The sequence below is a fragment of the Sphingobium sp. genome (assembly GCF_036170395.1).
Taxonomy (GTDB): Bacteria; Pseudomonadota; Alphaproteobacteria; order Sphingomonadales; family Sphingomonadaceae; genus Sphingobium.
In genome coordinates this window covers 1-55,563 of record NZ_JAVHPD010000081.1, presented here as the reverse complement: position 1 = coordinate 55,563, position 55,563 = coordinate 1, and the positions used below count along the sequence as shown (strand labels likewise).

Sequence of the window (55,563 nt, the reverse complement as noted above, 5' to 3'; positions counted from 1 at the left end):
CATCGACCATGGCAACCGCTCGCTGGAGGATGCGGCGCTGACCGATCGGCTGGCGCGCGAGGGCATGACCCTGACCGTCTGCCCGCTCTCCAACCTCAAGCTCTGCGTCATCGATCGACTTGAGGACCATCCGATCGACCGGATGCTGGAGCTTGGCCTCCACGCCACGATCAATTCGGACGATCCCGCCTATTTCGGCGGCTATGTCGCCGATAACTACCGCGCCGTCGCGGCGGCGCGCGGACTAACGCGGGCGCAACTCGTCACCTTGGCTCGCAACAGCTTCACCGGCTCCTTCCTGCCGCCCGATGCGATATCGGCGCATCTTGCACGGATCGACGCCTATGCGGCGGCACAGTCATGAGGCTGCTTGCTACCCTTCTTTTCCTCCTGCTGTCGGTCAACGCGGCGCGGGCGCAGGACGATCGGCGCAAGGTCATCATCGACGACGAAGGCTTTGCCCTCATGCACCTGATGCTGCTCCAGGCGGCCGATGTCGACGTGCTAGGCATCACCACCGTGTCGGGCAACGTCTGGGCCAACCGCGCGACCGCCATGGCGTTGCGCGGGCTGGAGATTGCCGGCCGGACCGACGTGCCGGTCGTCCAGGGCGCGACCTACCCGCTGCTCAATAACGAAAAGCAGACGGAGCGCTGGGAAGCGCTCTACGGCAAGCTCACCTGGAAGGGCGCATGGATGAAGCAATGGGTCGAGCCGACCCAGCAGAGCACGCCGCCCTATTTCGGCCCCGACGACCCGGTGAATCTGCCTGAAGGCGACCCGACCACCAAGCCCGCCGATGAGATCGCCGCCAATTTCCTGATCCGCATGGTCCGCCGCTATCCGGGTGAGGTCACGATCATCGCCTGCGGGCCGCTCACCAATCTCGCGCTGGCGCAGCGGCTGGACCCGGCCTTCGCAGGACTGGCAAAGGAACTGGTCTATATGGGCGGCAGCCTCAATCCGCGGCAAACGCTCGACACCGTGTCCGCGGCGCAGTTCGCCCGCGAGTTCGTCAACACGCCCCGCCGCGAATTCAACATCCGCTTCGACCCCGAAGCCGCCAGCATCGTGTCGCGCAGCCCTTGGCGGAAGATCACCATCGTTCCGGTCGACCCCTCGACCGACACGCAGCGCACGAAGGCGCTGCTCGACCGCATGGCAAAGGCCGCGCCGCCCGCCCTCGCTAACTATATCGGGGCGATGGAGCCGGGCTTTCCCTTGTGGGACGAGATCGCCGCCGGCGTCTGGCTCGACCCCGGCATCATCACGCGGCGCGAAACGCTGTTCATTGATTACAACAAGCAATTCGGGGCCGGATACGGCGACACGCTCTCCTGGTATCGCGACTATCGGCCCGACCTTGGCGAGCAGCCGGCCGAGGTGGTCCGGGCGATCGATCCCAAGAGGCTGGAGGCGCTGATGGTGCGGCTGATGGGCGAACGGCGCGGGGCCGACTGACTCGCGTCAGACGTCGTCCGCGCCCAGCCAATGCTCCGTCTTTGGCGGCAGATAGTGCGCCATCCGATCGAGCAACACGCCCGGATCGTCGTCCACCAGCAGCATCGCGCGATGGCGCGGCTGGAGGAAGCCTTCCTCCACCACCTGATCGATGAACCGCGCCATCGGCGTGTAGAAGCCGTTGACGTTGAGCAGGCCGCAGGGCTTTTCATGATAGCCAAGCTGCGACCAGCACCAGGCCTCGAAAATCTCCTCCAGCGTGCCGATGCCGCCGGGCAGGCAAATGAACCCATCGGCGAATTTCGCCATCATCGCCTTGCGCTCGTGCATGGTCTTGACGACATGCAATTCGGTGATCCCCTGATGGTCATGCTCGCGCGCACGCAGCGCTTCGGGGATGACGCCGATCACTTCGCCGCCGGCGGCGCAGACGGCGTCTGCGATAATCCCCATCAGCCCAACGGTGCCGCCGCCATAGACAAGGCCGATCCCGCGTTCGGCAAGCAACGCGCCCACCCGCTCGGCCGCCTGAGCATAGACGGGCGAGCGGCCCGGCGACGAGCCAAGATAGACGCAGATACGCAATTCTCTCTCCCTCAGCTAAGGCGCTCGGGGACGGACAGCGCTTCCTCGATGATCGTGTCGCGCGTGCCGACCGCTTCCCAGGGGAAGACGAACCAGCGCTTGTCTTCCTCCCGGTCGATCATCTGCGCCCAGTAGTCGACGGTCGCACGCGACCGGCTGTTGTTGATGAGGACGGCGAAGCGCAGGTTCGCGCCTTCGCAATCATTGTCCGCCAGCAGCCGGCGGACATAGGCGATGGTGCCGCCGCTGTCGTTGATGTCGTCGATGAAGAGCAGCTTCACGCCCGCCGCGCTCTTGGCGGCGACCTTCGCCAGCAATTCGTCGGCGAAGCCCGGCACTTTGGAACTATGGTCGATCGACAGCATCGGCAGGTCGGCGTGGTGCGAGATATAGACCGCAGGGACAAGGCCGCCGCGCCCGATACCGATCACGAAGTCGGGCTTCCAGTCGCTCTCGCCTATCTGCCGCGCGACGCTTCGGACATCGGCCAGAAACGCCTCGTCGGTGATGTAATGAAGTTCAGGGGCGGCCTCTATGCTCATGACGCGAATCCGTTAACTCTGGAAATTCGCCGCTATCGGTTCGGCAGGCTTTGGGCAATTGGGACGTCGTAAAAGTTTAGGGGCCGGTCGGTCCCTCGATCGACAGCGGATAGCTGAGCTGGCTGAAGCCATTCTCGATCTCCTGCAACATCATCGCAGCGGCATAAGAGGGGGTTCGCGCCGACGCTGTGCACAGGCCCAGCGTCATCGGTCGCAAAATCGGATCGGAAATGCGGGTGAAGGACAAGAGGCCGCGCCGCACTTCGGTGATGACGTCCAGCGACGTCAAGATGCCGATGCCGACGCCTTGCAGCACCAGCGAGGTAATCATCTGGATATTGTCGGACGATACCGCCTTTTCCATCACCACGCCGGTCGTGCCTTCCAGCACGGAAATCTGCTCATAGACGGCGAGCGGCTTGGCGGGCACGATCAGCTTCGATCCGCTGCACGCCGAAAAACGCGCTTCGCGTTTCGCGCCGAAGGGATGGCCGCTGGGAGTCACGAAGCCGAGCACCACGTCGACGAAAGCCCGCACCGCCAGATCGCGATAGCTTTGCGGGTCGAAGAAGATGCCGAAATCCACCTCCCCTCGTGCCGTTGCTTGTCGCGCAAGGTCGTTTTCCAGCACCCGGGCGCCCACGCTGATGCCGGGATATTTACCCTGGACCGACTGGATAACCGCCGGGATATAGCCCTTTGCCAGAGCATCGATGACCGCGATCTCGACATGACCGCGCTTAAGGCCGCGCAAATCCTCGATCTGCGCGATGACGTCAGCCAGATTCTTCTGCCATTTGCCGCCCGCGGCCATCATGATCTCGCCCGCCGCAGTCAGGCGCAGGCCAGTCGGCAGCCGCTCGAACAGCGGCATCCCCAAGGTCGCTTCGACATTCAATATCTGTCGATCGATCGCCGAGGCCGAGACGTTCAGTTCGTCGGCGGCGCGCCGGATCGAGCCCAGCCGCCCCACCGCGAGAAAATAGCGAAGAAAGCGCGAAAGAGCCGGCACGCCCCACCTATTTTTTGCAACGCAGCGTGGAGTTCATGGCATTTGCTCGCATCCCGTCAACCCCCTAATTCTCTCGTGGCATGTTCTGCGCTGTGAAACAGCATTGTTGCCGTCGCCGGCGCAGAGCGGTCAACGCATTGTCCCGCAGCATCCAACCATGCGCGGCCGTTTGAAATTCGGGAGAGGAGATCAGGGACAAGCGCCGGGGCGCACCGCGAGAAGGCGGCGCCCGACGGGCCAAAGGGGGGTATTATAATAATGACCGAGACGCATTCGCCGGCTGTCGAACCGACTGTCGCATCGCCAAGGCCCGCACGGAGCGCGCCCTTCCATCTCATCGCCGCTGGTCTGCTTTGCTGCACCGCGCTGACGGCGCCGGCCTTCGCCCAGAGCCCCGCGCCCGCCGAGGAGCAGACCGACGAGATCGTCGTCACCGGCGCACTGGACGCGCTGCCGATCAAGAATGTCGGCTCCATCTTCGGCTTCGACAAGACGATCGTGGAAACGCCGCGCTCCGCCTCGACCATCTCGAAGGAGCAGATCGAGCGGTTCGGCATCACCGACATCTATGATCTGGTCGCGCAGGCGCCTGGCACCTTCACCAACAGCTTCTTCGGCGTCGGCGGCGCGCTCGACATTCGCGGCACGCCGGGCGAAGTCTATTTCCGGGGCATGCGCCGGCTCGACAATCCGGGCAACTATCCGACCCCGATCGCGGCGTCCGACCGCATCGACATCGTGCGCGGCCCTGCATCGCCCATCTACGGCCCGTCCAAGACAGGCGGCTACATGAACTTCGTGCCCAAGTCCGCGCGCGTCTCTGACGGCAAGCTGCGCGACAAGGCGTCGGGCGAACTCAGCTACACGCGCGGCAGCTGGGACATGAATATTCTCAAGGGCGAGATTTCCGGCCCTCTGAAGATCGGCGAACAGGAGTTCGGCTACAGCTTGTTCGGCCAATATGAGGATGACGGCAGCTATTACCGCAACATGGGGACCAAGCAATATATCGTGCAGGCCTCGTTCGACACCGACCTGTCCGACCATGTGCGGATCGAATGGGGCGGCCAGTATCAGAATTACAAGGGCCAGCAGAATGGCGGCTGGAACCGCCTGACCCAGGATCTGGTCGACAACGGCACCTATCTGACGGGACAGGCGCAGCCGGTGGACACCAATGGCGACGGTCAAATGTCGCAGGGCGAGATCAACGCCGTCATCCCCGGCGGCTTCTCGATCTTCGGCAACTTTGGCTGTCCGATCGTCGACCCGGACGACCCAAACAATTTCAGCCCATTTGCTACTGGATTCACCGACGCCTGTTTCACAGCGGCGTATCCTTCACTAGCATTGACCAACACCGGCACGGCCAAGCTCAGCCGCCGCAATACGCTGACGGGCAAGGACGACAAGCTCAACAACCGGGGCACCGCGCTCTATTTCGACGTGATCTACACCGCCGACAGCGGCTTCGAGCTCAAGAACCAGTGGTTCTACGACAGCTATGAGAATCTGAACGAGAACGCCTATGGCTTTTCGCAATTCCATGACAGCTGGGTGATCGAGGACAAGATCGTCGCGTCCAAGACCTTCGAGAATGAGGCGGGCAAATTCGCCTTCCAGCTATCGCCGTCGGTGCGCTACACCAAGTTCGCGCATGGCGACGACTTCAACTATGAATATTTCCACCGCGTCGATTTGACCGTCGGCTACAATGCTCTGTCTGACCGCCTGCTGTCGACCGAGTGCGACTGCAATTACACTAGCAACGTGGTCGGCCATTATTCGGACATTGCTTTTGCGGGTCTGGCCAATCTCGATTTCGCCTTCGGGCTCGACGTCACTTTGGGCGCGCGTTACGATCATTTTGATGTCAAGGCCACCAATCTCACGTCGAAGATGGAGCCGGCCGCTATCCCCGCGATCAACAATGGCAGCGGCAGCAAGGGCGCCTGGTCCTATTCGGGTAGCGCCTCCTATAAGTTGCCCTTCGGTCTCATCCCCTATGCGACGATCGCCAAACAGTCGGTCGTGATCGCGGGCCAGGGCGCGGAGATCTACCCCGACCTCGCCGCCACCAACACATTCATCTCCGCCTCTAAACTCTATGAGGCCGGCATCAAGGGGAGCTGGCTGGACAACACCCTCTATGCCGCGGTCTCGGTTTATAAGCAGAAGCGCAACGACTTCAACGTGCAGTCCATCACGGTCAATCAGGCGGTCGAAACGAAGGGTCTGGAAGCGGAATTCCGCTGGTCGGTGGATCGGCACCTGCTCATCACCGGCGCCTATACCCACACGAACGTCTATAACCTGACCGCGCTTGAAAACGGCACGCTGTTCAGCTTCTTCGGCATCGAGGATCTGACCAATGTCAACAATCCCTATCTCTATCTGGGTGGCCAGCCGATTGGCCTGGTGCCGATCAACAGCAGGAGCGATTCCAAGCGCGCGGGCATCCCTGAAAATATGTTCTCGGCGACGGCGACCTATGCGTTCGACTTTGGCCTTGCTTTGTCTGCCAGCGCCGTCCACGTCGACTCGGTCTATTCGGGCCAGAGCCAGGCGGTGAAGCTGCCGGCCTACACGACCGTCGATCTCGGCGCGTCGTTCGAGACCGGGCCGTTCCTCTTCCGCCTGGTCGTCAAGAATGCGACCAACGAGAAATATTTCCGCGCCAACTTCACCGAATTGTTCGGCAGCACCATCGTCCTGCCCGAACGTCCGCGCAGCTTCCAGGCGTCGGCGGTGTATAAGTTCTGATGAACAAGGGGGAGGAGACTGGCTAAGTCAGCACTTCTCCCCACAACCCTTTCGTCATCCCCGCGAAGGCGGGGATCCATCTCCAGCCTGCACCGTATGACGACAGGGCCGGAGATGGGTTCCCGCCTTCGCGGAAAGACGCCGTTGTGAAAGCTTCCCATGTTCCGACCGATGCGCGCCCTGCTGCTTGCCCTCGCCCTGTTGTCTGTTCCGGTCGGCGCACAAGCGCAACCCACCGATTGCGCCCCCGGCGCGCCCTGCTCGAAGCCGCTCCCCGTCCGAGTCGTCATCGTCACCATGTTCGAGATCGGCGCGGACACGGGCGACGCCCGCGGCGAGTTCCAGCTCTGGAAGGAACGGCGCAAGCTCGATACCCGTATCCCCTTCCCGCAGGGCTATCACGACCTCTACTATAATCCCGACAGTCAGATCCTGGCGATGGTGACGGGCGTGGGCACGGCGCGGTCTGGAACCGCAGTGATGGCGCTCGGCCTCGACCCGCGCTTCGATCTGTCCAAAACCTATTGGCTGGTCGCCGGGATCGCGGGCATCGATCCGCAGGACGCTTCGATCGGATCGGCCGCCTGGGCGCGCTACAGCGTCGATGGCGATCTGGCGCATGAGATCGACGCGCGCGAAATTCCCAAGGGCTGGACATCGGGCTTCTTCCCCCTCGACAAGCAGGGGCCGGACGACAAGAGCCCGCCGATCACCGAAGGCCGGGTCTTCGCGCTCAGCCCCACGCTGACCGACTGGGCCTACAAGCTCACCAAGGACGTGAAGCTGCCCGACGATCCGGGCATCGCCAAGGAGCGCGCCCGCTACGCCGGCTATCCCAATGCGCAAAAGCCCCCCTTCGTGCTGATGGGCGATCAGCTGTCCGCCATGACCTTCTGGCATGGCAAGCTGCTGAACGACTGGGCGAATGACTGGGTGCGCTATTCGACCAGCGGCAAGGGCGAATTCGTGACCTCCGCCATGGAAGAGACGGGCACGCTTCAGGCAATCACCTATCTCGACAAGATCGACAGGGTGGACAGGGACCGCGTCCTCGTGCTGCGGTCGGGCAGCAATTTCTCCATGCCGCCGCCGGGCGTCGCCGCCGCCGACTATCTGCTGCGCGAGAATGAAGGTTATGCGGGCATGAAGGCGTCGCTCGAAAGCCTCTATATCGTGGGGTCGAAGGTGGTCGATGAACTGATCGGCCATTGGGATCGCTACGAAAAGGCGCCGCCCGAGTGACCCTGACGGTCATCCGCAATGCCGACGTGATCGTCACCATGGATGACCGGCGGCGCGAGATTGCGGATGGGGCGCTGGCCTTCCGCGACGGGGTCATCGAAGCGGTCGGGACGACGGCGGAACTGGCCATGCTGGTGCGCGAGACCTACGACGTGATCGACGCGACCGGCTGCGTCGTCACCCCCGGCCTCGTCAACACCCATCACCATCTCTACCAGTCGCTGACGCGCGCGCTGCCCGGCGCGATCAATGCGTCGCTGTTCGATTGGCTCAAGCGCCTCTATCCGATCTGGGCACGATACACGCCCGACGATGTGTTCGCGGCCACCCAGCTTGGCCTGGCGGAACTGGCTCTATCGGGCTGCACGATGAGCAGCGATCATCTCTACCTGTTCCCCAATGGCGTGACACTGGACGACACGATCGCCGCCGCACAGGGCATCGGCATCCGCTTCCACCCGACGCGCGGCTCGATGAGCGTGGGAGAAAGCGCGGGCGGCCTGCCGCCCGACAGCCTGGTCGAGCGCGAGGACGCGATCCTCAACGACTGCATCCGCGTGATCGACCGCTTCCATGACGCCACGGACGGCGCGATGGTGCGGGTCGGCGTCGCCCCCTGCTCGCCCTTTTCGGTCAGCCGCGAACTGATGCGCGACGCCGCCCTGCTCGCGCGCGACAAGCGCGTGATGCTGCACACCCATCTGGCCGAAGATGCCGACGATGTCGCCTTCAGCCTGGAGCGTTTCGGCTGCCGGCCGGGCCAATATGCGGAGGAACTGGGCTGGACCGGCCCCGATGTCTGGCACGCCCATTGCGTCCAGCTCGACGCGCAGGAGATCGACCTGCTCGCGCGGACGAAGACGGGCGTCGCCCATTGCCCCTGCTCCAACTGCCGGCTCGGATCGGGCATCGCGCCGCTGCGCGCCATGGTGGCGCAGGGCGTGCCGGTCGGCATCGGCGTGGACGGCTCCGCGTCGAGCGACAGCGGTCACCTGCTCTTGGAAGCGCGGCAGGCGATGTTGCTCCAGCGCGCGGTCGGCGGCCCAACGGCCTTCGATCCGCGCGATGCGCTGTTCCTGGCGACGCGGGGCGGGGCGCAGATTTTGGGTCGGCCCGATTGCGGATCGCTGGAACCGAGCAAGCGTGCCGACATCGTGCTGTGGGACATGGCCGACATCCCATCCGCCGGCGCGTGGGACAAGGTGGCGGCGCTGCTGCTCGCCCCGCCCTCCGGCGCGCGCGACGTCTTTGTCGAAGGACGCGCGGTCGTGCGCGACGGCGATCTGGCACAGGCCAGCCGCCACGACATCCTGCGCGCCGCCGACCGTTCGCTCGCCCGCCTGATGGAAGCCGCCTGATGCACGCGCCGCCGTCGCCCGCCCCACCAATCCGCGCCGGGGTGATGACGCCCGAACAGGCGCGCGATCCCGATCATTTTCCCGGCCTCGCCGTCGCGCTGCCGCTTGGCATCCAGCATGTGCTGGCGATGTTCGTCAGCAACCTTACGCCCGCCATTATCGTCGCAGGCGCGGCGGGCTTCGGCTTCGGATCGCGCGATTCCAGCGCGCTTATCTACATGATCCAGATGGCGATGCTGTTCGCCGGGGTCGCCACCCTCATCCAGACGATCGGCGTCGGCCCGGCCGGCGCGCGGCTGCCGCTGGTGCAGGGGACCAGCTTCGCCTTCCTGCCGGTGATGATCCCGATCGTGGCGGGGCAGGGCGTCGCCGCCATGGCGCAGCTGACCACCGCCGCGATCTGCGGCGGGCTGTTCCATATGGGGGTCAGCGTCTTCATCGGCCGCATCCGCTTCGCCCTGCCGCCGATGGTCACGGGCCTTGTCGTCCTGATGATCGGCCTGTCGCTGATGCGGGTCGGGGTGCAATATGCCGCGGGCGGCGTTGCCGTGCAGGGCACGCCTGCTTATGGCGCGGGGATTAGCTGGATGCTCGCGGGCATCGTCGTATTCACCACGCTAGGCCTCAGCTTCTTCGGCCGGGGCATCTGGTCGACGGCATCGGTGCTGCTGGGACTGGCGGCCGGCTATGCGGCGGCGGCGCTGCTGGGGCGGGTGTCGCTCGCGCCGGTGGGGCCAGCGCCCTGGTTCATGTTGCCCTCGCCCTTCCATTTCGGCTTCGCCCTGTCCGCATCGGCGATACTGGGCTTCGTGCTGATGGGCTTCATCTCGGCGATCGAATCGATCGGCGCGGTGACGGCGATCTGCGAACATGGCGCGGGCCGGCCGGCGAGCGATCGGGAACTGATCGGGGCGACCTGCGCCGACGGCATGGGCACTGCGATCGCCGGTATGTTCGGGGCTATGCCCAACACGTCCTTCAGCCAGAATGTCGGCCTGATCGCCATCACCGGCATCATGAGCCGCCATATCGTGACGATCGGCGCGCTGTTCCTGATCGCCTGCGGCCTCGCGCCCAAGGTCGGCGCGCTGGTCACCACCATCCCGATCGAGGTGCTGGGCGGCGGGGTGATAGTGATGTTCGGCATGGTTGCCTCGGCCGCGCTGTCGATCCTGTCGGGCGTTGCCTGGACTCAGCGCAACATGCTCATCTTCGGCGTCGCGCTGTCGGTGGGCATCGGGCTGGAACTGGAGCCCGACGCGGTGTCCCACCTGCCCGATACGCTGCGGATCGTGCTGACGTCGGGCGTGCTGCCGGCGGCGCTGATCGCCGTGCTGCTCAACCTGCTGGTGCCGGATCGCGCTGAGCAGCCTCTCCCGGCCCCGGCTGAATAGGCCTTCCGATCAGAAGCGCAGACCTTTCGACACGAAATAAGTCACCACGCCCGCGATCAGCAGCCCGATCAGCGCCCTCCAGAGGGAGGCGCCCAGCGGCACGGCAGTCGCTCCGTCCGTCAACTTGGTGCCGCCGGTAATCATCGGTCCGACCAGGTTGCGGCGGCGCGCCATCCCATAGAAGAGGATCGCCGCGACATGCAGCACGATCAGCCCCAGCAGCAGGTTGAAGACCAGGCTGTGCATGTCGGACGCCCATCGCCCCGCGTCGAAGCTGACATAATCGGCGAGCGGCCCGGATTCGAGGCCGTCTACATCGACCGCGAACAGGCCGGCTGTCACCATCGCGATCAATATCGCCAACATGGCGACGACGCTCCAGCCGCCCAGCGGGTTATGGCCGACATCACCCGATCCAACCCCGCGCAGATAGGCGAAGGCCGCGCCGGGGCCGCGCACGAAATGCGCGAACCGCGCCGTCCGTCCGCCGACGATTCCCCAATAAAGACGGAAGACAAGCAGGAAGAGAATCGCATAGCCCGACCAGCGATGCCATTCCATCTCGTGATTTTCGCCGCTCCACCATGAAAAGGCGATCAGCCCGACGAGCAGCCAGTGGAAGAGGCGGGTTGGGAAGTCCCATATAGGCTGCACGGGCGGCTTCATCGCGCGCGCCTCAATTATCCGCGCGGAACTGCTTGTGGCAGCCTGCGCAGGTGCCGCCCACGACCTTGAACTGCGCGCCGATGGCGTCGACATTACCGCCATTGACGACCGTCACCAGCTTGCCCGATTCCGCGACCAGCTTTGCCATCTGCGCGTCGAAGGTCGCCTTCTGCGTCCAGATGGTGGGCAAGGCGTCGGTGCCCGCGCCGCTGCCGGCGGGAAAAAGCGCACCCTGCTGACGCGCGGTGGCGGCGACCGTCTGCGCCGCCGCCAGCATCGCCGGCTTGGCGGGCGAGCCGCCGGCGAGTTGTTCCTTCATCACCTTCATCGCCGCGCCCATCTTCTTGAAGCTCGCCTGCCGCGTCGCCTTGGGATCGGTGGGCGCGGCCGCAAGCGCGCCCGTCAGGGTCAGCACCGCCAGCGGAAGCGCGATGCGGCGGGTAGTCTTATAAATGTTCATGCCTGTCTGCCCAATCTGATTACGTGGCTATTTTTGCGCGGTGGCGACCGCCGTCGCGGGTGGCTGCGGAAATATCTTGAGGAATATCTGCTTCACTTCCGTGAGGCCGTTTTCGGCCATCTGCGCCGCCGTCGCGCCGCGCTTCGTCGCGATGTCGGCGCGCGCGCCGTGCGCCGCCAGCAGGCGCAGCATGGGTTCGAGCGTCGGCTGCGGTCCGCCATAGAGCAGGACATGCAACGGCGTCGCGCCAGCAGCGTTGGCGACATTGGCGTCGGGCGCGAGCGTCAGCGCGTAGGCGAGCGCCTCGACATTGCCGCCGCCGGCCGCCGCCAGCAGGATGTTGGTCCCATCCTCTGCGATGAAATCCGCCTTGGCCCCGGCCTTGACGAGCTGCCGCATGACATCGGCATGGCCACCCGCCGCCGCCATCAGCAGCGGCGGCGTCGGGGGAACCGGTGGCGGCGGGACGCCGAAATTCGCTTCGGTCACCCATTTGATGGTGGTGGGGCCGGTGAGGCCGTTGACGTCAGCGCCCTTCGCCAGCATCGCGGCGACCAGAGCGACGTCGCCCCCCGCCGCCGCGACATGCAGCGGCTGTCGTCCCTCCCGGTCCCGCTCGGCAAGGTCGCCGCCGCGCGCGAGGAACAGCAGGGCGGCGGCATAATGCTGCTGGTAGAGCGCGAGTTGCAGCGCGCTCGTCCGCTCCGGCCCGCGATAACCGGCCTTCGCGCCCGCCGCCAGTAACGCCTCGCACGCCGGAACAGACCCATTGCGGATCGCGAAGAAGAGGGGCGTGAAACCGCCCTTCGACACGCGGTTCACATCCGCGCCCGCGCCGATCAGGGGCGTGATCGCCTCGACCCGGCCGGAGGAGGCCGCCCACATCAGGGGCGTCTGCCCCATGGCATCGGGCTTGTCCGCCGCCGCGCCGGCCGCCAGCATCCGCACCACCGCCTCGGCCGGGCCGAAGCGCGCGCAGATGGCGAGCGGGGTGACGCCGTCCGGCCGCGCCGTGCGGACATCGGCACGGGCATCGAGCAGCTGGGTCACGATTCCGGCGTCGCCCAGCTCGCAGGCGAGCGCGAGCGGCGTCGCGCCATCGGCGCCTGCTATGTCGGGCTTCGCACCCCTGGCGAGCAGCGCTCGCACCAGATCGGGGTTCTGCCGGCTGACCGCCCAGGCGAGCGGCGTTTCGCCGAAGCCGAGACGTTCATTGGGATCGGCCCCGGCCTCCAATGCGACCTGAACACCGGCAACATCGTTCGCCTTGATGGCATCGACAAGCGGCCCCTGAGCCTGAGCGACGCTTCCCCAAAACACCAACGTCATCCCCGCGAAGGCGGGGATCCATCTCCGAGCCTTGCGTCCGGGCGACAGGACGGAAGATAGGTTCCCGCTTTTGCGGGAATGACGAAGGAGGCTTGCACACTCAGCCATCCGTCAACGCCCCGAACGGCTTGTCGCTATCCCCAATCGCCTTCGCCGGCACGTCCAGCAGGTGGAGCCCCGCCAGCAGCAGATTGGACATAGTCGTCCCTCTTTCCGCCGCAATGTGCCGCCCGCCCTTGATGAGGCCGCCGGCCATAATCACCGGCAGGTCCATATGGTCATGGTCGTTGGGATCGCCGAAGGCCGATCCGCGCAGCACCAAGGTCCGGTCGAGCAGCGTGCCCTCGCCATCCTTCACCGCCTGCATCCGGTCGAGATAATAAGCGAAATAGCCCATATGGTGACGGTTGATCTTCGCCAGCTTCTCCATCTTGTCCGGATTGTTGCCGTGATGGCTCAGCATATGGTGGCTATCTGGCACGCCGATCTCGGGATAGGTGCGGTTGGACAGCTCGCGCCCGATCATGAAGCTGCCGATGCGGGTGATGTCCGCCTGCATCGCCAGCACCTGAAGATCGATCATCAACCGCACATGCGCGTCGAAACTGTCGGGGATGCCGGCCGGTTGAACCATGTCGCCCGCGCCCGCGGTGACGGGCGAAGCCATGGCCCGCTGGATGCGCTTCTCGATGTCGCGGGTCGCAGTCAGATATTCGTCCAGCTTGGCGCGGTCGGCCATGCCCAGGTCGCGCGACAGCCGCGCCGTATCCTCCATCACGAAATCGAGAATGCTGGTCTGCCGGCGCAATTGCGCGATCCGGCCCTTTTCGTCCAGCGCCTCGCCATCGCCGAACAGCCGCTCGAACACGTCGCGCGGATTGGCGGTGACGGGCAGCGGCACGGTCGGGCTGCGCCAGCTGATGCCGTTGGTATAGGCGCAGCTATAACCGATGTCGCAGCTGCCGAGCAGGCTGGCCTGGTCGATGCCCAGTTCCAGCGAACTGATCTGCGTCGCGTCGCCCAGATGATCGGCGAAGACCTGATCCATCGACACGCCACAGCGTATGTCGGTGCCTTCGGTCTGCTTGACATGCACGCCGGTCGCGAAAGCGGGGCAGGACCGGCCATGGCCGGCGGGCCGATCGCCCATCGCGGCGGCCTGCGGATGGCCAAGCCCGGTGACGACCGCGATCCGCTCCCGGTGGGCGGCCAGCGGCTCCAGCGTCGAGGGCAGCGTGAAGCCCGCGCCCGTCTCCTTCGGCACAAAATCCTTCATCATCATGCCGTTGGGCGAATAGAAGATCTGGAGCCGCTTGGGCCGGGCAGCGACGTCCGCCGCCTTGGCGCTCGGCATCATTGCCTCCAGGAACGGCAGCGCCATCGTCGCGCCCAGCCCGTACAGCATCGTGCGGCGATCGAGGGGATTGCGGATCAGCCTCATGATGGCGGGGTCTTTCGCAGGAGGAAGGCGTCGCTCTTCACGATGCCGCGCACAATCGTCTGGATGCGATAGCCGTCCGCCGCCGCCGCGCGGGAAATGCCGCGCACCATCGGCATGTCGCGGCCAGTGAGGCCCCGCGCCAGCGCATAGGTCAGCAACCGTTCGGTGAAGGCGGCGGTGAACTGGTCCTTGCGCGCCAGCAGCACCTCTCTGAGGCCGCCGATGCCGGCGAATTTGGTGCCGTCGGGCAGCACGGCGGAAGCGTCGATCGCCTGTCCCGCGTCCATCGTGCGATAGCCGCCGATCGCGTCGAAATTCTCGAGCGCAAAGCCGAGCGGGTCCATCTTCACATGGCATCCGGTGCAGGCCGGGTCGGCGCGGTGCATCTCCAATTGCTCGCGCGCGGTCAGCAGCCGGCCGTCGCGCGTCTCCTTGAGCGCCGGCACGTCGGGCGGCGGCGGCGGCGGGGCGGCCGCCAGCATATTGTCGAGAATCCACTTGCCGCGCTTCACCACCGACGTGTGATTGCCGTAGGAGGTGACAGTCAGGATGCTCGCCTGCCCCAGCAACCCGCCCCGGTTGGAGCCGGCGGGCAGGCTCACCAGCCGCATCGCCGGCCCGCTGACGCCGCCGATGCCGTAGTGATCGGCCAGCCGCTGGTTCATGAAGCTGTAATTGGCGGAAATGAAGTCCAGCAGGCTGCGGTTGGTGCGCAGCACATAGCTGAAGAACATCGCGGTTTCCTGCCCCATGGCGCTGCGCAGCCGGGCGTCGAACTGAGGGAAGACGCTGATGTCCGGCCGCTGCTGGTTGAGGTTGCGCAGATAGAGCCATTGCCCGGCGAAGTTGGTGGTCAGCGCCTGCGCCTTGGCATCGGCGAGCATCCGCGTCACCTGCGCGTCGAGCACCGCCTTGTCATGCAACTGCCCCTTGTCGGCCAAGTCCAGCAGCGTGTCGTCGGGGATGCTGCTCCACAGGAAAAAGGAGAGGCGCGACGCCAGTTCATGATCGTTAACCGCGTGGACGCTGCCGGGCGCGCTGCCCTTGGGGTCGCCCTCGACGAGAAAGAGGAAGTGCGGCGACACCAGGATCGCCTCAAGTCCCGCCTCGACGCCATGCTCGAAATCGCTCCGCGCCCGCTCGGCCGCGTAGAGACGCATCAGCGGCGCGAGGTCCGCGTCGACCACCGGCCGGCGATAGGCGCGCCGGGCGAGCGAGCCGAAGATGCGGCGCGCGCACGCCGTCTGCGCCGCCTCGCCCTTCGGATTGCAGAGGAAGATGCGGTCCCGGCTGGGCGTGCGCGCTATCCCCTTCGGCGCGAACGGCCCGGCAACATCGATCTGGAGCACATCGCGCGGATAATTCTGCTGAGCGTAGCGGGGCGACAGCCGATAGGAGGGCACCGTCACTGTCTTCACCACCCTGCCGTCGATGGAGACATCCATCGGCAACATCTGCGGCGCGGCGGTCGGCATCGGCACCTTGTCGAGATCGTTGCGCAACGTCTGCACGCTCTCTTCCGGCGCAAGCTGGCGACGGAAGGAGAGGCCCACGACATGCGCGCCTGCCTTCATCGGCACGCGCACGCTCACTTTGTCCTCGGGCAGCCGGTCCGTCTCGTTATTGGTGTTGGCGTTCAGCCAGCCGCTGATCTCATAGGTGCCGTCGTGCCGGGCAAAATAGGTGAAAGCGCCGCCGCCGCGCGAGCCGAGCGGCAGATCGTCGCTCGCCTGCTCATTATAGGCGGGACGGCCGCCATTCATGATCGAACCGTCCTTGGGCAGCTCATAGCTGGTGACGAACGGCCGCGCGGAGGCAAGCCCCGTCGCCATCCGCCCGACCTTGCCCGCGACGGCGATATAGCGGTCCATCAGCGTCGGCGAAACGCTCAGCACATCGGCGATATTGTCGAAGCCATAGCCCGAATTATCCTGCGGCAGCTCGCGCGACATATCGATCTTGAGCGCCAGCAAATCCCGCACGGCGTTGGCATATTCGACGCGGTTGAGCCGGCGAATGGTCGCGCGGCCGGGATCGGGATGGGCGGCGGCATAATCGTCCAGCGACTTTTCCAGCCACCAGACAAAGGCGGCGCGCTGCGCCGGATCGGGCTGCGGTTTATTGAGCGGCGGCATTTCGCCCAGGCTCACCCGGCGCAGCACCTTCTCCCATTCCTCGGCATGCTTGCCCCATGCAAGGTCGGCGGTGCGCAGATCGTCCAGCGAAAGCCCGGCGACCCGGTCGTCGTCATTATGGCACCGCCCGCAATAGTCGCCGATAATGTCCGGGGGGCCATTCGGGCTGGCCGACGCCGGGACGGATGGCGCAGTCGGGGCATCTTGCGAATGGGTGACGACAGACGCGCCGAGCGCCAATGCGGCGAACGCGAGCGCATATCTCGGCCACGATCCGCCGGTCATCGCCGCATGTTCCGCCCTCTAGGCACCCGTCGAACTTCCTTTCGCTAAGCAGGACGGGCAGCGCCACGATATCCGCAATCTGCTCGTCCGGGTTGGCCTATGAAGGATGCGGCGCAGCGTCCATTGCCGTTATCGCGACGATGCGATGTAAAAATTAGGCAACAATGGCCTGATCCGATCGAATAATGGCAATCGGACGTGCGCAATATCGTGATTGCTGCGCCGCAACGACGCGGCCACAGCGGCTTTGCGGCGCGGGTTCGTTGCGGGGGATGACATGACAGGCTTGACGAGATGGATCGCAGCGCTGCTGCTCGGCGCAACGCCCGCGCTGGCGGACACGGCGCCTTCGACCGACGAAGCGCGCACCGCCGCCTATATGGACAGCATTGCGGCGAGCCCGCCGCGCCTGCGCCTGTTCCTGCAAGCAATGCCCAAGGGCGGCGACCTTCACAATCACGCCGGCGGCGCGAACTTCGCCGAGGATTATCTGCGCTGGGCGGCGGCCGACGGGCTTTGCCTGATGACGGACAGCTACAGGCTGGTCGATCCGCCATGCGACGCCCCGGGGCGCATTCCCGCCGCTGGGCTGGAGCGCGACTATCCGCGCTACTCGGCCGCGATCGATGCTTTCTCGACGCGCGGGTTCGAGGCCGGGACGGGCGATCCGGCGGTGGCGGGCTATGATCGTTTCTTCTCGACCTTCGAGCGGTTCAGCCCCGCCTATTCGCGCCATGTCGGCGAAGCGCTCGCGCTCGCGCGTGCCCAGGCGGCGGCCGATCATGTGTCCTATCTCGAACTGTCGAGCGGATCGCGGGTCGCCGCCACGGTCGCCGCAAAGGTCGGCGGCTCGGACGCCGCCGACCTCGACGCGCTCTACGCCCGGATCGGCCCGCTCCTGCCCGACGCCGTGCGGCAGGTGACCGCCGATTATGACGGCTATGACGCGGAGATGGCGAAGGCCGGCGGCTGCGGTGGGCCGAACCCCACCCCCGCCTGCGATGTGACGATGCGCTATCTGTTCACCGCCCTGCGCACCGTCCCGCCACGCCAAGTGTTCGCGCAACTCGCGCTCGCCTTCGCCACGGCCGACCGCGACCCGCGCTTCGTCGGCGTCAACATCGCCGCGCCCGAGCATGATCCGGTCGCGATCCGCGATTATCGGCTGCACATGGCGATGATCGCCTTCTTGAAGGCGCGTTATCCCAGGGTGAAGCTGTCGCTGCACGCCGGCGAACTGTCGCTGGGGCTTGTCCCTTCGCGCGATCTCGCCTTCCACATATATGACGCGGTGACGGTGGCCGGGGCCAGCCGCATCGGCCATGGCATCGACATCAGCTATGAAACCGATGCCGCCGCGCTGCTCCAGCGCATGGCGCGGGACCGGATCGCGGTGGAGATCAACCTCACCAGCAATGCCGTGATCCTGGGCGTCAAGGGCGCGGCGCACCCGCTGGCGCTCTATCGCGAGGCGGGCGTGCCGGTCGTGCTCTCCACCGATGACGAGGGTGTGTCGCGCAGCGACATGACCAACGAATATCTGCGCGCCGTCACCGAGCAGGGGCTGCGCTATCGCGACCTCAAGCAGATCGTGCGCGACGGCCTGCACTATGCCTTTCTTGAAGGGCCGAGCCTGTGGCGGGATCGTGCGGGCGGCGCGATGGTTGCGGCCTGCGCGTCACTTGAAGCACCGGCCTGCAAAGCCTTCGTCGCCGCCAGTCCCAAGGCCGAGCGGCAATGGCGACTGGAGCGCGACCTGACGCTCTTCGAGGCCAGGCCGCGCTGATCCCGCGGTGCGGGTGATCGCTGCCGCCGCACGGACGATGATGCGCAAGGCAAGGGGAAGAATTTATCTCTCCCCCGTCTCCGGCAACAGCTTCTCCACCACTATTGGCGCATCCGGCGCTGGCGCGACCGCGCCCTTGACCAGCGCGTCCAGGCTGGAGCCGTCGAGGCCCAGTTCCTTCATCAGGCCGTCGATCACCGGCGCCTGGGCGCGGTAGCGCAGGGCGGCGGAGACAGCGGCGTTGGCGAGATTCTGGTCGCTGCCTGCGACGTTCGACCCACTGCCGTCGCCGCCGGTCAGGCCATCGACCTGCACGATGCGGATCGAATCGATCGCTTCCATCGGCTTGGCGGCTTCGCGGACGAGGTCGGGCAGCACCTTGAGCAGAGCCAGCTTGGTCTGGAGCGAGACCTGGTCCGATGAAAGGAGGTTCGCGGCTTCGTTGACGGCGCGCTGGCCGGCGGCTTCCACCTCGAAGCGGACGCGGTCGGCCTCGGCGCGCAGCTTGGCGGCTTCGGCCTCACCCTCGGCGGCGAGGCGCATGGCTTCGGCGCGGTCGGCGGCGGCCTGCTTCTCGGCCTCCGCCTCGACCCGGACCTGGATCGCTGCGCGTTCCGCCTCGCGCGCGGCGTCGATCAGTTCGATCCGCTTGGCGCGTTCGGCCACCTCGGTCGCGCGGCTGGTCTGCACCTGCTCCTCGGCTGCAACGGCCTTGGCGCGCGCCTCGTCCGCCTGCGCTTTGGCCTGGCTTTCCTCGCGGCTCTTGTTCTGGACCGCGATCTGCTGTTCCTGCCGGGCGAGTTCGAGCGCCTGCTCTTGCTCGATGCGGGCCTGCTGCACCGCGCGGTCGGCCTCGATCTGCTGGCTGTCGACCAGCTTCTTCGCCTCGATCTTGGCCTGTTCGGCCTCCTGTTGGCGCAGCGACTGTTCGCGCGCAACCTCGGCCATCTGCGCGGCGCGGCGCATCTCCACCTCGCGCTGCTGCTCCAGCCGGGCGAATTCGGCGTCGCGCGCGATCAGCATCGACTGGCGATCGGCCTCCAGATTCTTGGTCTCGATCTGGACGCGGGTTTCCTGCTCGATGTCGTTGCGGCTCTTCTTGCGCAGTTCGATCTGCTCTGTGAGCTTGGTCAGACCCTCGGCGTCGAAAGCGTTGTTGGCGTTGAAATGTTCGATCGAGGTCTGGTCGAGGCCGGTCAGCGAGACGCTCTCCAGCTCCAGCCCGTTCATCGCGAGATCGACCGAGGAGACCTGCTGCACCTTCTGCACGAAATCGCTGCGCTGTTCGTGGAGCTGGTTCATCGTCATGCCCGCCGCGACCGAGCGGAGCGCGTCGACGAACTTGCCTTCGACCAGCTCTTTCAGCGCTTCGGGGTTCATCGTGCGCATACCCAGCGTCTGCGCGGCGGTGGCGATCGACTGAGCGTCGGGCTTCACCCGGACATAGAATTCCGCCTTCACGTCGATCCGCAGCCGGTCGAGAGTAATGAGCGCGTCGCTATTCTTGCGCTCGACCGCGAGGCGCACCGTGTTCATGTTGACCGGCATCGTTTCGTGGAAGATCGGCAGCACCAGCGCGCCCCCATTCATCACCACCTTCTCGCCGCCAAAGCCCGTGCGGACGAAGCCGATCTCTTTCGACGCGCGCTTGTAGAGCCGAGCGATGACGATACCGAGCACGATCAGGACCAGCAGGCCGCTGCCGGCGATCATCGCGTATGGAAGGAAGGAGACGCTCTCCTGCACGGCGGGAAGGTTCATGGCACTCTCCTAAAGGTGCGGCAGATAATGGTCGCCATAGGATATGGCGCGAAAATGATGATGTTCGTGACGGACGAGCAATATCGTCTCGCCCTCCTCCAGCACGGCGCCGTCATTGTCTGGCTCGACCATGACATAATGGACCTGACCATGATGATCCTCCACCCGCGCACGGGCCGGCGATCCTGCGGAGGCGCGTCCGGTGACGATGCGGGCCTGGCTGCCGACGAGATGGGTAAGCGGGATGGCGGTGGTATGATCCTGCGGCAGGAGCGGGCCGACGATGCGCGCGGCGAGGCCGGTCAGGGGGAGGGCGGCGATGGCGGCGGCCGGGACGGCAATCCAGGGCGAGAGCATCGCGCCGAGCAGGTCGTGGGCGAGTTGCTGGCCCAGGAGGCCGATGATGGCGAAGAGGGTCAGGAACAGCGCCAGCAGCGCGAGCAAAGGCATCCGCCCGAAGCCAAGCCAGCCGAGCAGGTCGCCATCCATATCGAGATCGGTATCGCCGGCAAAGCCCAGCGCCTGCACCCCGCCGATCAGCAGCATCAGCAGCAGCGCCGAAACGAAGACGATGTTTTCCGGCGCGAAAATTAAGGCCGACACCCCATAACCCCCTGATTCGGAGGTAATGCTAGACGAGCTTCCTGTCCCCGGACAGCAAAACCGGATGCGGCGTTCAGCGGCTCGCCAGATCGCGGCTCATATAGATGTTGGCAAGGCTGCCGTCGGCCAACATCGCGCAGGTGAAGCGGCGGGTTTCGCCGGTGGCGCGGTAAGAGGGGCGGGTTTCGACCTGGCCGTCGATATTATAGCCGCTGGCCGTCGCCACCGGCGCGTCCATCTGGCGGACCTCGGCATAGCCGCCCGCGCGCTGCGCTTCGTCGCGGGCGGCGAGCGCGCAGGTGTCGGCCATGGCATCGTCGCGGGCGGCGATGTCGGAAAAATCGGCGTCGTCGCGGGGCAGGGCGTCATCGCGCACATCGGCGCCATAATCGGTGCCGGCGCGTGGGGGCGGGGCGTCGGCGTCGCGATCGTCGCGGGAGCCTTGCGCCTTGCGGTCCTTGGACATGGAGGAGGCGACGATCGCGACCGCGCCGATCAGCGCCGCGACGCCGATCGCGTCCCCCACGCCGAAGCCGTTGCCGCGATGATGGCGGTGCCAGCCGCGATCATAGCCACGATCCCAGCGGGGCCGTGCTTCGGCCGGACTGATGCTGCCGATCAGCAATCCGGCGCTCACCAGCGCGCCCGTCATCCAGCCTTTTTTGATCCCGATCATGCCGCTGCGCCTCCCCGCGATGAGGGGAGACATAAGCGAGGCAGGCTGTCGAGGGGATGAACAAGTCGGGGCATGTTTGCTGTTCCCCGGCGGAGGCCGGGGTCAAGTCCTATGTCCGAACTGGACCCGGCCTCCGCCGGGGAACGCGATCGGTTCTTTACGGGGAGGGCGGAAAGGGGGCGATTTTACGGCTTCGCCTTGATCGCAAGGCCGGTGAAGCGGGCGGCGAAGCTGTAGCTGTCGGCATATTCGTCGATCAGCTTGTCGATCGGCTTGCCCGAGCCATGGCCGGCACGGCTTTCGACGCGGAGCAGGCGCGGACGCTCGCCAAGGTCCGCCGCCTGGAGCGCGGCGGCATATTTGAAGCTGTGCGCCGGCACCACTCGATCGTCCGTGTCTGCGGTGGTGACGAGAATGGCGGGATAGGCCCGTCCACCGATGATATTGTGGTAGGGCGAATAGCCGTAGAGCAGCGGAAAATCCTTCGCCTTGTCGGGCGATCCATAATCGTCGACCCAGTAGCGGCCGGCGGTGAAGCGGTCGAAGCGCAGCATGTCCATGACCCCGACGGCCGGCAGAGCGGCGGCGAATAGGTCGGGGCGCTGGTTCACCACCGCACCGACCAGCAGCCCGCCATTGGAGCGCCCCTCGATCGCGAGGCCATCCGCCGGCGTGAAGCCGTTGGCCTTGAGCCATTCGGCCGCCGCGATGAAATCGTCGAACACATTCTGCTTGTTCGCGCCCCGCCCCGCCTCATGCCACGCCTTGCCGAACTCGCCGCCGCCGCGCAGATTGGCGATGGCATAGACGCCGCCCTGCTCCAGCCAGGCCATGCGCACCGCCGAATAGCCGGGGGTGAGCGAAATGTTGAAGCCGCCATAGCCGTAGAGGATCGTCGGCGCGGCGATCGCGCGATCCGCGAGCGCCTTCTTGCGAATGATGGTGAGCGGGATCAGCGTGCCGTCCTTGGACGGATAGGTCCGCTGTTCGACACCATAATCATTAGGGTCGAAGGGCAGGTCGGGCTGGGCGAAGGGCTGATAGTGCAGCGTCGTCGTGTCGAAACGGTAGATGCTGGCCGGCGTCACAAAGCCCGAAAAGCTGAAAAAGGTTTCCGGGTCGCCATCCCGCCCGCTGAAGCCGGCGGCGGTGCCGACGCCGGGGAGGGGGACATCGGCGACCTTGCGTCCGTCCAGCTCGACCAGCTCGGCGACCGACTGGGCTTCGCTCATATAAGCGAGGATCAGCCGATTGCCGATGAGCGAGCCGCCCGCCAGCGTCTCGCGCCGTTCCTTCACCAGTTCCTTGGCGCGGCGGCGGGGATGTTCCGCGTCGAGCGTGACGAGGCGCAGATGCGGCGCGCCGTCATCCGTGACGAAATAGAGCGTTGGCCCCCGGCTGCCGATCAGCCGCCAGTCGTTCGCCGGGCCACGCACCATCAGACGCGGTTTGATCGGCCCGCCGTTCAGTTCCGCCACATGAACCTCGCGGCGCGGATCGATGCCCTCGAACGAGTTGATGATGAGCCAACGGCCGTCGCTCGTCACCTGCGCCTGGTGGCTGAGCGCCGGCCGGTCGGGCGTGGCGTAGATGAGTTGGTCCTGATCCTGGCTGGCGCCGATGCGGTGATAGTAAAGCTGCTGGTCGCGATTGGCGGAGCGGAACGCTTCGCCCGGCTGCGGCGCGGCGAAGCGCGAATAGAAGAAGCCTTCGCCGCGGCCGTCCCAGGCGATCTGCGAAAATTTGACCCATTCGACGCGGTCGGGCAGCGGCTTTCCGGTCGCGACATCGAGCAGGTTAAGGGTGCGCCAGTCGCTGCCCGCCTCCTGCGTCGCATAGGCGAGATAGCGGCCGTCAGGGGAAGGCGCCCATTCGGCGAGCGCGGTCGCGCCGTCCTTCGCCCAGCCATTGGGGTCGAGCAGCAGCCGCTGCGCGCCGGTCAGCCCGTCGCGGACATAGAGCGGAGTCTGGTTCTGGAGCCCCTTGTTATAGCCGTAGAAATAGCGGCCGCCCGCCTTGCGCGGCACGGTGTAGCGCCCATGGGCGAACAGCGCCTGCATCCGGCCCTTCAGCGCGTCGCGGCCGGGCAGGGCGTCGATATAGGTCCGGGTGAAGGCGTTTTCGCGCGCCACCCAGTCGGCGACGGCGGGGTCGGCGCGCAGGTCGTTTTCCAGCCAGCGATAGGGATCGGGCACCTTCACGCCGAAATGCTCTTCGACCAGATCCTGGCGCGCGGCGAGGGGGTAGCGCAGGCCCGACGCTTCTCGCGCGCTGCTGACCGAGATCGCCGCCTCATCGAGCGGCGCGGGGGCAGGCGCGGAGGCCGCCGCCAGCAGCGGCAGCAGGATCAAGGCAGCAATGCGCATCCTCTCAGGGCTTTTTCTTGTCCAAACGCAACAGGCCGCGACTCTATTGAGTCGCGGCCTGCGGGTAAAGTGCCAGTCCTGTCGCGCAGGACTTAAAAGAGGATCAGGCGGCTTCCAGCTCGTCCGCGTCCTCGCCCTGGACCGGGCCGCTGTCCTGCCCCTTGGCGTCCACGTCGCGGTCGACCAGTTCGATGATCGCGATCGGGGCGGCGTCCGACGCGCGGAAGCCGGCCTTGATGATGCGGGTATAGCCGCCGTTGCGGTCCTTGTAGCGCTCGGCCAGAACCTCGAACAGCTTGGTCAGCTGCGCATCGTCCTGAAGCCGCGACTGGGCGAGGCGACGGTTCGACAGGCCGCCCTTCTTGGCCAGCGTGATGAGCTTTTCGACATAGGGGCGAAGCTCCTTCGCCTTGGCCGTGCCGGTCAGGATCTGCTCATGCTTGATGAGCGAGGCGGCGAGATTGCGGAGCAGGGCGGTGCGGTGACCGGCGCTGCGCTGAAGCTTACGATGACCAACCTTGTGATGCATGTTCGTTTCCTTCGTTCGTTAAGGGGCCGTGCGAGGTACCCCAGACCAGGCGACCGTTAGAGGTCATCGCCCATTCACCTGTTCCTCCCCGGCACGGGGAGGGGGACCGGCGAAGCCGGTGGAGGGGGCTATCGGCTGAGCGCCGCGCCGTGAGGCGAACCCCCTCCGACGGCCTTCGGCCGCCACCTCCCCGCGAGCGGGGAGGAATGCTCAGCCCAGCAGCTCCTGTTCGAGCTTCTTGGCCATTTCCTCGATATTCTCCGGCGGCCAGCCGGGGATGTCCATGCCCAGGCGCAGGCCCATGGATGAGAGCACTTCCTTGATTTCGTTCAAGGACTTGCGGCCGAAATTCGGGGTGCGCAGCATCTCGGCCTCGGTCTTCTGGACCAGATCGCCGATATAGATGATGTTGTCGTTCTTGAGGCAGTTGGCCGACCGGACCGACAGTTCCAGCTCGTCCACCTTCTTGAGCAGGTAGCGGTTGATCGTGTTGGTGTCGCTCTCGCCTTCCGACGCGGTGGCGGCGGCGGCGTGGCTGGTCGAGGGGCCGGCGGTCGGCAGCGCGTCTTCGAAATGGACGAACAGCTGGAGCTGGTCCTGAAGGATGCGCGCGGCATAGGCCACCGCGTCCTCGGGCGTCACCGTGCCGTCGGTCTCGACCGTCAGCGACAGCTTGTCATAGTCCAGTTCCTGGCCGACGCGGGTATTGTCCACCTTGTAGGCGACCTGGCGCACCGGCGAATAGAGCGCGTCGATCGGGATGAGGCCGATCGGGGCGTCCGCCGGGCGGTTGGCGACGGCGGGGACATAGCCCTTGCCGACGTCGGCGGTCAGTTCCATGTTGAGCGTCGCGCCCTGATCCAGGTGGCAGATCACCAGATCGGGGTTCATCACCTCGATGTCGCCCACGACGCTGATGTCGCCGGCCTTCACGACTGCGGGGCCGGTGGCGGACAGCTGAAGCCGCTTGGGGCCTTCGCCCTCCATCTTCAGCGCGACCTGCTTGATGTTGAGGACGATGTCGGTCACGTCCTCGCGCACGCCGGCGAGCGACGAGAATTCGTGCAGGACATTCTCGATCTTGATCGAGGTGACCGCCGCGCCCTGGAGCGAGGAGAGAAGAACCCGGCGCAGCGCGTTGCCGAGCGTCAGGCCGAAGCCGCGCTCCAGCGGCTCGGCGACGAAGGTCGCCTTGCGCTTGCCGTCGCCCGAGGTCTTGATCTCAAGGCCGTTGGGCTTCTTCAATTCCTGCCAGTTCTTCATGTTGACAGTCATGTATTTCCCCTGGGGATGTGCCGGAACGCATATGATCCTGAACCCGACAGGACGTTACCGGCGATGCAAACGGGCAAAGGGGCGACGCGTCCGCCGCCCCCCATGAACGCAGGGCCGGTGGTTAGACGCGGCGGCGCTTGGACGGACGCACGCCATTGTGCGGGATCGGCGTCACGTCGCGGATCGAGGTGATGTGGAAGCCGACCGCCTGGAGCGCGCGCAGGGCGCTCTCGCGGCCCGAACCCGGACCCTTCACTTCGACTTCGAGCGTCCGCACGCCATGTTCGGCGGCCTTGCGACCGGCGTCCTCGGCGCACACCTGCGCGGCATAGGGGGTCGACTTGCGGCTGCCCTTGAAGCCCATCATGCCGGCCGAGGACCAGCTGATCGCATTGCCCTGGGCGTCGGTGATGGTCACCATGGTGTTGTTGAAGCTGGCGTTCACATGCGCGACGCCGGCCGAGATATTCTTGCGCTCGCGCCGCTTGATGCGCTGGGGTTCGCGTGCCATTTTTCTAGCTCTTCCTACAAAATCTGTTGATGCAGGAGACGTCTCGCTTGGGGAGAGCTGCCTCCGGCGGAGAAGAAGTCAAATTCCGTCCCCCGGACGGAATTTTACTTCTTCTTACCCGCGATCGGCTTGGCCTTGCCCTTGCGGGTGCGCGCATTTGTGTGCGTGCGCTGGCCGCGGACCGGCAGGCCCTTGCGGTGGCGCAGGCCGCGATAGCAGGCAAGGTCCATCAGACGCTTGATGTTCATCGCGGTCTCGCGGCGCAGATCGCCCTCGACCGTCAGGTCGGCGTCGATCGTCTCGCGGATCTGGAGCACTTCGGCGTCCGAGAGATCCTGCACGCGGCGGCTATGGTCGATGCCCAGCTTGTCGGCGATGTCGACGGCGGTCTTGCGGCCGATGCCGTGGATGTAGGTGAGCGCGATGATCACGCGCTTGTTGGTCGGGATGTTGACACCCGCAATACGTGCCATGGTAAGTAAGTCTCCTGCTCCACAGGGCGGCCGGGGCGGCCCTATCTCAAAGCGTCCGGCCGACGATCCCTGGCGAGGAAGATCGGCCCATTACAAGGCCCCATCACGCAAAAAAGCCGGCCAGTGCAGGATTGCACCGCCGCTCTCCAGCCTGTTGGGGAGGACGGCCCTTACCGATTCGGGCGTGCGCTGTCAATCGCCGCGCGGCCGGGCGCGCAGGGCCGGCGGCTTGCCCCTTTTCGGGTTGAGCGGGGCAGGGCGCTTGGGCATGAGGGAGCGATGCGCCTGTCCCTGTCTTTCGTCGCAACCGCAACCTTGCTGATGATCGGGTCGTGCGTCGGGCCGCCCGCGCCCCGCGCCGTAGCGCCCGCGCCAGTGCCGGCGCGTCCGGCCCCGGAGCCTGCCCGTCCCGCGCCCGCTCCCGCCCCTGCGCCGCCGGTTGCGGAGGCTGCGCCGGCACAGTGGCAATATCGGCCGCTCAGCCCCGGCAACTGGAGCCATCGCGCCGAGGCAGCGGGCTCGGTCGCGCAATTCGGCAGCGGCGGCGCCATGGTCACGCTGCGCTGCGACCGGGCGAGCCGACGGATCAGCCTGGCGCGCGCAGGGGCGTCGCAGGGGGAGATGATCGTGCGCACCAGCTATGGCGCGGCGACCTGGCCCGCGACCGCGTCGGGCGGCGCGACACCGCAACTGGTCGCCTTCCGCGCGGCGTCCGACACCGCGCTGGACCAGATCGCCCATAGCCGGGGCAAATGGGCGGTGGAGACGGCAGGGCAGCCGCCGCTGATCCTGCCCGCCTGGGCGGAGGTGGCGCGGGTGATCGAGGATTGCCGGGGGTAGGGCGCTGTTCGGCGCGGCGAGGAGCGAACGGACGCGCAAGTATGATTCCAAAAAAGAATAATACAAGCCTTGAAGATTGGCGGCTGCTGATTCACATTCGACTCGTGGCCGAACAAGGGTTCCAAGCCGGCGACGGCCATACGGGCTTCAACATAGCGAAAGGAGGTGATCCGATGTCTCATGGTTCAGCAATGGGGTCGGTTCAGTCCATTCGGGAAACGCGCCGCTGAGCGACGCATTTTAGCGTCGATCTCCCCTCATCAGAGCTTTTGAGCGCCGACACACAGGCCATGTCTCTGGACGGGCGATAGCGCGACCAACCGTTTTCCACTGGGCGGCACTTCCGGCCGCTGACCATGTCAATGATGGGCCGTCGGGGCGTTCACGCGCACCCGGCGGCCCCTCTCATTTTCACGGCGATTTATCCGCTGCCTTGTTCCCCGGCGAAGGCCGGGGTCCAGTTCCAGCCTGCCGACCAGACCCGGCCTTCGCGCAGACACGCAATTTCCCGCGCTTCGATCCCTACCGCTCCACGCCCTTCGCCTTGCCCCAGGCCCGCGCGGCGGTGTAGCCGAGATAGCCGGTGCCGAAGAGGGCGTAGAGCGGCTCGGGGATGGCATGGAAATAGGCGCGCATCGCCGCGATGATCGCCGCCGCCGTGGCGGGCGCGATCCCGGCGATGAGGCCCATCGGCACCGACCAGAGCAGCAGCGCATACATGACATAGAGGAATGCCGGCCGCGCCCGCCGAGTCCACGGATCGACGGCGCTGTCGGCGGCGGTCATGCCACGCCCTCCGAACCGATGCGGTTCGCGAGCCAGCCATAGAGGAAGGCTTCGTTCGCCGGCCGCCCCTCGGCGATCGCGACATAATGCTCCCCCTGCAAGGCGTGCAGCGCCTTCAGCAACACCTTGCCCCCAGCCGATCCGCGTAGCGCCTGATAGGCGCGCAGGGCCGCGAGCGTGCGCGCGCCGATGATGCGATCGACCTTGAGGTCGGGATAATCCTTCTGGTTGCGGTTCAGCGCATTGAGCGCCCGCTGGAGAAAGCCCGTCGCGGTTCCCGGCCCCATATTGACCGCCGCGTCGAACAGGGTGGCCGCGACGATCCAGTTGATCTCCGCCACGAAATTATAGCCCGGCTGCTCCCAGTAAAGCCGGCGGTAAATCTGCTCGGCGAAGGCGCGCGGCAGCGTCCGCATGTCGCCCCGATAATTGTTCGCCCGCGCGACCGCCCGGGTGATCCCCATATTGGTCGGCCCGCCGCGATCGGCCGGATGATTGCTATACCCGCCTTCGCGCGCGATGACGCCGTCGATCAGCTTCTCTATGGTCATGTCCGCCTCCCTGTATCGAAAGAGGCGAATCACTTATCCCATTTGGTTTCTTGTAGGACAGAGGGGACTGGCGTGGACGAGGTGTCGCACTTTGCCTGTTATTCCCAGCATTATTTCGTTTTGAACGTGGCGGTTGCGATCAGCTGAACCCTGTCCAATCGTCCGCCCTCCATCGCCGGTCGACTGATCTGTATCGTCAGCGCAGGCTCTTCACGATTGCGAAAAGTGGTTGAGGCCATTTCGCCTTTGACCGAATGGCTCAGCCGCTCCCAGCGACTGCCGAACGCGGGCGATGCAAGGACCGCTTCAACAGCCGGCTGCAAGTCAGCGTTGCCGCCGCCCGTAATGTGGCACATGGGCAATTGGTCCGATACCACTAGAATGTAGCCGGCGCTTTCCGTCGCGTTGATCCGCCAGAAATGATTTGCCCGTCGAAGTTGGGGCGGGGGAAGGTTTGCGACATCCACGCGTTCGACCAAGCCCATTTTTGCGCCGAGGCCGACAGCTTGGGTAAATGGCTCGGTGCCATCCGCCCAACTGGCGGGGTCGAGTATCCAAGTTTCGCAGCCTTTCAATGCTCCAGTCAAACCTTCTTCGAGGTCAGATTGGGCATTTGCTGGCGCGGACAACAGGCTCGCGAACGCTAAGATGAAATATCGCATGGCGCTATCTTAGGCAGTGCTGATCTGCGCGCCACCGACGTTCTTGCGGCTGATGCTATGTGGTTTCAGGATGGGCATCTGATCTCGCAACCCCCTCCCGCGCTATCGCTTGGGAGTTTTTCGGGTGGCCGTCCCCCGGACGGCCACTGTTCCCGAAAAACTTGGTCGGGACGAGAGGATTCGAACCTCCGACCCCCACACCCCCAGTGTGATGCGCTACCAGGCTGCGCTACGTCCCGACCGGAGGGCGCCCTTTAGAAGCAGGTGGGACAGGATGCAAGCGGCAAGTCGCGGCGGCGCGGCGACCCGCCCCAATCCCTAATCATATTGCCTCCGCCCCCTTGTCTGTGTTAGCCGCGCGGCCTTGATCGGCAGGGGCCGCAAGGCCGCCCGCCTGCCACGAAAAACAAGGCGAAAGTCCACTCATGTTCATTACCCCAGCCTTTGCCCAGACCGCGGGCGGGCAAGCCTCCGGCGCCGGAATCCTGGTGCAAATGGCGCCGCTGGTCCTGATCTTCGTGGTCTTCTATTTCCTGCTCATCCGCCCGCAGCAGAAGAAGATGAAGGAGCATAAGGCCAAGATCGACGCGGTGAAGAAGGGCGATTCCGTCGTCACCGGCGGCGGTCTGGTGGGCAAGGTCGCGCGGGTGGACGACATTTATGTCGATGTCGAACTCGCGCCGGGGATGAAGGTCAAGGCGGTCAAGGCGACGCTGACCGACGTCATCGATCCCCTGTCCGCCAAGCCCGCGAACGACTGAGCGACGCCACCATGCTGAACTTCTCGCGCTGGGCGGTCGCCGCGATCATCCTGCCGCTCCTGATCGGCGTGCTGTGCGCCGTGCCGAGCTTTCTGCCCGACAGCGCCGTGGCGCATCTGCCGGGCTTCATGCGGACGCGCGTGAACCTTGGCCTAGACCTTGCCGGCGGCAGCCATCTGCTGCTGGAAGCCTCGACGCAGGATGTCGCGAAGCAGCGGCTCGCCAATATGGAGGAGCAGGTCCGCACCGAATTGCGCCGGGGCGAACCCAGAATCGCGATCGGCGACATTTCCGCGCGCGAGGGGAAGCTCAGCTTCATGGTCCGCAACCCGAGCCAGGTGGACGCCGCCGTCGAGCGCATCCGCCCGCTGACGCAAGGAGCGGGGCTGACCGGCCAGCGCGACTTCAATGTCGAGGTGGTGAACAGCTCCACAGTGGTCATCACGCCGACGAGCGCCGGCATCGACAATGCGGTCAAGAGCGCGATGGAAGTCGCGACCGAGGTGATCCGCAAGCGTATCGACGAAATGGGCACGCGCGAGCCGACGATCCAGCAGCAGGGCGACAACCGCATCGTCGTGCAGGTGCCGGGCTTGCAAGACCCCAAGGCGCTGAAGGACCTGTTGGGCCAGACCGCGAAGCTCGAATTCAAGCTGGTCGATACCACCGCCAACCCCGCCGAAGTCGCGCAGGGTCGCGCGCCGGTGGGCAGCGAGGTTCTGCCTTATGCCGACAACCCCTCGGGCGTGCCGGCGATCGCGGTCAAGCGGCAGGTGATGGTGTCGGGGGAGGATCTGACCGACGCGACCCAGGGGTTTGACCAGAATAACCAGGCGATCGTCAACATCCGCTTCAATGGCTCCGGCGGGCGCAAGTTCGGGCAGGTGACGTCGCAGAATGTCAACAAGCCCTTCGCCATCATCCTCGACGGGCGGGTGCTCTCGGCCCCCAACATCAACGAGCCGATCCTGGGCGGCAGCGCGCAGATCAGCGGCAATTTCACCGTGGAAAGCGCCAACCAGCTCGCCATCGCGCTCCGCTCCGGGAAGCTGCCCGTCGCGCTGACGGTGGTGGAGGAGCGGACGGTGGGACCGGGGCTGGGCGCGGACTCGATCCGCGCGGGCCTCATCGCATCGATCATCGCGGTGGTCGCGGTCGCGGCCTTCATGCTGCTGAGCTATGGCCGCTTCGGCGTCTACGCCAATATCGCGGTCGCCATCAACGTGCTCGTGATCCTGGGCGTGATGGGCATCCTCGGGGCGACGCTGACGCTGCCGGGCATCGCCGGCTTCGTGCTGACGATCGGCACGGCGGTGGACGCCAACGTCCTCATCTACGAACGCATCCGCGAGGAACGGCGGCGCGGGCGCAATGTCGTCGCGGCGATCGAGCATGGCTATAAGGAAGCGAGCCGCACCATCTTCGAGGCGAACGTGACCCACGCCATCGCCGGCGGCATCATGCTGGCGCTGGGCTCCGGCCCGGTCAAGGGCTTCGCCATCGTGCTGCTGATCGGCATCGCGACCAGCGTGTTCACCGCCGTCACCTTCACCCGTGTGCTGGTGGCCCATTGGGTCCGCACCAAGCGCCCGACCGAGATTGTCATATGATCCGGGTGTTCCCTCTGTTTCCGTTCGCCCTGAGCCTGTCGAAGGGCTCCGCTGAGCCGCAGGCGAAGCGTGCCTCGCTCCGCTCGGCAAAGGGCTTCGACTTCGCTCAGCCCGAACGGGTTAAGGTAACGCCATGAAACTGCTCAAACTCGTCCCCGACAATACCAATATCGGCTTCGTCGCGATGCGCAAATGGGCGTTCGCGCTCACCGCGCTGCTGACGGTGCTGGCGGTCGGCGCGACCGCCTATAAGGGACTCAACATGGGCGTCGATTTCGTCGGCGGCCTGATGATCGAGGCGAAATTCCCGCAGAATGTCGAGACCGACAAGGTGCGATCGACCATCGCGTCGTTGAATGTCGGCGAAAGCTCGCTCCAGCAGTTCGGCGACCCCAAGACGGTGCAGATCCGCCTGCCCTTGCCCGAGCAGGGCGGCGCGGGCGCGGCCAACGCGGTCGTGGAAAAGACCCGCAAGGCGATGGAACAGCAATTCCCCGGCGTCACCTTCTCCCGCTACGACACGGTGTCGGGCAAGGTGTCGGGCGAGCTGATCCAGACCGGCGTGCTGGCGGTGATGCTGGCGGTGATCGGCATCGCGGTCTTCTCCTGGTTCCGCTACGAATGGCAATTCGGCGTCTCGACCTTCGTCGCGATCATGCACGACGTGCTGATGACGCTCGGCTTCTTCGCGGTGACGCAGCTGGAGTTCGACCTCAACATCGTCGCCGCCGTGCTGACGATCGTGGGCTATTCGATCAACGACAAGATGGTGATCGACGACCGCATCCGCGAGAATATGCGCAAATACCGCAAGATGGACATGAAGGCGCTCATCGACCTGTCCGTCAACGAAACGCTGCCCCGCACGGTGATGACCTCGGTGACGATCCTGCTGGCGCTGGGCGCGCTGCTGCTGTTCGGCGGCCATGTGCTGCGTGGCTTCACCGCCGCGATGATGCTGGGCGTGGTGGTGGGCACCTATTCGTCCATCTATGTCTCCTCCTCGCTGCTGATCTCGCTGGGGCTGACCCCGGCGGCGTCGGAAAAGAAGGCGGCGAAGAAGAGCGACTATGCCGGCAATGCCGAACGGATCGGCCCTCGCGACGATGGGGCGCGGCCCTGAGCGATATCGGTATCCAGGTCCGCCGCGACGACAGCGGGCAGGGACCGATCGTCACCGGCTTTCAGGGCCGGGGCTTTCGCGTGCGGGACGATGTGTTCCCCGGCGGCCTGCTGCTCAGCCCCCTTCGCGCGCTTGCTTGGGATCATGCGCCGGCGGTTGATGCGCTGACGGTCGCGGCGCTGGGGGACTTTATCGACTTGGAGCCGCTGCCCGAATTTCTGCTGCTGGGCACCGGCGCTGGCCTGCGCCAGCCGCCGCGCGCCTTCGTGCGCGTCCTCGAAGCGCGCGGCATCGGCGTCGAGGCGATGGACAGCCGCGCGGCGGCCCGCGCCTGGGGCGTGCTGCGCGCCGAGGAGCGATGGATCGTCGGCGCGCTGCTGCCGCTCTGACCGCCTGAAGCCAGCCGCCTTGCGCGGGCGATATTATCCGCTTAAGACTGTGCCCAAGTTCCGGTCCCGCCACGGGATTGGCGATGAACAGAAGCGAGTTTCGGCATGGTGCAGCATAGCCGCCCATCGCCGCAGAGTTCCGGCCCGGCCGGCCGTTCCTCGGGCAAGCGCGCCCGATCCGGTCCGGGCGATGGGAGCAAGGCTGCGGCCCTTCCTCCCCCGTCGATGCAGCGGGGCCTTTCGCCCCATGGCGCGCGCGATCATCGGTTCGACCGCAAAGCCTATGCCGCGATCGACCTTGGCACCAATAACTGCCGGCTGCTGATCGCGAAGCCCTCGGCGGATGGCTTCATCGTCGTGGATGCCTTTTCCCGCATCGTGCGGCTGGGCGAGGGCCTGGCATCGAGCGGGCGAATCAGCGACGCGGCGATCGATCGCGCCATCGCCGCGCTTTCGGTCTGCGCCGACAAGCTCAAGCGCCGGCATGTGGCGCTGGCCCGATCGGTCGCGACGGAGGCGTGTCGCCGCGCGTCCAACGGCGCGGAGTTCATCCAGCGCGTCTATCGCGAGACCGGCATCGCGCTCGACATCATCAGCGCGCAGGAAGAGGCGCGACTGGCGGTGCTGGGCTGTCATGCGCTGCTGGAGCCGGGCGATGGGCCGGCGCTGATCTTCGACATTGGCGGGGGTTCGACCGAATTGGTGCTGGTGGACGCGCATGGCGACGGCGCGCCGACGATCGTCGATTGGGTGAGCGCGCCTTGGGGCGTGGTGTCGCTGACCGAGAGCGAGGCGTTCGATACCGGCGATGCGGGCGAGCGGCTCGCCGCCTACGCCCGGATGCGCGCGCGCGTTGCGGAAGCCTTCTTGCCCCTCGCGCGCCGCCTGCCGCGCGAGGCTGACGGCATCCGCCTGCTCGGCACGTCGGGCACGGTGACGACGCTCGCCAGCCTGCACCTCGGTTTGCCCCGCTACGACCGGCAGGCGATCGACGGCCTCATCGTGCCGTCCGAATCGATGCGCGCCATTTCCGGGCGGCTGTCGAGCATGTCGCTTGCCGAGCGGCAGACGCTGCCCTGCATCGGCACCGAGCGCGCCGACCTGGTGGTGGCGGGCTGCGCGATCCTGGAATCCATCCTCGACATCTGGCCGGCCGAGCGGCTGGGCGTCGCCGACCGGGGCATCCGCGAAGGCATATTGCGCGGGCTCATGGACCGCGACGGGAGGATGATGTGAGAGGCTCGGGCGTCGGCAAAGTGCGGGTCAAGACCGCCAAGGGCCGCACCGCGCAATCGGTGCGCTGGCTGGAGCGGCACCTGAACGACCCCTATGTCCGCAAGGCGAAGGCGGAAGGCTGGCGCAGCCGCGCCGCCTTCAAGCTCATTGAACTGGACGAGAAATTCCATTTCGTGAAGGGGGCGAAGGCGGTCGTGGACTTGGGCGTCGCGCCGGGCGGCTGGGCGCAGGTGGTCCGCAAGATGGCCCCCAAAGCCGCCGTGGTCGGCATCGACCTGCTGCCGGTCGATCCCATCCCCGGCGTCACCCTGTTCCAGATGGACTTCATGGACGACAAGGCGCCCGAGCTGTTGCGTGAGGCGCTGGGGCAGGAGCCGGACCTGGTCATCTCCGACATGGCGGCGAATACGGTGGGCCATGCCCAGACCGACCACCTCCGCACCATGGGGCTGGTCGAAGCAGCGGCATGGTTCGCGGTCGAAAATCTCCGCAAGGGCGGCACCTTTGTGGCGAAGGTGTTCGCGGGCGGCACCGACGGCGATCTGCTGGTGCTGCTCAAGAAGAATTTCACGACGATCAAGCACGCCAAGCCGCCCGCCAGCCGCAAGGGCAGCGTCGAATGGTATGTCGTCGCGCAGGGCTTCAAGGGGCGGACGGACGAAGCGGGGGATTGATTGTAGCGCGGCGTGCTTCTGCGAAGGCAGGAGCCTCGTTGGGAGGACCGATATCGAGGTGCATTGACTAGGATATAGAATGGTGTTCCCCGGCGAAGGCCGGGGTCCAGTTCCACCCTCTGGACTGGACCCCGGCCTTCGCCGGGGAACACCGCAATCCTTCCCGATGCATTTTGATACCAGTTGGGCTCCGCCTTCGCAGGAGCACGGGAGCAAGGGGGCAGGGGCTTTTGGTCGCTACGGTTTCGACGGTTGCCTATCTGGGGCTGGAGGCGCGCGGGGTCGAGGTGCAGTGCCAGCTCGTTCCCGGCCTGCCCAATTTCATCCTCGTCGGCCTGCCCGACAAGGCGGTGGCCGAAAGCCGCGAGCGGGTCCGCAACGCCATCGCTGCGATCGGCCTCTCGCTGCCGCCCAAGCGCATCACCGTGAACCTCTCGCCCGCCGACCTGCCCAAGGAAGGATCGCATTTCGACCTGCCGATCGCGCTCGCGCTGCTGGGCGCGATGGGGGTGATCGACGCGGAGACGCTGTCGGGCTATGTCGTCGTCGGGGAACTGGGGCTGGACGGGCGCACCGCGCCGTCGCCCGGCGTGCTGCTGGCGGCGCTTCACGCGGGCGGGCAGGATATGGGGCTGGTCTGCCCGGTCGCGCAGGGGAGCGAGGCGGCCTGGGCCGGGCAGGTGGAGGTCGTCGCCGCGCCCGATCTTTTGAGCCTGCTCAACCATTTCAAGGGGACCGCCGCCCTGTCGCCGCCGCAGCCCGGCGCGGTCGAAACCCCGGCACGGACGGCGGACCTCAAGCAGGTGAAGGGGCAGGAAGTCGCCAAGCGCGCGCTGGAGATCGCGGCGGCCGGCGGGCATAATCTGCTGATGGTCGGGCCGCCCGGCGCGGGCAAATCGCTGATGGCGAGCTGTATGCCGGGCATTTTGCCCGAGATGACCCCGGCCGAGGCGCTCGAAAGCTCGATGGTGGCGAGCGTCGCGGGGATGCTGGAGGGCGGTCGGATCAGCCGCGCCCGCCCGTTCCGCGCGCCGCATCACAGCGCGTCGATGGCGGCTTTGGTCGGCGGCGGCCTCAAGGCCCGGCCGGGCGAGGTGAGCATGGCGCATCTCGGCGTCCTGTTCCTCGACGAACTGCCGGAGTTCCAGCGCACCGTGCTCGATTCGCTGCGCCAGCCGCTTGAAACGGGCGAGGTGACGGTGGCGCGGGCGAACGCGCATGTGACCTTTCCGGCCCGCGTGCAGCTTGTTGCTGCCATGAACCCCTGCCGCTGCGGCCATCTGGGCGATCCGGCGCTGGCCTGCTCGCGCGCGCCGCGCTGCGCCGCCGATTATCAGGCGAAGGTCTCCGGTCCCCTGCTTGATCGCATCGACCTGCATGTCGAGGTGCAGGCGGTAACGGCGGCCGATCTCGTCCTGCCGCCGCCCGCCGAAGGATCGGCCGAGGTCGCCGCGCGGGTCGCGGCAGCGCGGCGGGTGCAGACGGCGCGCTACGCCGGCACGCCGACGCGCACCAATGCGGAGGTGGATGGCGAAGCGCTGGAAGCGGTCGCTGGCCCGGACGAGGCCGGGCGACAGCTATTGGCGCAGGCCGCCGCCGCGATGAAGCTGTCGGCCCGCGGCTACACGCGCGTGCTCCGCGTAGCGCGCACCATTGCCGACCTCGCCGGCGCGGAGCAGGTCGGGCGGGTGCATGTGGCGGAAGCGCTGAGCTACCGGCGGCGTGCGCCGGTGAATTGAGGCTAGAAAATCGACCGCCCCTTCTCCCTTGGAGGGAGAAGGATACGGAGCCTTGTCGCGAAGCGGCTAGGCGGAGTTGGATGAGGGGGATTGCATGTCATTGGCGATGCGCTTCAAGGCAGCGGCTGCACACTGAACAGCGTATAGAGACCAATCACCATGCCGCCACCCGCGAAACCGCACAGGAAGCGGCGGATGTCGGGCCAATAATCGGGATGTTCCATCGCGCGTCCTTTCCTCCGCATGGGGTGGCGGGCCATTAGGCGCGGGGGCAGGGCGGTTCCAGTGACAAATATGGTTAGGGGAATGGCTCCCCGGACTTGTCACAAGCTGATCGGCTCAACCCGCCTTGTCGTTGGCGATCAGCTTGAGTTCGGGCGCGCCATCGCTGTCCTGATGGGCGAAGCGGCCGTCGATGCGGCTGCCCGCTTCTATGCTGATGGTGGCGTAGCGCACGTCGCCGGTGATGCGGGCGCTGCTTTCGACCACCAGCTCCTGCGCGGTGATCGATCCGTCGACCAGCCCCGCCAGCCGCGCGCTTTGCGCGGTGACATGGCCGGTGATGCGGCTGTCCGGCCCCTGCACCAGAGCGGCGCAGATGATGTCGCCTTCCACCACGCCATCGACATGCAGATCGACCGAGGCGGTGAGGTTGCCGCTGATCGTCACGTCGCCGCCAATCAGGGAAAAGGGGATGGATTTACCCCCGGTCGCGGACATCGGCGAACCGGGCCGTTGCGGTTTGCTGGACTTGGAGAACATCTTTGCGGGCCTCCAGGAAGCGGCGGGGGTTGATGGCCTGGCCGTTCAGCCGGACCTCGAAATGGAGATGGGTGCCGGTCGAGCGGCCGGTCGATCCCATGCGGCCGACGGCATCGCCCCGATCGACCTTCGCCCCTACGCGCGCGGCAAAGCCGGACAGGTGCGCGTAGCGGGTCATGAGGCCATTGCCATGATCGACCTCGACCACATTGCCATAGCCCTGGCGCTGCCCGACATAGGCGACGCGGCCGGCTGCGGCGGCGTTGATCGGCTGGCCGTAGCGGCCGGGAAAGTCGATGCCGGCATGGAAAGCGGCATGGCCGTTGAAGGGATCGCGGCGATAGCCATAGGAACTGGTCATCATCGGCGCGGCGGTCGGCTGGCCCGAAGGAATGGCAAGCAGGCTGCGCTCCAGAAACTCCATCCGCGCCATCGCGTCGGCGAGTTGCTCCAGCTCGGGCGTCATGTCCGCCTTGTCCCCGCTCCACGGCACGAAGGGGCCGCCCTGCGCGCGCGCGGCGCTGCGGGCGAGCGCGTCGGGATTGAGGCCGAAGCTGCGGATCGCGGCGGCGGCCTTGTCGGCGCGGCGCTCGACAGCGTGGGTCAGCAGCAGGGCGAAGCGGCGCTGGCGGTCGGCGATGCGGACCAGCGGCGCGGCTTCAGGCGCCATGCTGATCTTGGTCGACAGGCGCGCGGCCTTTTTATCCGCCACGCCAGCCTTGACCGCCTCGCCGTCGCTCACCAGGTCTGCGCCGGCGGCATTGCCCTCGTCCACGCCAAAATGGGTTTTGTAGAGGCCGTCCATGAAGTCCTGCCGGGCTTCGAGATCCTGCGCCAGATCCTCGACCGACTTGCGGTAATCGGCAACCTTTCCGGCGGCTTTCGCAACCGACTGGCCCTTGGCGGCGAGGGCGGCGCGTTCCTGTGCGACGGCGGCGTTGGTCAGCGCCATCGACAGAGTAGCGCCGGCCCAGCCGATCAGAGCGACGGAAACAAGCCCGATGGTCGCGATCTGCGCGCGGCGGGAGATTCGGATGAACTTTACCTGACCGCCGGATCGCAGGAATATTTCCCGCTCGGGCAAAAGGGCGTTCAGCCGTTGCCGCAGGCCGGCCGGCCCGTTTTTATGTTTTGACGACAAGATGACCCCGCGACTCTCTTTTTAGCGAGTCGGCCGGTAGCAAAGCATGGCCCGTCGCGCGAATCCATCGTTGCGGACTCGTGACGAGTCGAAAGCTGCGCGCGCCAGAATGATCGAAAGCGCTTTTGGTTCCGCAAAAAATTAGATCAGGGTTGGCGCACCTTATGATCGCCGCGCAGCAATTGCTCGACCTTGGCGGCCGGCATGGCAGCGCCGAAATGATAACCCTGCCCACAATGGCATCCGCCCGCGCGGAGATAGTCCATCTGGTGCTGGTTCTCCACGCCTTCGGCCACGGTGCGGATGCCGAGGCTGTAGGCGAGGTTCAGCACGGTGCGGACGATCGCCGCATCCTCCGGGTCGGTCTCCAGGTCGCGCACGAAGCGCTGGTCGATCTTGATGACATCGATCGGAAATTGCTTGAGGTGGGACAGCGAGGCATAGCCGGTGCCGAAATCGTCGAGCGCTATGGCCACGCCCTCAGCGCTCAGCCGGTGCAGCGCTCGGCCGACCTGCTCGGCATTGCGGCCGAGGAACACCGATTCGGTCACCTCCACCTCGATCGCGGAAGGGGGCAGCCCGGCCTCCTTCAGCCGGTCGAGCAGCCGGTCGGCGAAGCGATCGTCGATCAGGTCCGCGCCCGACACGTTGAACGCGATCGGCCCGACCGTCAGCCCGGCCGTCCGCCACCCGACCGCATCGGCGACGATGCCGTCCAGCATCCGCGCGGTAATGGCGGGGCCGAGTTCGGGATGCTCGAAGGCGGCGGCGATGTCGCCGGGCATGATCGTGCCACCCTCGCGCGTCGGGCATCGGAACAGCGCCTCGAACCCTGTCACCGCGCCGCTGTCGAGCGCGACCTTGGGCTGATACCAGGGGGCGGGTTTCTCCTTCGCCAGCAGGTGCCGCGCCTTGTCCAGCATCGCCGCTTCGCGTTCCCAGCTGTCGAGCAGCGTCGGGCCGAACAGCGCGCTGCGACCCCGCCCGCTATTCTTGGCATGATAGAGCGCGATATCAGCATGTTTGATGAGCGCCGCGACATCCTCGCCATGTTCTGGGAAGAGGGCGACGCCGATGCTGACCCGGCTGTCGATCAAGCGGCCGCGATAGGGCAGCGGGGCGTGAAGCTGATCGGTGATGCGCGCCAGGATCGGCTGGATCGCGTCGGCGTCGCGCAGGCGGGTCAGCAGCACCGCGAACTCGTCGCCGCCCATGCGCGCCACCAGATCGCCGGGGCGGAGCGCCTGCCGCAGCCGGGCGGCGACCGCGCAGAGCAAAGCGTCGCCCGCATCATGGCCGGCGGTGTCGTTGACGCGCTTGAATTCGTCGAGGTCGATCAGCAGGACGGCGGCCTGTCCCGCCGGCTTGCCGGACGTGGCGGTGGTCGCCTGGGTCAGCGCCGCCATGAAATGCGCACGGTTGGCAAGCCCGGTCAGCGCGTCCGACATGGCGAGCCGCTCCAGCCGCTGTTCGGTCTCCTTGCGCTCGGTGATGTCGACCGCGCAGGTCATGAAGCAGCTCTCACCGTCGATCACGATCGGCCGCGAGGAGAGCAGCGCATCGCGAACAACGCCGTCGGCACGGCGGATGCGACACTCGAAATTGTCGATGGCCTCATTATTCTGAAGCCGTTCGTAGAATAGGTCGCGCGCGGGCATGTCGACATAGGCGGCGACCACATTGTCGAGCGGTGCATCGGTGCCGGCCGAATAGGCCTCGGTCGCAGCCTGGTTCCGGCGCAGCACCGCGCCATCGCGGCGGGTGACGAGCAGCGGCAGCGGAACCGCCATGAACATCCGCTCCAGCGTGTCGCGGCTGACCGCCAGCGCCGCCTGCGCGTCGCGAGCGATACGGGTGGCGGTCCATTCCTGCCGTTGCAGCCGGTTGTTGCGCGCGATCGCGATCCACATGCCGCAATGGAGCATCAGCAGCGAGAGGATGAGGCCGGTGGCGGTAGGGGAGAGCGGGGCCGGAGCGAGATAGCCGATCAGCAGCACGGCGCCGCAGCCAAGGCCTCCGCCCGCATTGCCGCGAAAACTGGTCGGCACCACAAGGTAGAAGACGAGCGGCAGCATCACCAGCACGAAGATGGCGATGTCGCTGCGCGAACTGACCAGGAAGGCGACGCCGATCGCCGTCACCACCTGCCAGGCGAGGCAGATGCGCTCGACCCGCGCGAAGCTGGTCATGTGGCGGCAGAGCGAGAGGCAATAGAGCGACCAGAGAATGACCGCGATCCGCGCCGGCACCGCCACCCAGAAATGCGGCGTGCCGGAAAAGCGCCAGTCGCTGATGAGGAAGAGGCTGTTGAGCACCGCCGACAGCAGGAACAGCAGCTGCGCATGGCGCCGGGATTCGGGCAGCCGTTCGGTCTGGAAGGCCGACTCCCGCGCGGCATCGCGAAATTCGCCGGTGATGGGAGAGATGTCGGTCACGGCCCGCCTTCAGTGTCGAGGGGCGGGATGATAGGACCAGCATGGTTACCAAAGCGCTAATTTCGGCCGTGTCGCCGCCGTGTCGGCGGGGTCGCGCGCGCTGCTTGACCGGGCCGGGCGCGGTCGCTATAGGCGCGGCTGCCCAGCGGCCTGCCGTGCGAAGACTCGTCTCCCTGCGACTATCGGCTGAGCGACATTAGAGCTGAACATTGCCGGGTGCTCTTGCGGCTCCAGGGGGCTTTCGCCCGCCGGGGCCTTTGCTGTTTGGAGGAATCTGCCTCCAGGTGGCGCGCAAACGCGGGAATGCCGGTAAAGTAACTGAAAAGGTGAAGGGCTTCATGCCAACGATCAACCAGCTGGTCCGCAAGGGCCGCGAATTGCAGAAGACCAAGTCCAAGGTTCCTGCCATGGACGCGAACCCGCAGAAGCGCGGCGTTTGCACCCGCGTCTATACGACGACCCCGAAAAAGCCGAACTCGGCGCTCCGCAAGGTGGCGAAGGTGCGTCTGGTGAACCAGCGCGAAGTCATCACCTATATTCCGGGTGAAGGCCACAATCTTCAGGAGCACTCGGTCGTGCTGATCCGTGGCGGCCGCGTGCGCGACCTTCCCGGCGTGCGCTACCATGTGCTGCGCGGCGTGCTGGATACCCAGGGCGTCAAGGACCGCAAGCAGAGCCGCTCGAAGTACGGCGCGAAGCGTCCGAAGTGATCGGGCGCTAGCCCGATCATCCCGGCGCAGGCCGGGGTCCAGACACAATAGTAAGCCCCGGACATGTTCCGGACCAGGCTGAAGCAGCAAGGAAGACTATCATGTCACGTCGTCGTCGCCCCGAAAAGCGCGTCATCCTGCCGGATCCCAAGTTCGGCGATATCGTGCTGTCGAAGTTCATGAACAGCATCATGCAGGACGGCAAGAAGGCCGTTGCCGAATCGATCGTCTATGGCGCTCTCGAAACCGTCGAGACCCGCGCCAAGAAGGATCCGATCGGTCTGTTCCATGACGCCCTCAACAATGTGAAGCCCGGCATCGAAGTCCGCAGCCGCCGCGTCGGCGGTGCGACCTACCAGGTTCCCGTCGAAGTGCGCCCCGAGCGTTCGCAGGCGCTGGCGATCCGCTGGCTCATCACCGCCGCGCGCAACCGCAGCGAAACCACGATGGCCGCGCGCCTGTCGGGCGAGCTGCTGGACGCCGCCAACAACCGCGGCAATGCGGTCAAGAAGCGCGAAGACACGCACCGCATGGCGGAAGCGAACCGCGCCTTCTCGCATTACCGCTGGTAATGACTATATAGGGGATCGGGGCATCTTGTCCCGATCCCCATCACCGTTCGGGCTGAGCGAAGTCGAAGCCCTCCACTGAGCGACGCGAAGTGCCTTCACTTCGTTCAGGCGAGCCCTTCGACTTCGCTCAGGGCGAACGGAACCAGGAATTCCTGTTTCTCACCCGCCGCACAGGCAACGGAGTAAGCATCATGGCCCGCAGCCATCCGCTCGAACGCTATCGCAATTTCGGCATCATGGCCCACATCGACGCCGGTAAGACCACCACGACCGAGCGTATCCTTTACTACACCGGCAAGTCCTACAAGATCGGCGAAGTCCATGACGGCGCCGCCACGATGGACTGGATGGAGCAGGAGCAGGAGCGCGGGATCACGATCACCTCGGCAGCCACCACCTGCGTGTGGAAGGCGAACGAGGGCAAGGGCCTTGAGCATCGCCTGAACATCATCGACACCCCCGGCCACGTCGACTTCACCATCGAAGTCGAGCGGTCGCTGCGCGTGCTCGACGGCGCGGTCGCCGCGTTCGACGGCGTTGCCGGCGTGGAGCCGCAGTCGGAGACGGTGTGGCGCCAGGCGGACAAATATAAGGTGCCGCGGATGTGCTTCATCAACAAGCTCGACCGCACCGGCGCCGATTTCTATTATTGCGTGCAGACGATCATCGACCGTCTCGGCGCGACCCCGGCCGTCCTCTATCTGCCGATCGGCGCGGAAAGCGATTTCCGTGGGCTGGTCGATCTGGTCGAAAACCGCGCGATCATCTGGAAGGACGAGAGCCTGGGCGCGGAATTCTATTATGAAGAGATTCCCGCCGATCTCGCCGACAAGGCAGCCGAATATCGCGAAAAGCTGATCGAACTCGCCGTCGAGCAGGACGACGAGGCGATGGAGGCCTATCTCGAAGGCAATCTGCCCGACACCGCGACCTTGAAGGCGCTGATCCGCAAGGGCACGCTCGGCCAGGCGTTCACCCCCGTGCTGTGCGGCTCCGCGTTCAAGAACAAGGGCGTTCAGCCCCTGCTCGACGCGGTCGTGGACTATCTGCCGTCGCCGCTCGACATTCCCGACGTGCAGGGCATCAACCCCGACACCGAGGAACCCGACACCCGCAAGACCGCCGACGACGCGCCCTTCTCGGGCCTGGCGTTCAAGATCATGAACGATCCCTTCGTGGGCTCGCTCACCTTCCTGCGCGTCTATTCGGGCACGCTGACCAAGGGCACGTACCTCAACTCGGTCAAGGACAAGAAGGAAAAGGTCGGGCGTATGCTCCTCATGCACGCGAACTCGCGTGAGGACATCGACACTGCTTATGCGGGCGACATCGTCGCGCTGGCCGGCATGAAGGAAACCACGACGGGCGACACGCTGTGCGCCGAGCGCCAGCCGATTATCCTCGAACGGATGGAATTCCCCGAGCCGGTCATCGAACTGTCGGTCGAACCCAAGACCAAGGCCGACCAGGAGAAGATGGGCGTCGCGCTCAACCGCCTGGCCGCCGAGGATCCCTCGTTCCGCGTCTCGACCGATCACGAATCGGGCCAGACGATCATCAAGGGCATGGGCGAACTTCACCTCGAAATCCTGGTCGACCGCATGAAGCGCGAGTTCAAGGTCGAGGCGAATGTCGGCGCGCCGCAGGTCGCCTATCGCGAATATCTGAAGAAGCCGGTCGACGTCGACTACACCCACAAGAAGCAGTCGGGCGGCACCGGCCAGTTCGGCCGCATCAAGGTGAAGCTGACGCCGGGCGAGCGCGGCGCCGGCATCATCTTCAAGGACGAGATCAAGGGCGGCAATATTCCCAAGGAATATATCCCCGCGATCGAAAAGGGTATGCGCGAGACGGCGGCGACCGGATCGCTGATCGGCTTCCCGATCATCGATTTCGAGATCCTGCTCTATGACGGCGCCTATCACGACGTCGACTCGTCGGCGCTGGCGTTTGAAATCACCGGCCGCGCGGCGATGCGCGAGGCGGCGCAGAAGGCGGGCATCACCCTGCTGGAACCGATCATGAAGGTCGAGGTCGTGACCCCGGAGGAATATCTGGGCGATGTCATCGGCGACATGAACAGCCGTCGCGGCCAGATCCAGGGCACCGACACCCGCGGCAACGCGCAGGTGGTCGAGGCCATGGTGCCGCTCGCCAACATGTTCGGCTATGTGAACTCGCTGCGGTCCTTCACGCAGGGGCGCGCGAACTACTCGATGATCTTCTCCCATTATGACGAAGTGCCGCAGAATGTGGCGGACGAAGTCAAGGCGAAGATGGCCTGATAAGTTTCCCTCAGCCGGGCCGTGAAAACGGCTCGGTAGGGGCTGGTAATCTGGAAATTTGCTGCTATGGACGCGCCTTCGCGAGGCGCGGCCGAGCGGTCAGACCAAAGCTGATTTTGATTAGAAGGTAGGATAAAATGGCTAAGGCTAAGTTTGAGCGGACCAAGCCGCACTGCAACATCGGCACCATCGGTCACGTCGACCATGGCAAGACCTCGCTGACCGCGGCGATCACCAAGGTGCTGGCCGAAACCGGCGGCGCGACCTTCGTCGACTATGCCAACATCGACAAGGCGCCCGAAGAGCGCGAGCGCGGCATCACCATTTCGACCGCGCACGTCGAATATGAGACCGAAGCGCGCCACTACGCCCACGTCGACTGCCCCGGCCACGCCGACTATGTGAAGAACATGATCACCGGCGCGGCGCAGATGGACGGCGCGATCCTGGTCGTGTCGGCCACCGACGGCCCGATGCCGCAGACCCGCGAGCACATCCTGCTCGCCCGCCAGGTCGGCGTGCCGCAGCTCGTCGTGTTCATGAACAAGGTCGATCTGGTCGACGACGCCGAAATCCTCGAGCTGGTCGAACTGGAAATCCGCGAGCTGCTCAGCTCCTACGATTTCGACGGCGACAACATCCCCGTCATCCCCGGCTCGGCCGTGAAGGCGCTGGACGGCTCGAACGACGAAATCGGCAAGCAGGCTGTGCTGAAGCTGATGGCCGCCGTTGACGAATTCATCCCGCAGCCGGAGCGTCCGGTCGACAAGGCGTTCCTGATGCCGATCGAAGACGTGTTCTCGATCTCGGGTCGCGGCACCGTCGTCACCGGCCGTGTCGAAACCGGCATCGTGAAGGTTGGCGAGGAAGTCGAGATCGTTGGTCTGAAGGCAACCGCCAAGACCACCGTGACCGGCGTCGAAATGTTCCGCAAGCTGCTCGACGAAGGTCGTGCGGGCGACAATATTGGCGCGCTGATCCGTGGCATCAAGCGTGAGGAAGTCGAGCGCGGCCAGGTTCTGGCCAAGCCCGGCACCATCACCCCGCACACCGAATTCGACGCGGAAGTCTATGTCCTGTCGAAGGAAGAAGGCGGCCGTCACACCCCGTTCTTCGCCAACTATCGTCCGCAGTTCTACTTCCGCACCACCGACGTGACCGGCGAAGTGATCCTGCCCGAGGGCACCGAGATGGTGATGCCCGGCGACAATGTGAAGCTCGGCGTCAAGCTCATCGCGCCGATCGCGATGGACTCGGGCCTGCGCTTCGCGATCCGCGAAGGCGGCCGGACCGTCGGCGCAGGGGTTGTCGGCACGATCTCGAAGTAATATAGGACCGCAGCGGCGCGAATCGGCTGATTCGCGCCGCTCGGATTTTTCAGCCGCCTCGGATCGCCTTTCTCCGGCTTTCACCAGCTAGAAGGGCAAGATGAGGCGGATTTTATTTGTGAGCGCATTTTCGTAAATCATCGGCTGCTCCGGCTGATTTTAGAAAATGCGTGGGTTTTTGGCTCTTTCGCATCGGTACAGGAACTATGGACAGCAATATCCGCATTCGCCTCAAGGCGTTCGATCATCGCGTGCTCGATCAGGCGACCGGCGACATCGCCGACACCGCCCGCCGCACCGGCGCCCTTATCCGCGGTCCCATTCCTTTGCCGACGCGCATCGAGAAGTTCACGGTCAACCGTGGCCCGCACATCGACAAGAAGTCGCGCGAGCAGTTCGAGGTCCGCACCTACAAGCGTATGCTTGACATTGTGCAGCCGACGCCGCAGACGGTCGACGCGCTGATGAAGCTGGACTTGGCTGCCGGCGTGAACGTGGAAATTAAGTTGGCCTAAAGCCGACAAGTCCCTGCCACTCGCAACGAGGGCAGGGTATCGGGCATTCCATCGCTGATGGAAGCTCAAACGACACAAGGGATACCGCATGGATCATCCGGTGAACCGGAAAGTCCATGGTTTCTGGTCCCCCGTCGCCTTTCCCGAGAGGGATCGGCATCCAACCCTGACGGGGTGATCGCTATATTTCGGGTTGGACCGCACAGGAGTTATCCTGCGCGGTTTTTTCGTTGGATACGCCCGCTGCTACGGTGGGCCTCTATGGGAGTAATCAGTGATGCGCACAGGCGTGATCGCTAAGAAAGTCGGGATGACCCGTCTGTTCCAGGAGGACGGACGTCATATACCGGTTACGGTTCTGGCCCTTGAGGGCAATCAGGTCGTGGCCCGCAAGGAGACCGATCGTGACGGCTATGTCGCGGTTCAGCTCGGCGCGGGCGTCGCGAAGGTCAAGAATGTCGCCAAGCCGCAGCGCGGCCACTTCGCCAAGGCGGAAGTGGAGCCGAAGGCGCGCCTGGTCGAATTCCGCGTCGCCGAGGATGCGCTCCTCGATGTCGGCGCCGAGATCGCGGCCGACCATTTCATCGCCGGCCAGCTGGTCGACGTCGCAGGCCACACCCAGGGTAAGGGTTTCGCCGGCGCCATGAAGCGCTGGGGCTTCGGCGGTATGCGCGCCACCCACGGCGTGTCCATCAGCCATCGTGCCCATGGTTCGACCGGCAACCGCCAGGATCCCGGCCGCGTCTTCAAGAACAAGAAGATGGCCGGTCACATGGGCGACCGCGAGCGCACGCAGCAGAACCTCGAGATCGTGCGCACCGACGTCGAGCGCGGCCTGCTGTTCGTCAAGGGCTCGGTCCCCGGCGCCAAGGGCACCTGGCTCACCGTCTGTGACGCCGTCAAGGTCAAGCGCCCGGCCGATGTGCCCTATCCGGCCAGCTTGAAGCAGGCTGCCAACAGCAACAATGCTCCGGCCGAGACGCCTGCTGAAGATGCAGCCGCTCCCGAAGCGACCGAAGGCCAGGAGGGCTAAACCATGAAGGTCAATGTACAGACCCTCGACGCCGCAGCCGCCGGTGAGCTGGAGCTGAACGATGCCGTGTTCGGCGTCGAGCCCCGCACCGACATTCTGCACCGCGTCGTCACCTGGCAGCTGGAAAAGCGCCGCGCCCCCGCCCGCGCCACCCGCGAGCGGTCGGACGTCGCCCGCACCGGCAAGAAGTTCGGCCGCCAGAAGGGCGGCGGCACCGCTCGTCACGGCGACCGCAAGGCGCCCGTGTTCATCGGCGGTGGTAAGGCGCACGGCGCTCGTGCCCGCGACTTCGGCCACGACCTGAACAAGAAGATCCGGGCGCTGGGCCTGAAGATGGCGTTGTCGGCGAAGGCGAAGGACGGTTCGCTGATCGTCCTCGACAATCTCGACGTGGCGGAAGGCAAGACCAAGGCTCTGGTCGCGCACCTCGCCAAGCTGAACCTCAACAAGGCTTTGTTCATCGACGGCGACGCCGTGAACGTCAGCTTTGCCAAGGCATCGGCCAACATCGTCGGCGTGGACCTGCTGCCCGCCGTCGGCGCCAATGTCTACGACATCCTTAAGGCGGATTCGCTGGTGCTGACGCGCGCCGCGGTCGAAAAGCTGGAGGCGCGTTTCAATGGCTAAGAAGGACGCCGCGACCGTGGACAACCGTCATTACGACGTCGTTGTCGCGCCGGTCATCACCGAGAAGTCGACGCTTCTCTCCGAAAATAACGCCGTGGTCTTCAAGGTCGCCAACACCGCCTCGAAGCCCGAAATCAAGGCCGCCGTCGAGGCGATCTGGGGCGTCACCGTCAAGAGCGTGAACACGCTGGTCGCCAAGGGCAAGACCAAGAAGTGGAAGGGCAAGCCCTACACGCGCTCGGACGTGAAGAAGGCGATCGTTCGCCTGGCTGATGGCCAGTCGATCGACATCACCGAAGGAGTGCGCTGACCATGGCGCTTAAGAGCTATAACCCGACGAGCCCGGCCCAGCGCGGCCTGATCCTCGTTGACAAGTCGAGCCTGCACAAGGGCAAGCCCGTCAAGGCGCTGACCGAAGGCAAGCGCAAGACCGGCGGTCGCAACAACAAGGGCCATGTGACCTCGCGCGGCATCGCCGGCGGTCATAAGCAGAAGTACCGCATCATCGACTTCAAACGTCGCCTCTGGGACGTCGAAGGCACGGTGGAGCGTTTGGAATATGACCCCAACCGCACCGCCTTCATCGCGCTGGTCAACTATCCCGACGGCACCCAGACCTATGTGCTGGCGCCGCAGCGTCTCGCTCCCGGTGACAAGATCATCGCGGGCAAGAAGACCGACGTGAAGCCGGGCAATGCGATGGAACTGGGCCAGATGCCGGTCGGCACCATCATCCACAATATCGAGATGAAGCCGGGCAAGGGCGGTCAGCTCTGCCGTTCGGCGGGCACCTATGCCCAGCTCGTCGGTCGCGATCGCGGCATGGTGATGGTCCGCCTGTCCTCGGGCGAACAGCGCTACATCCGCTCGGACTGCATGGGCACGGTGGGCGCGGTGTCGAACCCCGACAACGCCAACACCAACCTCGCCAAGGCCGGCCGCAACCGCTGGCTCGGCAAGCGCCCGCTGACGCGCGGCGTGGCGAAGAACCCGGTCGATCACCCGCATGGCGGTGGTGAAGGCCGGACCTCGGGCGGCCGTCATCCGGTCACGCCCTGGGGCAAGCCGACCAAGGGTGCGCGCACCCGCCACAACAAGGCGACGGACAAGTTCATCATCCGTAGCCGCCACGCGAAGAAGAAGAGGTAAGCGAGATGGCTCGTTCCGTCTGGAAAGGTCCGTTCGTGGACCTCAGCCTTCTGAAGAAGGCGGAAGCCGCGCAGGACAGCAACGGTCGTTCCGGTCCCATCAAGACCTGGTCGCGCCGTTCGACGATCCTGCCGCAGTTCGTCGGCCTGACGTTCAACGTCTATAATGGCCGCAAGCATGTTCCGGTGTCCGTCAACGAGGATATGGTGGGTCACAAGCTGGGCGAATTCGCCCCGACCCGCTATTTCCCCGGCCACGCCGCCGACAAGAAGGGCAAGCGCTGATGAGCAAGGAAAAGGCTCCCCGTCGCGTCGCCGACAATGAAGCGCTCGCCGTCGGCACGCAGATCCGGGGTTCGGCCCAGAAGCTGAACCTGGTCGCCACGCTGATCCGCGGCCGCAAGGTCGAAGATGCGCTGAACATCCTCGCCTTCTCCAAGAAGGCGATGGCGGTCGACGTGCGCAAGGTGCTGGCTTCGGCCATCGCCAATGCGGAAAACAACCACAATCTGGATGTCGACGCGCTGGTCGTCGCGGAAGCGTCGGTGGGCAAGAGCTTCACCATGAAGCGCTTCCACGCTCGCGGCCGCGGCAAGTCGACCCGGATTCTCAAGCCCTTCAGCCGCGTGCGCATCGTCGTGCGCGAGCAGGCCGAAGCGGAGGCGTAAGCATATGGGTCACAAGAGCAATCCGATCGGTCTGCGGCTTCAGATCAACCGCACCTGGGACAGCCGCTGGTTCGCGGAAGGCCAGGATTATGGCCGGCTTCTGCTGGAGGATCTCAAGATCCGCCAGTATATCATGAAGAACCTGCCCCAGGCCGCGATCAGCAAGGTCGTGATCGAGCGTCCGGCCAAGCTGTGCCGCGTATCGATCTACGCCGCCCGCCCCGGTGTCATCATCGGCAAGAAGGGCGCGGACATCGAAAAGCTGCGCAAGAAGCTGGGCAGCCTGACTTCTTCGGACGTCAGCCTGAACATCGTCGAAATCCGCAAGCCGGAAATCGACTCCAAGCTCGTCGCGCAGGGCATCGCCGACCAGCTGGAACGCCGTGTCGCCTTCCGTCGCGCCATGAAGCGCGCGGTGCAGAGCGCTCTGCGTCTCGGCGCTGAAGGCATCAAGATCACCTGCGGCGGCCGTCTGGGCGGCGCGGAGATCGCGCGCGTCGAATGGTATCGCGAAGGCCGCGTTCCGCTGCACACGCTGCGCGCGAACGTCGACTATGCCGAAGCCGAAGCGCACACCGCTTATGGCGTCTGCGGCATCAAGGTCTGGATCTTCAAGGGCGAAATCCTTGGCCATGATCCGATGGCCACCGACCGGCTGATGCTGGAGGCTCAGACCTCCGGCGTGCGCCCGGCGCGCTGATTATAAGGTAGGTATAGCGTCATGCTGCAACCGAAAAAGATGAAGTTCCGCAAGGCTTTCAAGGGCCGGATCAAGGGCGACGCCAAGGGCGGCTCGGCCTTGAACTTCGGCGCCTATGGCCTCAAGGCCCTGGAACCCGAGCGCGTCACCGCCCGCCAGATCGAGGCGGCCCGCCGCGCGATCCAGCGTCACCTTCGCCGTCAGGGCCGTCTGTGGATCCGCGTGTTCCCCGACGTGCCGGTGTCGAAGAAGCCGGCCGAAGTCCGTCAGGGCAAGGGCAAGGGTTCGGTCGAATATTGGGCGGCGCGGGTGAAGCCCGGCCGCATCCTGTTCGAACTGGACGGCGTGCCCGGCCCGCTCGCAGCAGAGGCTTTCTCGCGCGCCGCGATGAAGCTGCCGATCAAGACGAAGGTTGTCGCTCGCCTCGGCGACACCTCCCACCTGGAGGGTTAAGCCGTGGGCAATGTAGCCGACCTCAAGACCAAGACGGACGACGAACTGTCGACCGAACTCAACAATCTGAAGCGCGAGCAGTTCAACCTGCGCTTCCAGGCCGCCACCAACCAGCTGGAAAAGCCCAGCCGGGTGCGGGAAGTCCGCCGGACGATCGCGCAGATCAAGACCCTCCAGTCCGAGCGTTCGCGCTCGGCTGCGAAGTAAGAAGGAATCACACGATGCCCAAGCGCGTGCTGACGGGAACGGTGGTTTCCGACAAGACCGACAAGACGGTGGTCGTCCGCGTGGAGCGCAAGGTGAAACATGCGCTCTACGGCAAGATCATCCGCCGCTCGAAGAAATATCATGCCCATGACGAGGGCAACGCCTACAAGGAAGGCGAGACGGTCCGCATCGAGGAGACCGCCCCGATTTCCAAGCTCAAGACCTGGAAGGTCATCGAGCGGGTGGACACGCACAAGTCGCCCGAAACGGCGGCCTGAGGCCAGTCACCGCCGGAAGGCGCGAAAATTCGGACGCGGGGCTGGCCTTTTCATGAGGAAGAGGTTACAGGCCCGCGCTTCGTGTTTCGTATCTTCCGGTCGATTCACGAATTCGGAACCGCCGGGACAGTCTCGGTAGGCCAGACAAGAAGGAACCGGATCCATGATCCAGATGCAATCCAATCTTGACGTCGCTGACAATAGCGGCGCCAAGCGCGTCCAGTGCATCAAGGTGCTGGGCGGGTCGAAGCGTCGTTTCGCCGGCGTGGGCGACATCATCGTCGTGTCCATCAAGGAAGCCCAGCCGCGCGGCAAGGTGAAGAAGGGTGACGTGCACCGCGCCGTCATCGTGCGCACCGCCAAGGACATCCGCCGTCCCGACGGGTCGGTGATCCGCTTCGACGGCAACGCCGCTGTGCTCATTAACAAGAATCAGGAGCCGATCGGCACCCGTATCTTCGGCCCCGTGGTCCGTGAGCTGCGCGCGAAGCAGCACATGAAGATCATCAGCCTTGCGCCCGAGGTGCTGTAATGAGCGCTGCACGTATCAAGAAGGGCGACAAGGTCGTCGTCCTGGCCGGCAAGGACAAGGGCCGCACCGGCTCGGTCCTCCAGGTCATGCCGAAGGATGACAAGGTGCTCGTCGAGGGCATCAACGTCCATGCGCGCCACCGCAAGCCCGACCAGTCGAACCCGCAGGGCGGCATCGATCGCAAGCCCGCGCCGCTCCACATTTCCAACGTGGCCGTGGCCGACAAGGACGGCAAGCCGACCCGCGTCCGTTTCGAGGAGCGCGACGGCAAGAAGGTCCGCGTCGCCGTCAAGTCCGGTGAGGTGCTGTAATGGCCGACAAATATATTCCGCGCTCCAAGGCGCTCTATGACGCTGAAATCGCCAAGGCGATGACCGCCAAGTTCGGTTACAAGAACGTCATGGAAGTCCCCAGGATCGAAAAGATCACGCTCAACATGGGCGTGGGCGAAGCGACCCAGGACAAGAAGAAGGTCACCTCGGCCGCCGAGGAAATGGAACTGATCGCCGGCCAGAAGCCGGTCATCACCAAGGCCCGCAAGTCGATCGCGCAGTTCAAGCTGCGTGAAGGCATGCCGATCGGCGCCAAGGTGACGCTGCGCCGCGAGCGCATGTACGAGTTCCTCGATCGCCTGATTAACATCGCGCTCCCCCGCGTGCGCGACTTCCGGGGTCTTAATCCCAAGAGCTTCGATGGCCGTGGCAACTACGCCTTCGGCATCAAGGAGCAGATCATCTTCCCGGAGATCAACTATGACCGCATCGACAAGGTGCGCGGCATGGACATCATCGTGACCACCACGGCGAAGACGGACGATGAAGCGCGCGAACTGCTGCGCCTCTTTGGTTTCCCCTTCCCGATCGAAGAGAAGCAGGCGGCCTAATCTCCTAACGGAGCACAGGCCCCGCTTCTCTTTCCAGAGGCTAAGCTAGGAAAGAGAACTTAAGTCATGGCGAAACTGAGTTCGATCAACAAGAATGAGCGTCGCAAGAAGCTGGTGAAGAAATATGCCGGCCGCTATGCGAAGCTCAAGGCGATCGCGAACGACAAGACCGCGGACGACACCGATCGTCTGATCGCGCGTCTGAAGATGGCGGAAGTGCCCCGCAACGGCAACCCGACCCGCATCCGCAACCGGTGCGAGCTGACGGGCCGTCCCCGGGCCTATTACCGCAAATTCCGTCTCTGCCGCGTGCAGCTGCGCGATCTGGCCAACAAGGGCCTGATCCCCGGCGTCACCAAGTCGAGCTGGTAAGGATCATTTGAGATGGCATTGACCGATCCCCTGGGTGACATGCTCACCCGCATCCGCAACGGGCAGCAGGCGAAGAAGGACAGCGTGGTCTCTCCCGCGTCCAAGCTGCGCGCCCGCGTGCTCGACGTGCTCCAGCGCGAAGGCTATATCCGCGGCTATTCCGAGGAAGTTCTGGGCAACCACCCGGGCCTGCGCATCGAGCTCAAATATTTCGAGGGCCAGCCCGCGATCAAGCATGTCGCGCGCGTGTCCAAGCCCGGCCGCCGCGTTTATTCGGGTTCCAAGGAACTCCCCGTAGTACGCAATGGCCTTGGCATTACGATCGTCTCGACGCCCAAGGGCGTTCTGTCCGACGCCGAAGCGCGCGAGCAGAATGTCGGCGGCGAAGTGCTGGCGGAGGTGTTCTGATGAGCCGCATCGGTAAAAAGCCGGTCGCGATCCCCGCCGGGGTCACCGCGACCATCGAGGGCGGGCAGCTGTCGGTGAAGGGGCCTAAGGGCACGCTCGCCATGGCTCTGCGCGACGAGATCAGCTACACGGTCGAAAATGACGGCATCTCCGTCCAGCCCGCGAACAAGACCAAGCAGGCGCGCGCCTTCTGGGGTATGCAGCGGACGCTGGTGCAGAACCTCATCACCGGCGTGACCGAGGGCTTCTCGAAGAAGCTGCTCATCACCGGTGTCGGCTATCGCGCCAACTCGCAGGGCCGGAACCTGAAGCTGCAGCTTGGCTACAGCCATGACGTCGATTTCGCGATCCCGGAAGGGATCGAGATCAAGACCCCGGATAATACCACGGTCGAAATCAGCGGCATCGACAAGCAGCAGGTCGGCCAGGTCGCCGCCGAGATCCGTCGCTGGCGCAAGCCCGAACCCTATAAGGGCAAGGGCATCAAATATGACGGCGAGTTCATCTTCCGCAAGGAAGGGAAGAAGAAGTAAGATGGCAAAGCTTTCCCTCTTCGAGCGGCGTCGCCGCCGTGTCCGCACCGCGCTCAAGGCGCGCTCGGGCGACAAGCCCCGCCTCAGCGTTCATCGTTCGGGCCGGCACATCTACGCCCAGGTCATCGACGACGCCGCCGGCAAGACCGTCGCTTCGGCTTCGACCCTGGACAAGGATGTGCGCGGGTCGACCGGCGCGACCGCTGAAGCCGCTGCCGATGTCGGCAAGCGCGTCGCCGCCGCGGCGACCGCTGCCGGCGTCACCCGCGTCGTGTTCGACCGTGGTGGCTTCCTGTTCCATGGCCGCGTCAAGGCGCTGGCCGATGCCGCCCGCGAAGGCGGGCTGGAGTTCTGATGATGGCTGACGAAAACGATATCCAGGCCCAGCCGGGCGCGCCCGCCGCCGTCGAAGGCGGCGAGGCTCAGACCGAAGGTCGCGGCCCCGGCCGTGGCCGTGGCAACCGTGGCGGTGGCGATCGCAACCGCGGCGATCGCGGTGGCCGTGGCCGTCGCGATGACCGCCGTGGCGGCAACCGCGACGAGGAGCAGGGCGAGGAGCTGATCGAGAAGCTGGTCCACATCAACCGCGTCTCGAAGACGGTGAAGGGCGGCAAGCGCTTCGGCTTCGCGGCTCTGGTCGTCGTGGGCGACGGCAAGGGCCGTGCGGGCTTCGGCCATGGCAAGGCGCGCGAAGTGCCCGAAGCCATCAGCAAGGCGACCGCCGCCGCCAAGAAGGCGATGGTCCGCGTTCCGCTGAAGGAAGGCCGCACCCTGCACCATGACGGCCTCGGCCATTTCGGCGCTGGCAAGGTGACCGTGCGTTCGGCCCCGGCCGGTACGGGCATCATCGCGGGCGGCCCGATGCGCGCCGTGTTCGAAAGCCTCGGCGTCGCGGACGTCGTGACCAAGTCGAACGGCACGTCCAACCCGTATAACATGATCCGTGCGA

At 65.5% G+C, this 55,563-nt stretch carries 60 protein-coding genes and 1 tRNA gene (1 of these 61 only partly in view); 38 read left to right on the top strand and 23 right to left on the bottom strand.

Annotated features, from left to right (window positions below):
- Both V2B31_RS19600 and V2B31_RS19595 read left to right on the top strand, forming a co-directional pair.
- Positions 1-364: the end of an adenosine deaminase gene (locus V2B31_RS19600; RefSeq protein WP_328281835.1), read on the top strand. 653 nt of this gene lie to the left of the window's left edge; only the last 364 of its 1,017 coding nucleotides appear in the window; its start codon lies beyond the left edge, outside the window; it ends in the stop codon at positions 362-364.
- Positions 361-1,461, top strand: coding sequence for a nucleoside hydrolase (locus V2B31_RS19595; RefSeq protein WP_328281833.1), 1,101 nt, complete (start codon positions 361-363; stop codon positions 1,459-1,461). The genes V2B31_RS19600 and V2B31_RS19595 overlap by 4 nt, the downstream gene beginning before the upstream one ends.
- 6 nt (positions 1,462-1,467) lie before the next feature.
- Here V2B31_RS19595 and V2B31_RS19590 read toward each other — a convergent pair whose 3' ends face one another.
- The 3 genes from V2B31_RS19590 to V2B31_RS19580 form a co-directional block, all read right to left on the bottom strand.
- On the bottom strand, positions 1,468-2,046 hold the full coding sequence (locus V2B31_RS19590; protein WP_328281831.1) for a TIGR00730 family Rossman fold protein: 579 nt from the start codon (positions 2,044-2,046) through the stop codon (positions 1,468-1,470).
- Positions 2,047-2,057: 11 nt separating this feature from the next.
- The gene (locus V2B31_RS19585; protein ID WP_328281829.1) at positions 2,058-2,588 is read right to left on the bottom strand and encodes a phosphoribosyltransferase; all 531 of its coding nucleotides are present in this window, start codon (positions 2,586-2,588) and stop codon (positions 2,058-2,060) included.
- A 76-nt stretch (positions 2,589-2,664) separates the two neighbouring features.
- Positions 2,665-3,600 carry a LysR family transcriptional regulator gene (locus V2B31_RS19580; RefSeq protein ID WP_328281826.1) on the bottom strand — a complete coding sequence of 312 codons (936 nt, stop codon included), beginning with the start codon at positions 3,598-3,600 and terminating at the stop codon, positions 2,665-2,667.
- A 258-nt stretch (positions 3,601-3,858) separates the two neighbouring features.
- Between V2B31_RS19580 and V2B31_RS19575 the strand changes: the two genes are divergently transcribed.
- The 4 genes from V2B31_RS19575 (at position 3,859) to V2B31_RS19560 (ending at position 10,357) form a co-directional block, all read left to right on the top strand.
- Positions 3,859-6,363 (top strand): TonB-dependent siderophore receptor, encoded by a 2,505-nt coding sequence (locus tag V2B31_RS19575; protein ID WP_328281824.1) that lies wholly within the window; start codon positions 3,859-3,861, stop codon positions 6,361-6,363.
- A gap of 159 nt (positions 6,364-6,522) precedes the next feature.
- Positions 6,523-7,605 (top strand): purine nucleoside permease, encoded by a 1,083-nt coding sequence (locus V2B31_RS19570; RefSeq protein ID WP_328281822.1) that lies wholly within the window; start codon positions 6,523-6,525, stop codon positions 7,603-7,605.
- Positions 7,602-8,963: an 8-oxoguanine deaminase gene (locus V2B31_RS19565; RefSeq protein ID WP_328281820.1), complete on the top strand. Its 1,362-nt coding sequence runs from the start codon at positions 7,602-7,604 to the stop codon at positions 8,961-8,963. The genes V2B31_RS19570 and V2B31_RS19565 overlap by 4 nt, the downstream gene beginning before the upstream one ends.
- On the top strand, positions 8,963-10,357 hold the full coding sequence (locus V2B31_RS19560; protein WP_328281818.1) for a uracil-xanthine permease family protein: 1,395 nt from the start codon (positions 8,963-8,965) through the stop codon (positions 10,355-10,357). The genes V2B31_RS19565 and V2B31_RS19560 overlap by 1 nt, the downstream gene beginning before the upstream one ends.
- Before the next feature lie 9 nt (positions 10,358-10,366).
- Here V2B31_RS19560 and V2B31_RS19555 read toward each other — a convergent pair whose 3' ends face one another.
- The 5 genes from V2B31_RS19555 to V2B31_RS19535 all read right to left on the bottom strand — a co-directional run bounded on the left by V2B31_RS19555 (position 10,367) and on the right by V2B31_RS19535 (position 16,673).
- Positions 10,367-11,023 (bottom strand): cytochrome b/b6 domain-containing protein, encoded by a 657-nt coding sequence (locus V2B31_RS19555; protein ID WP_328281816.1) that lies wholly within the window; start codon positions 11,021-11,023, stop codon positions 10,367-10,369.
- Positions 11,024-11,033: 10 nt separating this feature from the next.
- Positions 11,034-11,483, bottom strand: a complete 450-nt coding sequence (locus V2B31_RS19550; RefSeq protein ID WP_328281814.1) for a c-type cytochrome — start codon at positions 11,481-11,483, stop codon at positions 11,034-11,036.
- 27 nt (positions 11,484-11,510) lie between these two features.
- On the bottom strand, positions 11,511-12,812 hold the full coding sequence (locus V2B31_RS19545; RefSeq protein ID WP_328281812.1) for an ankyrin repeat domain-containing protein: 1,302 nt from the start codon (positions 12,810-12,812) through the stop codon (positions 11,511-11,513).
- Between the two features lie 100 nt (positions 12,813-12,912).
- Positions 12,913-14,253: a DUF1552 domain-containing protein gene (locus V2B31_RS19540; RefSeq protein WP_328281810.1), complete on the bottom strand. Its 1,341-nt coding sequence runs from the start codon at positions 14,251-14,253 to the stop codon at positions 12,913-12,915.
- Complete coding sequence (locus V2B31_RS19535; RefSeq protein WP_328281808.1) at positions 14,250-16,673, bottom strand: DUF1592 domain-containing protein; 2,424 nt, start codon at positions 16,671-16,673, stop codon at positions 14,250-14,252. Before V2B31_RS19535 ends, V2B31_RS19540 begins: the two co-directional genes overlap by 4 nt.
- A 277-nt stretch (positions 16,674-16,950) precedes the next feature.
- On the opposite strand from V2B31_RS19535, the gene V2B31_RS19530 reads away from it, so the two are divergent.
- A complete protein-coding gene (locus V2B31_RS19530; protein WP_328281806.1) occupies positions 16,951-18,459 on the top strand; it encodes an adenosine deaminase in 1,509 nt (502 codons plus the stop codon).
- A gap of 63 nt (positions 18,460-18,522) precedes the next feature.
- Here the strand turns inward: V2B31_RS19530 and V2B31_RS19525 are convergent, their stop codons facing one another.
- From V2B31_RS19525 to rpsM, 8 genes are all read right to left on the bottom strand, one after another.
- A complete protein-coding gene (locus tag V2B31_RS19525) occupies positions 18,523-20,220 on the bottom strand; it encodes a flotillin family protein (RefSeq protein WP_328281804.1) in 1,698 nt (565 codons plus the stop codon).
- A 9-nt stretch (positions 20,221-20,229) separates the two neighbouring features.
- Positions 20,230-20,823 (bottom strand): OB-fold-containig protein, encoded by a 594-nt coding sequence (locus V2B31_RS19520; RefSeq protein WP_328281802.1) that lies wholly within the window; start codon positions 20,821-20,823, stop codon positions 20,230-20,232.
- Between the two features lie 73 nt (positions 20,824-20,896).
- A complete protein-coding gene (locus tag V2B31_RS19515) occupies positions 20,897-21,499 on the bottom strand; it encodes a hypothetical protein (RefSeq protein WP_328281799.1) in 603 nt (200 codons plus the stop codon).
- Between the two features lie 185 nt (positions 21,500-21,684).
- Positions 21,685-23,865: a prolyl oligopeptidase family serine peptidase gene (locus V2B31_RS19510; protein ID WP_328281797.1), complete on the bottom strand. Its 2,181-nt coding sequence runs from the start codon at positions 23,863-23,865 to the stop codon at positions 21,685-21,687.
- A gap of 103 nt (positions 23,866-23,968) precedes the next feature.
- A complete protein-coding gene (gene rplQ / locus V2B31_RS19505; RefSeq protein WP_328281795.1) occupies positions 23,969-24,394 on the bottom strand; it encodes a 50S ribosomal protein L17 in 426 nt (141 codons plus the stop codon).
- 210 nt (positions 24,395-24,604) lie between these two features.
- Complete coding sequence (locus V2B31_RS19500) at positions 24,605-25,669, bottom strand: DNA-directed RNA polymerase subunit alpha (protein ID WP_328281793.1); 1,065 nt, start codon at positions 25,667-25,669, stop codon at positions 24,605-24,607.
- Positions 25,670-25,790: 121 nt separating this feature from the next.
- The gene (gene rpsK / locus V2B31_RS19495) at positions 25,791-26,180 is read right to left on the bottom strand and encodes a 30S ribosomal protein S11 (protein WP_004208752.1); all 390 of its coding nucleotides are present in this window, start codon (positions 26,178-26,180) and stop codon (positions 25,791-25,793) included.
- 104 nt (positions 26,181-26,284) lie between these two features.
- Positions 26,285-26,653, bottom strand: coding sequence for a 30S ribosomal protein S13 (gene rpsM / locus V2B31_RS19490; RefSeq protein ID WP_007686665.1), 369 nt, complete (start codon positions 26,651-26,653; stop codon positions 26,285-26,287).
- Positions 26,654-26,932: 279 nt separating this feature from the next.
- Here rpsM and V2B31_RS19485 point away from each other — a divergent pair, with 279 nt between their 5' ends.
- The gene (locus V2B31_RS19485; RefSeq protein WP_328281790.1) at positions 26,933-27,493 is read left to right on the top strand and encodes a hypothetical protein; all 561 of its coding nucleotides are present in this window, start codon (positions 26,933-26,935) and stop codon (positions 27,491-27,493) included.
- Between the two features lie 522 nt (positions 27,494-28,015).
- On the opposite strand, the gene V2B31_RS19480 is transcribed toward V2B31_RS19485, so the two are convergent.
- The 4 genes from V2B31_RS19480 to V2B31_RS19465 all read right to left on the bottom strand — a co-directional run bounded on the left by V2B31_RS19480 (position 28,016) and on the right by V2B31_RS19465 (position 29,731).
- A complete protein-coding gene (locus tag V2B31_RS19480) occupies positions 28,016-28,279 on the bottom strand; it encodes a 3TM-type holin (protein WP_328281788.1) in 264 nt (87 codons plus the stop codon).
- Entirely contained in the window at positions 28,276-28,830 is a 555-nt protein-coding gene (locus tag V2B31_RS19475; RefSeq protein WP_328281786.1) for a glycoside hydrolase family 108 protein, read from the bottom strand. Before V2B31_RS19475 ends, V2B31_RS19480 begins: the two co-directional genes overlap by 4 nt.
- Before the next feature lie 110 nt (positions 28,831-28,940).
- Positions 28,941-29,492, bottom strand: coding sequence for a hypothetical protein (locus V2B31_RS19470; RefSeq protein ID WP_328281784.1), 552 nt, complete (start codon positions 29,490-29,492; stop codon positions 28,941-28,943).
- A 162-nt stretch (positions 29,493-29,654) separates the two neighbouring features.
- Positions 29,655-29,731: transfer RNA gene (locus V2B31_RS19465), tRNA-Pro, on the bottom strand.
- Positions 29,732-29,917: 186 nt separating this feature from the next.
- On the opposite strand from V2B31_RS19465, the gene yajC reads away from it, so the two are divergent.
- The 7 genes from yajC to V2B31_RS19430 all read left to right on the top strand — a co-directional run bounded on the left by yajC (position 29,918) and on the right by V2B31_RS19430 (position 37,024).
- Positions 29,918-30,253, top strand: coding sequence for a preprotein translocase subunit YajC (gene yajC / locus V2B31_RS19460; RefSeq protein ID WP_328281782.1), 336 nt, complete (start codon positions 29,918-29,920; stop codon positions 30,251-30,253).
- An 11-nt stretch (positions 30,254-30,264) separates the two neighbouring features.
- Positions 30,265-31,863: a protein translocase subunit SecD gene (secD, locus tag V2B31_RS19455; RefSeq protein ID WP_328281780.1), complete on the top strand. Its 1,599-nt coding sequence runs from the start codon at positions 30,265-30,267 to the stop codon at positions 31,861-31,863.
- A 133-nt stretch (positions 31,864-31,996) separates the two neighbouring features.
- Positions 31,997-32,986, top strand: a complete 990-nt coding sequence (gene secF, locus V2B31_RS19450) for a protein translocase subunit SecF (RefSeq protein WP_328281778.1) — start codon at positions 31,997-31,999, stop codon at positions 32,984-32,986.
- Positions 32,983-33,375: an Mth938-like domain-containing protein gene (locus V2B31_RS19445; protein WP_328281938.1), complete on the top strand. Its 393-nt coding sequence runs from the start codon at positions 32,983-32,985 to the stop codon at positions 33,373-33,375. The genes secF and V2B31_RS19445 overlap by 4 nt, the downstream gene beginning before the upstream one ends.
- A gap of 105 nt (positions 33,376-33,480) precedes the next feature.
- Positions 33,481-34,611: a Ppx/GppA phosphatase family protein gene (locus V2B31_RS19440; RefSeq protein ID WP_328281776.1), complete on the top strand. Its 1,131-nt coding sequence runs from the start codon at positions 33,481-33,483 to the stop codon at positions 34,609-34,611.
- Positions 34,608-35,285: an RlmE family RNA methyltransferase gene (locus V2B31_RS19435; protein WP_328281774.1), complete on the top strand. Its 678-nt coding sequence runs from the start codon at positions 34,608-34,610 to the stop codon at positions 35,283-35,285. The genes V2B31_RS19440 and V2B31_RS19435 overlap by 4 nt, the downstream gene beginning before the upstream one ends.
- Positions 35,286-35,515: 230 nt before the next feature.
- Positions 35,516-37,024, top strand: coding sequence for a YifB family Mg chelatase-like AAA ATPase (locus V2B31_RS19430; RefSeq protein WP_328281773.1), 1,509 nt, complete (start codon positions 35,516-35,518; stop codon positions 37,022-37,024).
- 339 nt (positions 37,025-37,363) lie between these two features.
- Here V2B31_RS19430 and V2B31_RS19425 read toward each other — a convergent pair whose 3' ends face one another.
- From V2B31_RS19425 to V2B31_RS19415, 3 genes are all read right to left on the bottom strand, one after another.
- Positions 37,364-37,744, bottom strand: a complete 381-nt coding sequence (locus V2B31_RS19425) for a bactofilin family protein (protein ID WP_328281771.1) — start codon at positions 37,742-37,744, stop codon at positions 37,364-37,366.
- Entirely contained in the window at positions 37,725-38,882 is a 1,158-nt protein-coding gene (locus V2B31_RS19420) for a M23 family metallopeptidase (protein ID WP_422248066.1), read from the bottom strand. The genes V2B31_RS19425 and V2B31_RS19420 overlap by 20 nt, the downstream gene beginning before the upstream one ends.
- Before the next feature lie 191 nt (positions 38,883-39,073).
- Entirely contained in the window at positions 39,074-41,362 is a 2,289-nt protein-coding gene (locus tag V2B31_RS19415) for a putative bifunctional diguanylate cyclase/phosphodiesterase (RefSeq protein WP_328281767.1), read from the bottom strand.
- A gap of 338 nt (positions 41,363-41,700) precedes the next feature.
- On the opposite strand from V2B31_RS19415, the gene rpsL reads away from it, so the two are divergent.
- The 23 genes from rpsL to rpsE form a co-directional block, all read left to right on the top strand.
- Entirely contained in the window at positions 41,701-42,072 is a 372-nt protein-coding gene (rpsL, locus tag V2B31_RS19410; protein WP_004208728.1) for a 30S ribosomal protein S12, read from the top strand.
- A gap of 101 nt (positions 42,073-42,173) precedes the next feature.
- The gene (rpsG, locus tag V2B31_RS19405) at positions 42,174-42,644 is read left to right on the top strand and encodes a 30S ribosomal protein S7 (RefSeq protein ID WP_328281765.1); all 471 of its coding nucleotides are present in this window, start codon (positions 42,174-42,176) and stop codon (positions 42,642-42,644) included.
- 191 nt (positions 42,645-42,835) lie between these two features.
- A complete protein-coding gene (gene fusA, locus V2B31_RS19400; RefSeq protein WP_328281763.1) occupies positions 42,836-44,929 on the top strand; it encodes an elongation factor G in 2,094 nt (697 codons plus the stop codon).
- 137 nt (positions 44,930-45,066) lie between these two features.
- The gene (gene tuf / locus V2B31_RS19395) at positions 45,067-46,257 is read left to right on the top strand and encodes an elongation factor Tu (protein ID WP_328281761.1); all 1,191 of its coding nucleotides are present in this window, start codon (positions 45,067-45,069) and stop codon (positions 46,255-46,257) included.
- Positions 46,258-46,463: 206 nt separating this feature from the next.
- A complete protein-coding gene (gene rpsJ / locus V2B31_RS19390; RefSeq protein WP_007686587.1) occupies positions 46,464-46,772 on the top strand; it encodes a 30S ribosomal protein S10 in 309 nt (102 codons plus the stop codon).
- 277 nt (positions 46,773-47,049) lie between these two features.
- A complete protein-coding gene (gene rplC / locus V2B31_RS19385; RefSeq protein ID WP_328281759.1) occupies positions 47,050-47,805 on the top strand; it encodes a 50S ribosomal protein L3 in 756 nt (251 codons plus the stop codon).
- Positions 47,806-47,808: 3 nt separating this feature from the next.
- Positions 47,809-48,432, top strand: a complete 624-nt coding sequence (rplD, locus tag V2B31_RS19380) for a 50S ribosomal protein L4 (RefSeq protein ID WP_328281755.1) — start codon at positions 47,809-47,811, stop codon at positions 48,430-48,432.
- Positions 48,425-48,742 (top strand): 50S ribosomal protein L23, encoded by a 318-nt coding sequence (locus V2B31_RS19375; protein ID WP_328281753.1) that lies wholly within the window; start codon positions 48,425-48,427, stop codon positions 48,740-48,742. The genes rplD and V2B31_RS19375 overlap by 8 nt, the downstream gene beginning before the upstream one ends.
- 2 nt (positions 48,743-48,744) lie before the next feature.
- Positions 48,745-49,581 carry a 50S ribosomal protein L2 gene (gene rplB / locus V2B31_RS19370; RefSeq protein ID WP_328281751.1) on the top strand — a complete coding sequence of 279 codons (837 nt, stop codon included), beginning with the start codon at positions 48,745-48,747 and terminating at the stop codon, positions 49,579-49,581.
- A 5-nt stretch (positions 49,582-49,586) separates the two neighbouring features.
- Entirely contained in the window at positions 49,587-49,865 is a 279-nt protein-coding gene (rpsS, locus tag V2B31_RS19365; RefSeq protein WP_328281749.1) for a 30S ribosomal protein S19, read from the top strand.
- On the top strand, positions 49,865-50,248 hold the full coding sequence (gene rplV, locus V2B31_RS19360; RefSeq protein ID WP_328281747.1) for a 50S ribosomal protein L22: 384 nt from the start codon (positions 49,865-49,867) through the stop codon (positions 50,246-50,248). Before rpsS ends, rplV begins: the two co-directional genes overlap by 1 nt.
- A gap of 4 nt (positions 50,249-50,252) precedes the next feature.
- A complete protein-coding gene (gene rpsC / locus V2B31_RS19355; protein ID WP_066769631.1) occupies positions 50,253-50,948 on the top strand; it encodes a 30S ribosomal protein S3 in 696 nt (231 codons plus the stop codon).
- Between the two features lie 21 nt (positions 50,949-50,969).
- Positions 50,970-51,401, top strand: a complete 432-nt coding sequence (gene rplP, locus V2B31_RS19350; protein ID WP_328281744.1) for a 50S ribosomal protein L16 — start codon at positions 50,970-50,972, stop codon at positions 51,399-51,401.
- 3 nt (positions 51,402-51,404) lie between these two features.
- Complete coding sequence (gene rpmC / locus V2B31_RS19345) at positions 51,405-51,608, top strand: 50S ribosomal protein L29 (protein WP_328281743.1); 204 nt, start codon at positions 51,405-51,407, stop codon at positions 51,606-51,608.
- 14 nt (positions 51,609-51,622) lie between these two features.
- Complete coding sequence (gene rpsQ, locus V2B31_RS19340; protein WP_253339969.1) at positions 51,623-51,886, top strand: 30S ribosomal protein S17; 264 nt, start codon at positions 51,623-51,625, stop codon at positions 51,884-51,886.
- Positions 51,887-52,049: 163 nt separating this feature from the next.
- A complete protein-coding gene (rplN, locus tag V2B31_RS19335; RefSeq protein ID WP_024018898.1) occupies positions 52,050-52,418 on the top strand; it encodes a 50S ribosomal protein L14 in 369 nt (122 codons plus the stop codon).
- A complete protein-coding gene (rplX, locus tag V2B31_RS19330) occupies positions 52,418-52,729 on the top strand; it encodes a 50S ribosomal protein L24 (protein ID WP_328281738.1) in 312 nt (103 codons plus the stop codon). The genes rplN and rplX overlap by 1 nt, the downstream gene beginning before the upstream one ends.
- Complete coding sequence (gene rplE, locus V2B31_RS19325; RefSeq protein ID WP_328281736.1) at positions 52,729-53,301, top strand: 50S ribosomal protein L5; 573 nt, start codon at positions 52,729-52,731, stop codon at positions 53,299-53,301. Before rplX ends, rplE begins: the two co-directional genes overlap by 1 nt.
- 66 nt (positions 53,302-53,367) lie before the next feature.
- Positions 53,368-53,673, top strand: coding sequence for a 30S ribosomal protein S14 (gene rpsN / locus V2B31_RS19320; protein WP_328281735.1), 306 nt, complete (start codon positions 53,368-53,370; stop codon positions 53,671-53,673).
- 12 nt (positions 53,674-53,685) lie between these two features.
- Positions 53,686-54,081 carry a 30S ribosomal protein S8 gene (gene rpsH / locus V2B31_RS19315; protein WP_328281733.1) on the top strand — a complete coding sequence of 132 codons (396 nt, stop codon included), beginning with the start codon at positions 53,686-53,688 and terminating at the stop codon, positions 54,079-54,081.
- A complete protein-coding gene (rplF, locus tag V2B31_RS19310) occupies positions 54,081-54,614 on the top strand; it encodes a 50S ribosomal protein L6 (RefSeq protein ID WP_328281732.1) in 534 nt (177 codons plus the stop codon). The genes rpsH and rplF overlap by 1 nt, the downstream gene beginning before the upstream one ends.
- 1 nt (position 54,615) lies before the next feature.
- Positions 54,616-54,969 carry a 50S ribosomal protein L18 gene (gene rplR / locus V2B31_RS19305; RefSeq protein ID WP_328281730.1) on the top strand — a complete coding sequence of 118 codons (354 nt, stop codon included), beginning with the start codon at positions 54,616-54,618 and terminating at the stop codon, positions 54,967-54,969.
- 2 nt (positions 54,970-54,971) lie between these two features.
- On the top strand, positions 54,972-55,563 hold a 592-nt coding region (rpsE, locus tag V2B31_RS19300; RefSeq protein WP_328281728.1), incomplete at its 3' end, for a 30S ribosomal protein S5.

Bases quoted from the DNA above. Each gene is read 5' to 3' on its own strand.
- V2B31_RS19595 (WP_328281833.1), top strand. From the start codon at position 361: ATGAGGCTGCTTGCTACCCTTCTTTTCCTCCTGCTGTCGGTCAACGCG.
- V2B31_RS19585 (WP_328281829.1), bottom strand. From the start codon at position 2,588: ATGAGCATAGAGGCCGCCCCTGAACTTCATTACATCACCGACGAGGCG.
- V2B31_RS19575 (WP_328281824.1), top strand. From the start codon at position 3,859: ATGACCGAGACGCATTCGCCGGCTGTCGAACCGACTGTCGCATCGCCA.
- V2B31_RS19570 (WP_328281822.1), top strand. From the start codon at position 6,523: ATGTTCCGACCGATGCGCGCCCTGCTGCTTGCCCTCGCCCTGTTGTCT.
- V2B31_RS19560 (WP_328281818.1), top strand. From the start codon at position 8,963: ATGCACGCGCCGCCGTCGCCCGCCCCACCAATCCGCGCCGGGGTGATG.
- V2B31_RS19555 (WP_328281816.1), bottom strand. From the start codon at position 11,023: ATGAAGCCGCCCGTGCAGCCTATATGGGACTTCCCAACCCGCCTCTTC.
- V2B31_RS19550 (WP_328281814.1), bottom strand. From the start codon at position 11,483: ATGAACATTTATAAGACTACCCGCCGCATCGCGCTTCCGCTGGCGGTG.
- V2B31_RS19545 (WP_328281812.1), bottom strand. From the start codon at position 12,812: ATGACGTTGGTGTTTTGGGGAAGCGTCGCTCAGGCTCAGGGGCCGCTT.
- V2B31_RS19540 (WP_328281810.1), bottom strand. From the start codon at position 14,253: ATGAGGCTGATCCGCAATCCCCTCGATCGCCGCACGATGCTGTACGGG.
- V2B31_RS19535 (WP_328281808.1), bottom strand. From the start codon at position 16,673: ATGACCGGCGGATCGTGGCCGAGATATGCGCTCGCGTTCGCCGCATTG.
- V2B31_RS19530 (WP_328281806.1), top strand. From the start codon at position 16,951: ATGACAGGCTTGACGAGATGGATCGCAGCGCTGCTGCTCGGCGCAACG.
- V2B31_RS19525 (WP_328281804.1), bottom strand. From the start codon at position 20,220: ATGAACCTTCCCGCCGTGCAGGAGAGCGTCTCCTTCCTTCCATACGCG.
- V2B31_RS19515 (WP_328281799.1), bottom strand. From the start codon at position 21,499: ATGATCGGGATCAAAAAAGGCTGGATGACGGGCGCGCTGGTGAGCGCC.
- V2B31_RS19510 (WP_328281797.1), bottom strand. From the start codon at position 23,865: ATGCGCATTGCTGCCTTGATCCTGCTGCCGCTGCTGGCGGCGGCCTCC.
- rplQ (WP_328281795.1), bottom strand. From the start codon at position 24,394: ATGCATCACAAGGTTGGTCATCGTAAGCTTCAGCGCAGCGCCGGTCAC.
- V2B31_RS19500 (WP_328281793.1), bottom strand. From the start codon at position 25,669: ATGACTGTCAACATGAAGAACTGGCAGGAATTGAAGAAGCCCAACGGC.
- rpsK (WP_004208752.1), bottom strand. From the start codon at position 26,180: ATGGCACGCGAACCCCAGCGCATCAAGCGGCGCGAGCGCAAGAATATC.
- rpsM (WP_007686665.1), bottom strand. From the start codon at position 26,653: ATGGCACGTATTGCGGGTGTCAACATCCCGACCAACAAGCGCGTGATC.
- V2B31_RS19485 (WP_328281790.1), top strand. From the start codon at position 26,933: ATGCGCCTGTCCCTGTCTTTCGTCGCAACCGCAACCTTGCTGATGATC.
- V2B31_RS19480 (WP_328281788.1), bottom strand. From the start codon at position 28,279: ATGACCGCCGCCGACAGCGCCGTCGATCCGTGGACTCGGCGGGCGCGG.
- V2B31_RS19475 (WP_328281786.1), bottom strand. From the start codon at position 28,830: ATGACCATAGAGAAGCTGATCGACGGCGTCATCGCGCGCGAAGGCGGG.
- V2B31_RS19470 (WP_328281784.1), bottom strand. From the start codon at position 29,492: ATGCGATATTTCATCTTAGCGTTCGCGAGCCTGTTGTCCGCGCCAGCA.
- yajC (WP_328281782.1), top strand. From the start codon at position 29,918: ATGTTCATTACCCCAGCCTTTGCCCAGACCGCGGGCGGGCAAGCCTCC.
- secD (WP_328281780.1), top strand. From the start codon at position 30,265: ATGCTGAACTTCTCGCGCTGGGCGGTCGCCGCGATCATCCTGCCGCTC.
- secF (WP_328281778.1), top strand. From the start codon at position 31,997: ATGAAACTGCTCAAACTCGTCCCCGACAATACCAATATCGGCTTCGTC.
- V2B31_RS19440 (WP_328281776.1), top strand. From the start codon at position 33,481: ATGGTGCAGCATAGCCGCCCATCGCCGCAGAGTTCCGGCCCGGCCGGC.
- V2B31_RS19425 (WP_328281771.1), bottom strand. From the start codon at position 37,744: ATGTCCGCGACCGGGGGTAAATCCATCCCCTTTTCCCTGATTGGCGGC.
- rpsL (WP_004208728.1), top strand. From the start codon at position 41,701: ATGCCAACGATCAACCAGCTGGTCCGCAAGGGCCGCGAATTGCAGAAG.
- rpsG (WP_328281765.1), top strand. From the start codon at position 42,174: ATGTCACGTCGTCGTCGCCCCGAAAAGCGCGTCATCCTGCCGGATCCC.
- fusA (WP_328281763.1), top strand. From the start codon at position 42,836: ATGGCCCGCAGCCATCCGCTCGAACGCTATCGCAATTTCGGCATCATG.
- tuf (WP_328281761.1), top strand. From the start codon at position 45,067: ATGGCTAAGGCTAAGTTTGAGCGGACCAAGCCGCACTGCAACATCGGC.
- rpsJ (WP_007686587.1), top strand. From the start codon at position 46,464: ATGGACAGCAATATCCGCATTCGCCTCAAGGCGTTCGATCATCGCGTG.
- rplC (WP_328281759.1), top strand. From the start codon at position 47,050: ATGCGCACAGGCGTGATCGCTAAGAAAGTCGGGATGACCCGTCTGTTC.
- rplD (WP_328281755.1), top strand. From the start codon at position 47,809: ATGAAGGTCAATGTACAGACCCTCGACGCCGCAGCCGCCGGTGAGCTG.
- V2B31_RS19375 (WP_328281753.1), top strand. From the start codon at position 48,425: ATGGCTAAGAAGGACGCCGCGACCGTGGACAACCGTCATTACGACGTC.
- rplB (WP_328281751.1), top strand. From the start codon at position 48,745: ATGGCGCTTAAGAGCTATAACCCGACGAGCCCGGCCCAGCGCGGCCTG.
- rpsS (WP_328281749.1), top strand. From the start codon at position 49,587: ATGGCTCGTTCCGTCTGGAAAGGTCCGTTCGTGGACCTCAGCCTTCTG.
- rplV (WP_328281747.1), top strand. From the start codon at position 49,865: ATGAGCAAGGAAAAGGCTCCCCGTCGCGTCGCCGACAATGAAGCGCTC.
- rpsC (WP_066769631.1), top strand. From the start codon at position 50,253: ATGGGTCACAAGAGCAATCCGATCGGTCTGCGGCTTCAGATCAACCGC.
- rplP (WP_328281744.1), top strand. From the start codon at position 50,970: ATGCTGCAACCGAAAAAGATGAAGTTCCGCAAGGCTTTCAAGGGCCGG.
- rpsQ (WP_253339969.1), top strand. From the start codon at position 51,623: ATGCCCAAGCGCGTGCTGACGGGAACGGTGGTTTCCGACAAGACCGAC.
- rplN (WP_024018898.1), top strand. From the start codon at position 52,050: ATGATCCAGATGCAATCCAATCTTGACGTCGCTGACAATAGCGGCGCC.
- rplX (WP_328281738.1), top strand. From the start codon at position 52,418: ATGAGCGCTGCACGTATCAAGAAGGGCGACAAGGTCGTCGTCCTGGCC.
- rplE (WP_328281736.1), top strand. From the start codon at position 52,729: ATGGCCGACAAATATATTCCGCGCTCCAAGGCGCTCTATGACGCTGAA.
- rpsN (WP_328281735.1), top strand. From the start codon at position 53,368: ATGGCGAAACTGAGTTCGATCAACAAGAATGAGCGTCGCAAGAAGCTG.
- rpsH (WP_328281733.1), top strand. From the start codon at position 53,686: ATGGCATTGACCGATCCCCTGGGTGACATGCTCACCCGCATCCGCAAC.
- rplF (WP_328281732.1), top strand. From the start codon at position 54,081: ATGAGCCGCATCGGTAAAAAGCCGGTCGCGATCCCCGCCGGGGTCACC.
- rplR (WP_328281730.1), top strand. From the start codon at position 54,616: ATGGCAAAGCTTTCCCTCTTCGAGCGGCGTCGCCGCCGTGTCCGCACC.